Source organism: Pseudomonas sp. 4CAES_32.4 (genome assembly GCF_058136335.1).
In genome coordinates, this window is sequence record NZ_CM176882.1 from 1877000 (window position 1) to 1934670 (window position 57671).

Sequence of the window (57671 nt, forward strand, 5' to 3'; positions counted from 1 at the left end):
CTGGCGTACAACCTGATGCAGCGCAGTCACTTTCACGCGATGGTCAGTGCGCAGGGGCGGGTGCCGTCGACCGAGGTGATTTCGGCGCGGTTGCAGCCGGCATCGGCGGCGGTGTGTGCGTGGTTGCAGTTGCCGGCGTTGTCGAGCGTAATTCAGATTTGCCGGTCGCGGCGCATTGATGGGCGCCTGGTGTTGTATGTGGAGCACTATTTGAATCCGCAGTTTTTTCCGGGGATTCTTGAGTTTGATTTGAATCAGTCGATGACCGAGTTGTATGCGCGGCATTACGATTTGCACTATGGGCGGGTGCGGTTCGAGATTGTGCCGACGTCGTTGTCGGTGGATGCGGCGGCGGCTTTACGGGTTTCTGTCGGGAGTCCGGGGTTGCGGATTGCTCGGGTTAATTATGATCAGCATGAGCGGTTGATTGATTGTGATCTGGAGTTTTGGCGGCATGATGCGATTCACGTGGGGGTTGATGTTGTTTGATCTTTTGGGGGGTTTATCCGTTGCTGCGGTAACGGCGGCTTAGGGTTTCGCCCTTACGGCGACTCACTTTTTTTCAAACGCCAAAAAAAGTAAGCAAAAAACGCTTGCTCCTGCGTTCGGCCCGCTCGCTGGGGCTCGGGGTCCCTTCGTTGCGGGATCGATCCGGGGGCAGCGCCTCCGGTTTGCTTCGCTGCACCTCCTCTCGCTGTGTTTGGCTTCGCCAAACGGTCGCTGCGCTCCCACCCCCGTATCAATCCCTCCACTCAGCCTGTCGATGGGGCCGGCACGGCAAGATCAAAAGCGGTACTCGAGCTTGCGCTCATTGTGTTGAGTGGTGAGAAGCCGAAGCGATATGAATATCTAGCGGTGAACTCAATCCCTGTGGGAGCTGGCTTGCCAGCGATGGCGGCCTGACAGCCGACCAATTCCTGGCAGGCTGCACCCGGTCCAAATGTGGGAGCGAGCTTGCTCGCGAAGACGCGCCCACAGTCACCTAATCCCTATTTGCCCGCCCCCGCATTGGCATACAAATAATCCGTCGCCAATGAGGCCAATGTCCTTACGCCGACCACCAGCGCCGACTCATCCACAAAGAACCCCGGATTGTGATTCGGCGCGGCTTTGCTCATGTCTTGATCCCTCGGTGTCACGCCGAGAAACACGAACAGTCCCGGCACTTCCTTGGCAAAGAACGAGAAGTCTTCCGCGCCGCCCACCAGCGGTGCATTGACCACGTCGTCCTTGGCCGCCCACTTCAACGTTGGCAGCATTTTTTCGGTGAGTGCCGGGTTGTTAATGGTTGGGTCGTATTTTTCGATGATGGTGACATCCGCTTTCGCACCACCACTCTCGGCGATTTTTTCGATGGTCTGGCGGACGTCGGTGTGCAGTCTCTGGCGGATGCCGTAGTCGTAGGAGCGGATCGTCCCGGTCATGTCGACGGATTCGGGGATGATGTTGTAGCGCGTGCCGCCGTTGATGGTGCCGATGCTGACCACTGATGGATACGAGGAAATATCGGTGCGACGGCTGACCACGGTTTGCAGGCCGACGATGGTTTGTGCGCCGACGGTGATCGGGTCGATGCCGTCCCATGGGCGGCCGGCGTGGGTTTGTTTGCCGAGGATTTTGATGCGCAGGTCGTCGGAGCTGGCCAGCGTTGGCCCGGGGCGGTAAGCGATCTGGCCGGCGGGGACGCCGGCCCAGACGTGCAGGCCGAAGACGGCGTCGGGTTTCGGTGATTTCATCACGCCTTCCTCGACCATCATTTTCGCGCCCCAGGTGTTTTTGCCGTCGGGGATGAAGTCGCTTGGGCCTTCTTCGGCGGGCTGGAAATAGAACACCACGGTGCCGGGCAAGGTGTCGCGCATGCCGGTGAGAATTTTCGCCGTGCTGAGCAGGATCGCGGTGTGGGCGTCGTGGCCGCAGGCGTGCATCACGTCGACTTCTTTGTCGAGGTAGGTGCCTTTGGCTTTCGAGGCGAATGGCAGGTCGGCGACTTCCTTGACCGGCAGCGCGTCCATGTCGGCGCGCAGGGCCACGGTCGGGCCGGGCAGGGCGCCTTTGAGAACGGCGACCACGCCAGTGCGGGCGACGCCGGTTTTCACTTCCAGGCCCATGGCCTTGAGCTGTTTGGCGACCAGTTCGGCGGTGCGTTTTTCGGTGTTGCCGAGTTCGGGGTGGGCATGGATGTCGCGGCGGGTTTCCAGCAGTTGCGGCTCAAGCTTCTGTGCTTGTTCGGCGATCTCGGCGCGGGTGCTGTCCATCGTCGCGGCGCCCGCGTGGCTGGCCAAAAGAGTGAGCAAAACGGTCTGGGCAATGCGCGTCAGTTGCATCGGGTTTCTCCTTGATTGTTGTTGTTCGGGCTTCCCTGCCTGTGACTGCAACCGCGCGCGTGAGTGCTATTCCTTCGGTTGACCGCCGCCGGCGGTGATCACCTGCACACTCATCCGCGGCGTCGCCAGATCCAGTCCTGCCTCATCCAGGTGACGTTTGAGCGACAGGTTAAACGCCCGCGAAACTTCCCACTGCTTGATCGGCGCAGTCTTGAAACGGGCACGAAGAATCGCACTGCCGGACTCAAAACTTTCCACGCCTTGAATCTCCAGCGGCGACCAGATGTTGCGGCGCTGCAATGGATCGGTGCGCATTTTCTGGCCGACTTCGCGCATCAGTTTGATCGCGTCGTCGATCTCCATGTTGTACGGCACCGCCACCCGGAAGATCGCGTAGCCGAATTCGCGGGAGTAGTTCTTGATGCTTTTGATTTCGCTGAACGGGATCGTGTGGACGATGCCGTCGATGTCGCGCAGGCGCACGGTGCGGATGGTCAGGCCCTCGACGGTGCCGAGGTGGCCGCCAACGTCGACGTAGTCATCGATGGCCAGCGAGTCCTCGATGATGATGAACAGGCCGGTAATCAAGTCCGCGACCAGCGACTGCGCACCGAAACCGATTGCCAGACCGATGACACCGGCACCGGCCAGCAGTGGCGTAACGTTCATGCCCATGTTTGCCAGTGCGACGATCAACGCGATGATGAAAATCGTCACGAACAGAACGTTGCGGATCAACGGCATCATCGTTTGTGCACGGGCGTTGGCCAGGCCTTTGCGCGAGCGGGTGAGGGCGTGGTGCACGGCGGTGTCGGCGAGAATCCAGATCAGCCAGGCGAAGATCAGCGTGCTGGCGAGGCTGAACAATTTGACGCTGACATCATGTCCGTCACCTTCAGCGAAGGTGATCAGCGACTTGCCCCACACCCGCAGGCCCAACTCGATAAACGCCAGCCAGACCAGCATGTGGGCGAGGGTGTAGAAAAAGTTTTTCAGGCGATCCGAATACAGCGCATGCCGTTTGGCGCCGCGTTGCGGTTTCAGGGAATGACGTCGCACGAGGCCGTTGATGACCATGCACAACACCAGCAATACGGTGCAGATCAGCGATTGGCGTAACGCGGTGCTGGTGTCGCCGGCGGAGACGAAGGTGGCGAACAGCGAGATCGCGACCAGCACCAACGCCGGCACGTACCAGAAGGTGCCGAGGATATCGATGGTGTCGCTGAGGGCGCGGCGGGTCAGGCGGCGTGACAACGGTTGGTTGCGGATCAGGTGCGCGATCGGCCGGCGGAAACGCAGGATGAACAACCCGGTCGACAGGGCCGCGAGGACATTGGCGACTGTCGCGGCGGTGTGCGCCAGATGCACGCCGAGGCTTTCTACCAGTTTCGGGTCGCTCAGCGCTTCACCGAACGCGGCGAAGCTGCCGATCAGCCAGAGTGGCCGGAAGGCCTGATGGCGCAGGATGTACAGCGCGCGATGGCGGTGCGGGCCATCGAGCAGGGAGAAGGCAATCACGCAGATCGCCGAGAAACAGGTGCCGACCACCAAGGCATAGGCGAGCACCATCGCCAGGCTTTTGCCCAGCGACGACGGCAGCGCGTAGCTCATGTAAACGGTCATCACCAAAGCGATCAGCCAAGGCCCGAGTTTGCGCAGGGCGAAGCGCAGCATGTCGAGGGCTTTGGGGTGTTGCGGCAGTTCTTCTGTGAGGCCGAAGCGCATGCGCATGCGATGGCCGAGCCAGATCAGCGCGGCGGCAAGCAGGCTCCACACCGCAAGGATCATGGCAAAACCGAAAATGATCGGCAGCCACTCGTTGGCCGGCAACATCATGCCGCTCAGTTCTTCCTTGGCCAGATCGAACTCGTTGCCCCAGCGGTTGAGCGGGCTGTCGGCGCCGGTGAATTGTTTTTCGAAATTGGCGAGGGTGCCGCCGATCAGGCCGAGTACGCCTTCTTCGGGCGAAGCTTGTGCCTTCTTCGTGGCGTCGCGCAGCTTCTTCAGGTCGGTCAGCAACTGTGCGCGTTGCTTGTCGTTTTCCAGCGACTTGATGACTTCGTCCAGCGACTGGCCGAGCGGTTCCTGAGCTTCGGGCTGGGCCTTGTTGGTGTTGAGCAGGCCGGGCAGACCAACCGCCTGGGCAGGCGCCAGCGGCAGCAGCGTCATCAGGCAGACAAGGAACAGACTGGGTAAAGCAAAAAGACGAGCAAGCACTAGGCGGTCAACCTCGCGGTGGGCGGATCGAACGAGTGTACGAGCCCGCCTGTAGCAATGCGAGCCGCTGGGTGGTTATTCGTTGAGTTTGGCGAGGATCTTGTAGACCACGGTGGCAAGGATCGTGAGCATGCCGATCCACATGGCGAACACCCCGGCGTTCTTGTCGCGGAAGTTGAAGCCGATGGCCAGCAGGATCATTCCGCACAGAATAGGAATGAGCATGGCGTGGAACGAAGACATCGAGATCATGGAGACTGCCTTGTCGAAATGAATGATGTAAGTCTAGGTCGGTTTTGGCTGAGGCATTCTGATGTGTATCAGAATTGAATCGGTTTCAGGATGAAATCTGTAGTGGCCTCATCGCCAGCAGGGCTGGCTCCCACAGTGGAATGAATTCCAAGGTGGGGGCCAGCCCAGGCGCAGTTTTTAAGGCAATTCGCGGCAGGCGTAGAACGCGCTCAGCACTTTGACCAGATGCGCCAGGTCGTGGCTGCCGCACAGTTCGCGGATCGAGTGCATGGCGAAGGTCGGCAGGCCGATATCCACCGTGCGCACGCCGAGGTGGCTGGCGGTGATCGGGCCGATGGTCGAACCACAGCCCATGTCGCTGCGCACCACGAAGCTTTGCACCGGCACTTCTTCGGCCATGCACAGATGGCGGAAGAATCCGGCGGTTTCGCTGTTGGTGGCGTAACGCTGGTTGCTGTTGACCTTGATCACCGGGCCGGCATTGAGTTTCGGACCGTGGTTGGCGTCGTGCTTTTCCGCGTAGTTCGGATGCACGCCGTGGGCGTTGTCGGCCGAAACCAGCAGGGATTTCTGGATGGTGCGAACGAACTCGTCACCTTCCGGCAGCAGGCGGCGCAAGGTCTGTTCGAGCATCGGGCCATCGGCACCACACGCCGAGCAGGAGCCGACTTCTTCATGGTCGTTGCACACCAGCACGCAGGTTTCGTCGGTCTCGGCGGTCAGCAGCGCCTGCAGGCCGGCGTAGCACGACAGCAGGTTGTCGAGGCGCGCGCCGGCAATGAAGTCGCCATTGAGGCCAATCACCGCAGCACTTTGCGTGTCGTAGAAACTCAGCTCGTAATCGAGCACGACGTCGGCGTTCAAGCCGTGTTCGCGGGCCAGTTGATCGGTGAGCACGGCGCGGAAATCAACGCGTTCGTCACCGGCGAATTGCGCGAGGATCGGTGGCAATTCGGTCTGGGCATTGATCGCCCAGCCCTGGTTGGCTTCACGGTTGAGGTGAATGGCCAGGTTGGGAATGATCGCGATCGGTGCCTTGAAGTCGATCAACTGGCTCTCGACCTTGCCATCGCGGCGGAAGGTCACGCGACCGGCCAGCGACAGATCACGGTCGAACCACGGCGCCAGCAGCGCGCCGCCGTAGACTTCGACGCCCAGTTGCCAGAAACCCTGGCGTTGCAGTTCCGGCTGAGGCTTGACTCGCAGGCACGGGCTGTCGGTGTGGGCGCCGACCAGACGAATGCCGTCGTGCAGCGGCGAGTTGCGGCCCATTTTGATCGCGACGATGGAAGAGTCGTTACGGGTAACGTAATAGCGGCCGTTGGCCTCGGTGTGCCACGGCTCACGCTCGTCGAGGCGCACGAAACCGGCGGCCTCCAGACGCTGAACAAGACTGGCAGTGGCGTGGAACGGGGTAGGGGAGGCCTTGAGGAAGTCGATCAGGCCTTGGTTCAACTCTTCGCGCATAAGAAGCTCCAGACAGCAATGGCCGGGAGTTTAACGCATCGGTCGGGGAATTGAATCCGAACCGGAACCCTCTGGGAGCTGCGGCACGCTGCGATCTTTTGATTTTGATTGCAAAAAGCAGAATCAGAAGATCGCAGCGTGCCGCAGCTCCTACCGGGGACGGATTCTCAGCGAGTCGTCAGAACGCGCTTTTTCAGGTAATTCATGATGATTTTCTCATCCTCGGGCTTGTCCGGGCGCGGCAGTTGTTTTGGCCAACGGCTCTGGTTGAGCAGCTTTTTCTGTCGGCTCTCGTCCCAGCGCAGAATTTCCCGCGAGGCGCATTCCCACCATTCGTGGCGGCAAACGCTGTAGTACGGATCCTCTGGAGCGGCACTGCCATACAGCAGATCGCGCCCGACCTTGCGCATCGCTCCGCTCTGGTTGCGCAGTTTCCATTTGATCTTCAAGCGCTGCCAGGCTGAAGGGAACGGTTTGACCCGTGGCACATCGCTGCACAGGTCGACCAGACGCTGGCTGAAGACTTCGCCATGCTGCGAGAAGAAGTACGTCTGCATCGCATGGAAAAAACGCTTTTCGGCGAAGTAGTGGTAAACGTGTTTGCGTGCTTCCACCACCTCACGCCCGCGCATGGCGTAGGACAGCGCGATCTGTTCGATGGTGTGAATCTCGAAACCGCCCACCGTCCATTCATCGATCAGCCGGATCGACTCTTCGAACAGCGCCGCGTCGTTTTCGGTCACGCCGCACAGGCCACTGTTGTAGAGCTTGAAACCGTTGTCCGGTGTCACGCCATGGGCGCTGAGGTCACGGCCGAGTTTCAGATAATCGCTGCGCTCGTGGACGTCTTTCCAGTCGTACTCGAAACGGTCCATCACCGAGCGGTTCGGCTCGATGGATTCGAACAGAAGATTCGGGTGGCGGGTGAACAGCGTGTCGGTGTCGACGAACAGGGTCTTCTCCGCCAGTTGCATGCCGGCGGCGATGGCGCAGGCCTTGCGGCGATGGTGATAGCCGTGCACGCCTTGCCAGCGCGTCAGGGTCGTTTCGTCGAGCAACACGGTATCAACCGGCCAGCCGACATAGTCCTGCGGGCGATCGGTGAGAATCCTGATCGCCGGGATCTTGCCGTCCTTGGCCTGGGACAGCACCGTGAGGATGCTGAACTTGGCTTCGCGGCGGTACACGTCCTGGTTGCCGTAAATCAGATACAGCAACTGGTGATGAACTTTCTTGAGGGGTGTCGCCAGGGAATCGATACAACTCATGCGAAAGAAAAATCCTTTCCAACAACAGGACGGCCGGTCAGGCAATCCTCAGAACGGGGCCGGGCATTCGAAGCGCAAGCGCTCGCCGGACTGCGGGTGGGTGAAGCTGAGCATGCTCGCGTGCAGACACAGGCGTGGCCAGGCCGCGAGGGCTTGCTCATGGGCGTACAGCCCGTCACCCAGCAACGGGTGACCAATCGACAACATATGCACGCGCAACTGGTGTGAACGGCCGGTGATCGGTGTCAGTTCAACCCGGCACCAGTCGCCGCAGCGTTCCAGCACGCGCCAGAAGGTCAGCGCATGTTTGCCGAATTCGTGATCGACCACATGACGCGGTTTGGTCGGCGGATCGTAGCGCAGGGGCAGGTCGATGCTGCCGCTGTCCAGTTCCGGTTGACCCCAGGCCAGCGCAGTGTAGGCCTTCTCTGTTTCACGGTCGTGAAACTGGCGTGACAGTTCGCGGTGAGTGTCGGCGTCACGCGCAAGCAAAATGATGCCGGAGGTTTCCCAGTCCAGACGATGGACGATGCGCGCTTCCGGGTAGCCGTTTTCCTGCAGACGGGTGATCAGGCAATCCTTGTTGTCGTCGGCGCGACCGGGCACCGAGAGCAGCAACGTCGGTTTGTCGACCACCAGTACGGCGGCGTCCTGATGGATGATGCGGATGTTGGACAACGGCATTAAAACAGCCTCGTAACAAATGCCAACGGCGGCTCGGGACTGCTGATAACCCCTGTAGGAGCTGCCGAAGGCTGCGATCTTTTGACTTTGAGGATCAAAAGATCGCAGCCTTCGGCAGCTCCTACACGAGCATCAACAGCCCGAGCCGCCGTAGCGACTACCCAATCGACTCAGCGATCGGGCAGGGTGATGTTGAGTTCCAGAATCGAGCAACTGCCCTGGCTTTCCAGTGCAACATGTACGTCGTCGTTGCCGATGTTGACGTACTTGCGGATCACGTCGACCAGTTCCTTCTGCAAGGCTGGCAAGTAATCCGGCGTGCTGCGCTGGCCGCGCTCATGCGCCACGATGATCTGTAGACGCTCTTTCGCTACCGAGGCGGTACTTGGCTTTTTGTTGGCACGAAAGAAGTCAAAAAGGTTCATTACCTACCTCCAAACAGGCGCTCGAAGAATCCCTTCTTCTCGACATCGAGGAAACGGTGGGCTTTTTCTTTGCCCAGCAAGCGGTCGACGGTATCGCTGTAAGCCTGACCGGCATCGCTCTGGTCGTCGAGAATCACCGGGACGCCCTGGTTGGATGCCTTGAGCACCGCCTGGGATTCCGGGATCACGCCGAGCAGGGTTACCGAGAGGATTTCCTTGACGTCTTCAACGCCAAGCATCTCGCCCTTTTCCACACGCTCTGGATGGTAGCGGGTGATCAGCAGGTGTTCCTTGATCGGGTCTTCGCCACGTTCGGCACGACGCGATTTGCTCGCCAGCAGGCCGAGCATGCGGTCCGAATCTCGTACCGAGGACACTTCCGGGTTGGTCACGACGATCGCTTCGTCAGCGAAGTACATGGCCAGGTGTGCACCTTTCTCGATGCCTGCCGGGGAGTCGCAGACGACGAACTCGAATTGTTCCTTGAGCTCCATCAGGACTTTTTCCACGCCTTCGACGGTCAGCGCGTCTTTGTCGCGGGTCTGACTGGCGGCCAGTACGTAGAGGTTTTCCAGGCGCTTGTCTTTGATCAGTGCCTGTTGCAGGTTGGCTTCGCCGTTGACGACGTTGACGAAGTCATACACCACGCGGCGCTCGCAACCCATGATCAGGTCAAGGTTACGCAAGCCCACGTCGAAGTCGACGATCACTGTTTTGTGGCCGCGCAGAGCGAGGCCGGTACCGATAGCGGCGCTGGTGGTGGTCTTACCCACACCACCCTTGCCGGATGTAACCACGAGAATCTTGGCCAAGGTGTTTCACCCCTAAGGAAGAAGGACTTTTTAGCCCCTGAAAAACATCTCTTGAAAACTACTGCAGTCGGACAGCCTTGGCTGGAATTTGGCTTTGGGCCTTTTTCCTACTTCGTTTGAGCCGTTTTCGCTACGTTTTAGAGATGCTTGGAAAATGCGGCAGTATCCGTTAAAGCCGAATGATGTTCAACACGTCGCCCGACAGGCTGACCTGTACGCCCGAACCCCACATTGGGTCGCGGCGCAAATCTTCGGACACCTTGTAATGACCGGCGATGGAGATCAGTTCAGCGCTCAATTGCTGACAGAAAATCCGTGCCTTGGTATCACCTTTAACGCCGGCCAGTGCCCGGCCACGCATCGGGCCGTATACATGGATGTTGCCATCGGCGAGAAGTTCCGCCCCCGGACTGACCGAAGACACCACCACCAAATCGCCACCCTGGGCATATATCTGTTGGCCACCACGTACTGGCGTGGTGATGACGCGGGTCTGTTTGACGGCCGGCTCAGGCGGCTTTTCCGGCTTCTTTTTGACTTCGGCTTCGGCCATTTCCAGCGGTCGTTCGCGGGCGCCGGAGGGCGGCAACACCGGGATGTCGATAGCGATGGCGGCGGCGATGTCTTCGATGCGGCTGGCGCGGATCGCCAAGGTGCGCAGGCCATGTTGACGGCACACGCGCATCAGGCCCGGCAGATCGACGGCGCCTTCGCCCGGCGGCAGTTTGTCCAGCGCCAGAACCAGCGGCGCGTTGCTGAAGAAATTCGGCGCCTGCGCAACTTTGGCGGCCAATTGCCGATCGAGGCTGTCGAGGTCGTTACGGGCCAGTTCCAGCACGGTAATGGCCAGCATGCTGCCCTTCAACTGGAACACGGGATCTTGGTCTAACGGTTCGGTTTTGCTCATGTCGGCATACAACGGCTTGTCACTAAAAGTGCCGAGACTTATAACGAGAACGCCCGCAGGCCGCAAGCCGGGTCGAACGATGTAGAATGCGCGGCCACTGTATTTACGGAAGCTTTAATGGATCGCCCGCGTTTTCGAAAAGCATTTCTTGCTCCACGCTTCTGGCCGCTCTGGTGCGGCTTGGGGCTTTTGTGGCTGATCGTGCAGTTGCCGTATCCGGCGTTGCTGACCATCGGTCGATTTTTGGGTGCGTTGATGTATCGCTTCGCCGGCGACCGGCGGCGCATTGCCAAGCGCAATCTTGAACTGTGCTTCCCGGAAAAATCCGCCGCCGAGCGCAAACGCCTGCTCAAGGAAAACTTCGCCTCCACCGGTATCGCGTTTTTTGAAATGGCGATGAGCTGGTGGTGGTCGCGCGAGCGTCTGGCCAAACTGGCCCACGTCGAAGGCCTGGAGCATTTGCAAAAAGCCCAGCGCGAAGGCAAAGGCGTGATTCTGATGGCGGTGCATTTCACCACTCTGGAAATCGGCGCGGCATTGCTCGGTCAGCAGCACACCATCGATGGCATGTACCGCGAGCACAAAAACCCGTTGTTCGACTACATCCAGCGTCAGGGCCGCGAGCGGCACAATCTCGATTCGCTGGCGGTGGAGCGTGACGACGTGCGCGGCATGCTCAAGCTGCTGCGTTCCGGTCGGGCGATCTGGTACGCGCCGGATCAGGACTACGGCGCCAAGCAGAGCATCTTTGTGCCGCTGTTTGGCATTCAGGCCGCGACCGTGACCGCGACCACCAAATTTGCCCGTCTGGGTAAAGCACTGGTGGTGCCGTTCACGCAGGAGCGTCTGGCCGATGGCAGTGGTTATCGTCTGGTCGTGCATCCGCCGCTGGAAGATTTCCCGGGCGAGACCGAAGAAGCCGACTGCATCCGCATCAACCAGTGGGTCGAAGGCGTTTTGCGCGATTGCCCGGAGCAATATCTGTGGGCGCACCGTCGCTTCAAGAGCCGGCCACCCGGCGAGCCGAAGCTGTACGCCAAACGCGGCTGATTGACCCATCCCCTTAAGCACCATGGAGTGTTGCGATGAGCCCAGCTGAACCGGTCACAGGTTTGATTCTTTCCGGCGGCGGGGCTCGGGCGGCGTATCAGGTGGGCGTGCTGGCGGCGATTGCCGAGTTGTTGCCGTTGGGGGCGGACAATCCGTTCCCGGTGATCGTTGGTACATCCGCTGGCGCGATCAATGCGGTGAGCCTCGCCAGTGGTGCCACAGATTTTCGCGCTGCCATCGAACGCCTGACGCAGTTCTGGCAGGGCTTTCGCAGTCACCGCGTGCTGCGCAGTGACTGGCCCGGCGTCATCCGTCAGGCCAGCCGTTTTGTCAGCCACAGCTTGCTCGGCCTCGGTCGGCATCTGCCGGTGGCGTTGCTCAACAGTTCGCCGCTGCGCGAACTGCTCAATGAAAAACTGCACATGCCCGGCATCGCCGAATCCATCGCGCGCAAGCAATTGCACGCCGTGGCGGTGACCGCGTTCGGCTATGAGTCGGGGCAGGCGGTGACGTTCTATCAGGGTGGCGGCACGATTGATTCGTGGCTGCGCCATCGGCGCATTGGGGTGCCGACGCAATTGTCGGTCGACCATCTATTGGCCAGCTCGGCGATTCCGCTGTTGTTCGCGCCAGTGAAGATCGGTGATGAGTATTTCGGCGACGGCGCGGTGCGGCAATCGGCACCGATCAGTCCGGCGCTGCATCTTGGCGCGACTCGCGTGCTGGTGATCGGCGTCAGCGGCAACCCGCGCGGTTTCGATCCACAACAGCCGCTGGAGCGCACCTACACGGGGCAACAGCCGACGCTGGCACAGATCGGCGGGCACATGCTCAACAGCACGTTCATTGACAGTTTGGAGAGCGACATCGAGTTGCTGCAGCGTCTCAACCAGTTCAGCCATTTGATGCCCACTGGCACACCGACTCGCGAGCTAGGGGTGGCGCCGGTGGAGGTGCTGGTGATTTCGCCGAGTCAGCCGATCGACGAGATTGCGGCGCGGCATCGCCAGGAATTGCCGGCGGCACTGCGCTTGTTCTTGCGTGGGCCGGGGGCGACCAAGACGAGTGGGGCGGGGGTGCTGAGTTATCTGTTGTTCGAGGCGGGGTATTGCAGCGAGTTGATCGATTTGGGGCGACGGGATGCGTTGGCCAAGCGCGATGAGCTGTGCCGGTTTCTGGGGATAACCGAGGCGCAGGCTCCCGCCTGAAATCTGCGGTGCGGCTAATCGCTGGCAAGCCAGCTCCCACAGGTTTTTGGGTGAACACAATAATTGTGTGCGACACAAAACCCTGTGGGAGCTGGCTTGCCAGCGATGGCGTCTTTGCAGACGCCACTTACACCTGCATCAGAAGTGGAACTTCACCAGGAAGTTGGTCACGCTCTGATTGGTCTTGAAGGCACCGGTGTCGTCGATGCCGTACTTGTCTTTCCAGTAGTCGTATTCAACACCGACATACAACTGCTTCTCGCCAAAACTCAGCGCCTTGCCCAAGTCGTATTTGACCTGCGGGTTGAAGTGCAGGTTGGCGTGGTAATCGCCTTTGGAGTTGGAATCGTTGTCGGTCACCCAGTCCATGTAGCCATCGATCAGGATGTTCGAGTTGCCCACAGGAATGGTGTAGGACCAGACCGGGGTGATCTGCCAGACGTTGTCACCGGCACGCGAACCTTCGGTGTGGCGCTGGTAGAAGTTCAACTGGAAGTAGTCGAAGCCCGGGATGGCCAGGTCGAAGCCTGGACCGATCAGGTAGGACTCGGAGTCACCTTCGCCGAACTCGTAAGTCATCGCCAGCAGGACGTCTTTGATCGGGCCGAATTCGATCTTCTGGTTGAGCACCTTGCCCAGCGAGATGCGTGGTTGGAACTCGCCGTAGTAGGTGTTCGGACCGTTGTTGAAGTCCTTGTCACCGTTGTAGAAGATCTTGTCGATGAAGAAGAAGTTGTCGCCGTACGTCCACGCATCGGCGTGTTCGAAGGTGACGGTCTGCTGGATGCGCGGGTTGACCTGGAAGTCCTTGCCATAGAGGTAGGTCAGGCTGTTGTTCTGCCATTGCAGCAGGCCATCGGCCATGGCCTGGCCCCCGGCCAACATCGATCCCGCAAGCATCAGGCTGGTGCACATACGTTTCATTCGGTTGCTCCCAAAGTAGGTGTTCCACGTTTATTTTTTTAAGATCGGCGCTCTGGTGTGGCGCCTTTTTTCATTGCTGCAAAAGTCATCCGATTGGTCAGCTTTCATGCTGTTAGCAAGAGCTGGGCCAAGGCTTTTCGAAAAGCAAAAAAACGCCCGTCGGCTGCTGAAAAACAGTCGATTGAGCGTGTTTTCGGGATGCCTCGGTACTGACCGGGGCCGGGATAAGTTGGCCCGTCGGTCAGGAATTAAATCCGGGCTTTTTTTTAGACCGAATTCAAGAGGCCGCGGAGAATACTGACTCCTCGGCCAGCTCTCAAGTGCCCCGCAACAGAGCACCGACGACAGGTATGGGGCACGGTTGCGGGCCATCTTAAAAGTGCACCTTCACCAGCAGGCTGGCGGTGTTCTGATTGGTGTCGAAGTTGTGCGTGTTTTCGACGCCGTATTTGTTCTTCCAGTAGCTGTATTCGGTGCCGACGTACAGCTGCTTCTGGCTCCAGCCCAGGGCTTTGCCCAGGTCGTATTTGATCTGAGGATTGATGTGCAGGTTGGCGTGATAGGTGCCACGCGAGTTCTCGTCGTTGTCGACCACCCAGTCGAGGTAGCCGTCGATCAGCACATCGGAATTGCCCAGGGGAAAGCTGTACGACCAACCGGGAGTGATCTGCCAGACGCCGTCGCCGGGGCGCGGGCCTTCGGTCTGGCGGCGGAAGATGTTCAGGGTGACGTAATTGAAGCCGGGCACTTTTAGGTCGAAGCCAGGGCCGATCAGGTACGCCTCACTGTCGCCTTCGCCGTATTCGTAGGTCATGGCGAGCAAGACGTCTTTGATCGGGCCGAATTCGAGTTTCTGGTCGAAGATCTTGCCGAACGAGAAGCGCGGGGTGAATTCGCCGTAGAAGGCGTGCGGGCCTTTGTTCGCGTCTTCTTTGCCGTTGTAGAAGATCTTGTCGACGAACAGGAAGTTGTCGCCGTACTTCCACTTGTCGGCGTGCTCGAAGGTCAGCGTTTGCTGGATCGACGGGTTGATGGCGAAATTCTTGCCGTACAGATAGCTGAGGCTGTTGGTCTGCCACAGCAGGAGATCGCCGGCCATGGCCTGACTCGCGGCCAGCAGGCCACCGCTTAACAGCACATTTGTCTGTGTACGAATCATCTGTTGCTCCCTCTTGTTTTTATTGTTGAGGCGCAGAGCTTTTTTTGCCCTTTGTAGGAGTGAGCCTGCTCGCGATCGCGGTGTGACATTCAACACATCTGTTGACTGAAAAAACGCTATCGTCGGAACGCCGCCCGGAGCAGGCTCACTCCTACAGGGGGATACCGGTGTTGCCGTCAGTGCTGGTGCGCGTGGCAGTCGTTGATTGCTGCGCGTTCTTTGCCGCCAAGAATGTTGAACAGCAGGTTCAGCGTCAGCGCGCTGAGCGTTGCCATCGCGATGCCGCTGTGGGTAATCGGGCTCATCCACAGCGGCAGATGCGCGAAGAATTCCGGACGTACCACCGGGATCAGGCCCATGCCGATGCTCACCGCCACCAGCAACTGGTTGCGACGGTCACCGATGTCGGCTTCCTGGAGAATCTTGATGCCGGTGGCCGCGACCATGCCGAACATCGCAATCGCTGCACCGCCCAATACGGCTGGCGGAATCGACGCGACGAGGAATGCGGCTTTGGGCAGCAGACTCAGGACGATCAGCAAGCCACCGGCAACGATGGTCACCGAGCGGCAGCGCACGCCGGTCATCTGCACCAGACCGATGTTCTGCGCGAACGAGGAGTGGGTGAAGGTGTTGAAGAAACCGGCGACAAACGAGGCGCCGGCATCACACAGCAAGCCGCGACGCAGCATGCGTGGGCAGACTTCCTGATCGGTGATTTTGCCCAGCGCGAGGAACATGCCGGTGGACTCGACGAAGATGATCACCACCACCAGGCACATCGACAGGATCGGCGCGAGCTCGAATTTCGGCATGCCGAAATGCAGCGGGGTAACGAACTGAATCCATGGCGCGTTGGCCATGCCACTCAGGTCGACCATGCCGATCGCGCCGCACAGCACGTAGCCGATGCACATGCCGATCAGTACGGAGATGTTGACCCAGAAACCGCGCATGAAGCGGTGGATCAGCAGAATGGTGCCCAACACCAGCGCGGCGATGGCCAGATAAATCGGTGAGCCGAATTGTGCGGCATCGACGCCGCCACCGGCCCAATTCACGGCCACGGGGAACAGCGACAAACCGATCGAGGTGATGACCGTGCCGGTCACCAGCGGTGGGAAGAAGCGTACGACCTTGGACATGAACGGCGCGATGATCATGCCGAAGAAACCGGCGGCGATCGTGGCACCGAAGATGCCTTGCAGGCCGATACCGGGCATGCCGGCCATGGCGACCATGCTGCCGACAGCGGCAAAACTGGCGCCCATCATCACCGGCATGCGAATGCCCATCGGACCAATGCCCATGGACTGCACGATAGTGGCGACACCGGCGACCAGCAGGTCGGCGTTGATCAGGAAGGCAATTTCTTCACGACTCAGGCCAGCGGCCTGTCCAATGATCAGCGGCACCGCGATGGCACCACCGTACATCAGCAGAACATGTTGCAAACCGACCAGGATCAGTTGCAAAAGGGGCAATCGCTGAATGGCGGGTGCGTCGGGGATGCGCGCTTTGGACAGCTCGGACATGCAACACCTCGGATCTTTTTATTCTTGTGATTAACAGCTGCCGGGTTGCTCACAGCTGTTTCTTTGCATCAGGTAAAGCCGTATTGCGGCGATTCGCAGGCAAGCCCGCTCCCACAGGTCAGGCAGTGACCTTTTTGGGAGCGGGCTTGCCCGCGATGCGTTTGTTGCTTAGTTGGTCTGTGCTCCCTGGGCAATCCATGCACCGATCAGGTCACGTTCCTGTTGGGTCATCTGAGTGATGTTGCCCAGTGGCATGATCTGCGTGGTGATGGCTTGCGCCTGGATGCGCGCCGCGTTCTGGCGGATTTGCTCAGGAGTGTCGAACATCACACCCGCTGGAGCAGCGCTGAACAACGGGCTGGTCGGTTTGGCCGAGTGGCAAACTGCACAGCGTTCTTGAATCACGGTATGCACTTTGTCAAAGCCGGGACCGGCGTTGGAGGCTTGTGCCGGCGCTGCTGCCGGTGCGTCTGCGGGTGCAGCAGGTGCCGCCGCTTCAGCCGGTTTCGCGCCGCCACCCAGTGCCGTCTCCGGCAGCGGTTGGTACTCGATTTTGGCTGGCGCCTTGGCCACTTCCGGAGCGGTCGACATCGGCGTTGGGCCGGTGACGTACGCCAGCGTGATCATGCCTACCGCTGCCACTGGCAGAGTCCAGGCAAACTTGTGGCTGTCGTGACGGGTGTTGAAGTAGTGACGCACCAACACCGCCAACACTGCAATCCCGGCCAGGATCAACCAGTTGTACTGGCTGCCATAGGTGCTCGGGAAGTGGTTGCTGATCATGATGAACAGCACCGGCAGGGTGAAGTAGTTGTTGTGACGCGAACGCAGCAAGCCTTTGGCCGGCAGCGCCGGATCCGGCGTGCGGTTCTCGGCAATCGCCGCGACCAGTGCCCGTTGTGCCGGCATGATGATGCGGAACACGTTACCGACCATGATGGTGCCGATGATCGCGCCAACGTGCAGGTACGCACCACGACCGCTGAACACTTTGCTGAAGCCATACGCCGCGCCGATGATCAGCACGAACAGAATGAAACCGAGCAGAGCAGGGCGTTTGCCCAAGGCCGAGTCGCACAGGAAGGAGTAGATGAACCAGCCGAGGAACAGCGAGCCGATACCGATGGCCACGCCTTCAGGGCCGCTCAGGGTGCTGCCCGGAGCCAGCAGGTAGAGCGTTGGGTTGGAGTAGAACACCACGCACAGCAGCGCGATACCCGACATCCAGGTGAAGTAGGCTTCCCACTTGAACCAGTGCAGGTTGTCCGGCATCGCCGGCGGGGCCAGTTTGTATTTTTCGAGGTGATAGATACCGCCACCGTGGATCGCCCACAGGTCACCGGCCAGACCGGTTTTCGGGTTGACGCGGTTGAGGTTGTTCTCCAGCCAGACGAAGTAGAACGACGCGCCGATCCAGGCCACGCCAGTAATCATGTGAACCCAGCGCACGCTCAGGTTCAGCCATTCCAACAGATGTGCTTCCACAGTCTTTACCTCTCGCCTGTCACTCTTGTTGTCGAGTGATCAGACCTTCTCTTATTGGTGGGGGGCGAGGATCAAACGCTCATCCTCTTTGAAAAAATGCTCATCGCAGTTATTGCCTGTGCCACTGCGATCAACCACCAGGAAGTCATCCCGCTTTTCGATCGTCAGCACCGGATGGTGCCAAACGCCGCGATGGTAATTAATGCCCTGCCTGCCGTTGGTGACGAAGGCGCGGACCAAGCCTGATACAGGTTCATCGCCAACTGGCGCGACCACGATCAGAAAGGGGTTGCCGAGCAGCGGTATGAAAGCCTGGCTGCCCAGCGGATGGCGTTCCAGCATGCAAACGGTCAGCGGCATGTCCTGCGCGTCGGCGCGGAAGATGCTGATGATCGCGTTGTCCTCAGGCTGAGCGGTTTCGACCGTCGCCAGTTTATGGAAGCGCATGGTCGAACCGTTGTTGATCATGAAGTGATCGCTGCCGTCGGTTTCGATCACGTCACCGAAAGGGGCGAAGGCTTCTTTGGTCAGCGGTTCAATCGTTAGTGTGCGCATGCTGTTCTTCTTATCCGAATTCTGTGTTGTTAGAACTATCGCCATCGCGGGCAAGCCCGCTCCCACAGTGGACTGTGGCGTTCACAAAACCTGTGGGAGCTGGCTTGCCAGCGATTGGGTTCAAACCTATTTAGCGACCTTGCCGAGAACACGCAGGCGGCTCACACCACCGTCCGGGAACACGTTCAGGCGGATGTGGGTGATCGGGCCCAAAGCTTTGATTTGCTCGACGAAGGTGTGTTCGGCGTGCATTTCCAGCTTCTGGCTTGGCAGCAGATCGCGCCAGAACAGCGACTGGGTTTCGATCTGGCTGTCAGTGCCGCCCTTGACGAACGCGCCCTGGATCGAGCAGGTGTCCGGGTAGTTGCCTTTGAAGTGCAGGGTGTCGACAACGATCTTCTCGATCTCGCCCGGGTGACCCAGCGCGACGATGACCCAGTCATTGCCCGGCGTGCGGCGACGTGCAGTTTCCCAGCCGTCGCCCATGTTGATGCCACGGCCCGGGTTGAGAATGTTGCTCATGCGGCCGAAGTGTTCGTCGGAGCAGGCGAGGGCGCGGCCACCGTTCAGGGCTGCTGCCAGATCGACCTGCTCGTTGTCGCCAACAGCGGACCAGTCGCGATGCGGCACACCGTACACACGCAGACGGGCAACACCGCCGTCCGGGTAGATGTTGAAGCGCAGGTGGCTGAACGCTTTGTCGTTGCTGATTTCGTGGTAGTGGTGGCTGTTGCCCTGCAGCTCGACGGCCGACAGCACTTCAGTCCACTGGGTGTTTTCATCAGGCTCGCCCGAGGCCAGGAAGCACGCTTCCAGAGAGGCCGATGGCGGGAAGTTGCCGGTGAAGAATGAAGTGTCGATGTCGACGCCTTTGATCGAGCCCGGTACGCCCAGACGGATCACTGCGCTGTCGAAGCCTTCGAAGCGCTTGCGGCGCGATTCCCAGCCGTCCATCCACTTGCCGTTGTCATCGAACACGCCCTCCTTCCATACGGCCGGGGTCGGTTGGAACAGACGATTGGCGTCTGCAAACCAGTCATCGGTGACCGAGATGATTTTGGTGCCCAGACGGGCATCGGCCAGGTTGACGAACTTCTCGAAAGGTACGGCGTAAGCTTTCATTCTTCTTGTCTGCCTTTAAATAAGTGGCTGGGGATGCTTGCGAGGCCCTGGGCATTCTCCGCGTCTGACATGCTCGGGCCAGGCTTGCTAAAGAGTCAGTAAACGGAACAGGGCGATCTTGTTGATCTCCGCCAGCGCGCATTTGAACTCGGTGTCTTCCGAATTGTGAATGCGCGTTTCGAACGCCGCGAGGATCTGATGCCGGTTGCTGCCTTTTACCGCCATGATGAAGGGAAACTTGAACTTGGCTTTGTAGGCGTCGTTCAGCTCGGTGAAGCGCTGGAACTCTTCGGCCGTGCATTGGTGAATACCGGCGCCAGCCTGTTCATTGGTGCTGGCTTCGGTCAATTGGCCCTGGACGGCAGCTTTGCCGGCCAGGTCCGGGTGAGCGTTGATCAGTGCCAGTTGACTGGCGTGATCGGCGCTCAACAGGATGTCGCTCATGCGCTGGTGCAGGGTTTCGATCTCGTCGATCGAAGCGTCCGCGCCCAGGTCATAGGCCTTCTCGGCCACCCATGGCGAATGTTCGTAGATGTCGGCGAATGCTTTGACGAAAGCGTCGCGGCTCAGGGTCGACGGTTGCAGGGTTTGAAAGCGGCTCATTTGGCGGCCTCTTGGTACGGGTGGGTTTCGTGCCAGTGACGCGCGATGTCGACGCGACGGCTGAACCACACCTGTTCATGACTTTTGGCGTATTCGATAAAGCGTTTGAGCGAAGCGAGGCGACCCGGACGACCGATCAGGCGGCAGTGCAGACCGATCGAGAGCATCTTCGGCGCTTCGGCACCTTCGGCGTAGAGCACGTCGAACGCGTCTTTGAGGTATTCGAAGAAGTCGTCACCCTTGTTGAAACCCTGCACTTGGGTGAAGCGCATGTCGTTGGTGTCGAGGGTGTACGGGATCACCAGGTGCGGCTTGCCGGTCGGGTTGTTCGGTTCCCAGTAGGGCAGGTCGTCGTCGTAGGTGTCGCAGTCGTAGAGGAAACCACCTTCTTCCATGACCAGACGACGGGTGTTCGGGCCGGTGCGGCCGGTGTACCAGCCCAGTGGACGCTCGCCGGTGATTTCGGTGAGGACGCGGATCGCTTCGAGCATGTGCTCGCGTTCCTGCGCTTCGTCCATGTACTGATAGTCGATCCAGCGATAGCCGTGGCTGCAGATCTCGTGGCCGGCATCGACCATCGCGCGGATCACATCCGGGTGGCGCTGCGCGGCCATGGCGACAGCGAAGATGGTCAGCGGGATGTCGAATTCCTTGAACAGTTTCAGGATCCGCCAGACACCGGCACGGCTGCCATACTCGTAAAGCGATTCCATGCTCATGTTGCGCGCGCCTTGCAGCGGCTGAGCAGCAACCATTTCAGACAGGAAGGCTTCGGATTCTTTGTCGCCGTGCAAAATGTTGCGCTCGCCGCCTTCTTCGTAATTGAGCACGAAGGACAGGGCGATGCGGGCATTGCCCGGCCAGTGTGGGTGAGGAGGGTTACTGCCGTAACCGATCAGGTCGCGTGGGTAGTCAGCGCTCACTGCAGTCTTCCTTCTTATTCGTTGACAGATTTTGTGGCGGCCTGACGGTGAGGTTGCAGGCTGGTGTCACAGCGATGGGCTGATTGTATACAACTTCAATCGCAATTTGTAAGCCTGAATTTTCGCATTTTTCACCGACTGTCATCTTTTACGGGTATTGGCGTCAGCCTGCAAGAAACCTGCCTGACCAGTCAGCAAATGGATTAAAGGTTCACTGATCAGGCGCTTTGCTGGCAGATCGGCAGTAAAGGCCCGGATGGCGGGGGTAACGTAAAAAATGTCGTTTTTATTGTGTACAATTTTTTTGAAAAGTGTCTTAATCAATCGCTCGCCGCAGCTTTTCGTGCTCCGAATCGGTGCGGTCTCCTTTTTATCTGACTTCGGGAGGCGCGAGGTCTGACTGCTTCCACGCAGGCAGGCGCGCAGAATCAATGGGACGTTTGACAACACACGTTTTGGACGCTGCACACGGTTGCCCGGGCAGTTCGATCAAGGTCGAGCTGTACCGCGTTGAAGGTTCGCAACTGGAATTGGTCGCCAGTGCCGTCACCAACAGCGATGGCCGGGTCGATGCACCGCTGCTGCAAGGCGATGATTATCGAACCGGCGTTTATCAGGTTCAGTTCCACGCAGGCGATTACTACCGCGCCCGTGGCGTGCAGTTGCCGGAACCGGCATTTCTGGACGTGGTTGTGCTGCGCTTCGGCATCTCTGCCGAACAGGATCACTACCACGTGCCATTGCTGATTTCGCCGTACAGCTATTCCACGTACCGGGGCAGCTGACCCCCAAGCAGCTGCCCCCACCGGGAAGCGACTGCGCATATAGCTTCTTTGGTCTTTCGCCCGCTCACACTGCGGGCTTTTTTTTCGGTTTTTTTTGGGGATTTTCGCGGTCTGCCGTCGGCTGCGATCACTCAAATCATCGGAATGTCATCGCGGATGATGAAAGCGGTTTCCACTTGTTGGGATTTCCAGCGTTGGATGCCACCCTTGAGCCAGATGACTCTGCCGGCCGCATCCGCCTCCAGCAGCCTTTGCGAAGCAACGGGGCCGATCCTGTCGAGCAATGTGCTTGAGACTGCCGGGTTGGGCCGATCCGGCAGGGGGATGCGGTTACCCTGGATTCGATAAAGGCTGAGGAAAAACACTCGGTCATGGTTGGGATGGGTAAAAACCAGCGCTGGCCAGGCACCCCCTTCGGTCCGGGGCAAGACGTCGTAGCCATTTCTTATGAGTAATCCAGTCATGAAGGTTTTGTGATTCTGGCCGCCGGGATGCAAGAGCAAGTAGTCGAACTCGAGGCGAAAGTAATTGATCTCCATGTCGATGCGGTGCAGTTCGCCCTCGGGCGTATCCAGGGGTAAAACCAGCTTGCGTACCGTGTCACGGGTCGCCGGAGTAATTGGCGTAGTGGCCAGCATCAGCAGTGGATCTACCAGTTCCGGTCGTGGCGCGGCATTGCCCATGCGCCAGTCATTGAAGGTCTGTCGCAGGGTGGTCAGCCCGGCGCCGGTTGTCGTTTCGGAACCGTTGGCGAGGATGAACTGCCTTTTGGCGACATTCTGCAGGGTCGACGTGGACAACACCGGGAACTGCTCGGCAATGTGAGCGACCAGCGACTTTTCAAAAGGCATTCGAGTATCGATCATCCACGCGTTTTGCGGAGGAACACGGATCGCTCCGCGTGGCTGATGTTGCGGCTGCGTGCGCAGCAATGTCTCCAGTTGATCAAAGCTGGAAGCCGGGTAATCCGGGTCATCAAGGTAGACGATCCGGTCGTCAACGGCGCGCGGCAGCAACGTATGACGCACGCCTTCGATGTCAATGGCATGCGGCTGGGCAGCCTCTACCGCGATTTCCCGGTGGGCCGAACTCACCGCCGGGCGGATGTTTGGCTCGACCGGGTTTGGGCCCGTCATTATTTGAGGGGTTTGCGCCGGCCTTGCCGGTGTTGTCGAGGTCGCGGATTCCGGGGGCGAAACCCTGTACATGAAAAAGTCCGCCTGCCGTGTTTCGGTGAGATGAAAACCACCGACAAGCCACATCACACTGCCATTCGCCAGTGCTGAGTTCAGTGCCTGAAACGTTTCGTGGCCCAGATAAGTGCGCATCGTGGACAGCTTGAATCTGTCGGGAAGGTCGTACTGAACAACGCGGGTGGTCGTGTTGCGGATCGTCAGGAAGTAGGTTTGCTCGGCACGTTTGAAGACCAGGGTGCCGCCGGTCTGCTGACTGGCCGGGGGGAAAACTTCGTAACCGCAACGCGCCAGCAGTGTTTGAAACATGTGCCGAACACGCAGATTGGGCTGGCCCTTTTGAAAGATTTTCAGGTCGTCTATGCGTAGGGCGAAGTCAATGCGTTGTGCTGTTGCATGATGATCGACAGCCGGCAGGTGCAGTGTCCGTATGCCCTGCTGGTTCTCGGTGGCGGTAATCGGCAGGAGTTGCAGCGGATCGGTGAATGCGGATCGCGAAGATCCGGCGCTGGCGTGCGGCCCCTCGGTGCCTTTGCCTTGCCACCGGACAAGGATTTCAGACATGTGCAGCAAGCCCGGACTGGTCAGCGTATTCGAAGGATTGGTCTGTTCGAACAGGCTCCGGGCCAGGGTTCTTGCTGTAACCGCCGAAAAGTCCGGAAAGCTGTCAGCGATGGACTGCGTCAAGGTTTTATCGAACAGCGGACCGCTCACCGTCCATTGCGTACCGGGCATTTCGGTGGAGTTGAAAGCTGGGGTGGTCGGGCTCGAAACGGCGCGTACCGGTTGCCGCCAGGGCTGCGCGATCAGCATGCCCTCGAATCCGTCGAATCCGTCGGCAAAGCTGAAAGGGCGAATAATGGCCACCTCTTGTGTGGCGCCGGGCAGTGTTCGGTAGTGCAGATTGCCAATGGGGATGGAGCCGGAGGGGATCGGGCTGGTCTCTCCCCAAGTGCGCCATAGATCACGATTGACGGCAGTCTGGTCCGTACTGGATTGCGCTCTGACCGCGGATTCGCTGGGCTGCTCGATACGTCCGCGTTTGTTCAGCCACGTTTGCGGGGCGGCCTGTTTGCGTTTGTGGGTTGTCCTGGCCTGGGGCTTTACCTGCCAATGCGATGTGCCGGGCACGCGTTCCAGCAGGGGGCCGTTGCTGTTCGGGTGGTTGGCGCTGACAGCCTGAACGTCGCCGTTTTCGCGAAACGCTACCATCACGGAATTGCCGTCCTTGAGCCTGACATATTTTCTGCTCGGTTCGCCGCGCACACTCCAGGAAGTACCCGTGGCGTCGGGTTCGGTCAGGAAACTGGCCTGTAATCGGGAAAGCAACAGTCTTTTCAAGGCCATCACCGGTTGCTGGGAGGAGTCTGGCACCTCCCATCCGGTGTCTGCAGGCGGGCTGGCATCGGAGCGCTTTTTCCACTGCGATTTGCCCTCGACGGGCATTAGCACCAGCAGATCCTGATGGGGGGATTCGCTCGAGAGAACGAACTGGCCGTGAGCGTTGGTCTGAATGCCCGCCACCCCGATCCCGGCGACGTCGGCGTAAAGCGCTTGGTTGGCGTCCATGAACAGCCCCGAATCCGCCAGCGGCGTGCGGTCGCCAGTGTTTTCGGCGCCGACGATCACCAGATCGGCCGGGTAGGGAGGGGTGGCCTGGCCGGCGCCGGTCAGATCGACGACCTCTATCCTTGGCTGATCAGTGACATTGTCGGGTGCCAGGTCGGCAAGGGTCGGCTGACTTGCCCCCTCGCTCGCCGGCTGATGAAGATCCGGACGGACGGGGTGGGAGACGGTGGGCGTTGCGTCGGGAACCAGTCTGGGAGGGGGTGCGTTGCTGAGGTCTGGCGTCAAGCCGCTGGACGACGGCGTGGTCACGGGGATGCCGGGCACCTGCTTAGGGGGTTTGTACACTGTGACTCTCCGATCTTTGATCGCTGCATGAGGGCATGGCGAGCAGGCTCGCCGGGTAGTTGCCCGAAATGCTAGCGACGGATCAGCGGGGGAGAGGCATACATATATATTGCGTTGTTGCAGTGTATTGCGCGGTGGGGCGGGATCGCTGCCACTGCCAGAACCGATGGCAGTGGCAGCTGCGGATCAGTGGCTGCTCAACAGCGAAACACCGCCAGCGGTGCCGAACAGCGCGGCGCTGATGCGGTTGAACCAGCTCTGGCCCTTGCCGCTGCGCAGATAACGCGCAGCACCATGGGCGCCGAGGCCATAGGTCAATTTGCACAGCAGGTCCAGCACGGTCCAGGTCGCAATCATGATCAGCAGCTGGGGCAGGAACGGCTGCTCGGCGCTGAGGAACTGCGGCAGAAACGCGGCGAAAAACAGAATGTCTTTCGGGTTGCTCGCGCCCAGTACGAACGCGCGGCCGAACAGGGCACGGAAGCGTGGTACTGCGGCCGCCTGAGGCACTTCGGCACCGGTCGATGGCTGGCGCGATTGCTGCCAGCTCTGCCAGGCGAGGTAGAACAGGTAAAGGGCGCCGACGATTTTCAACGCGCTGAACAATTGTTCCGAAGCCAGCAGCAAGGCACCCAGCCCCAGGGCCGAGGCACTGAGCAGGCAGATCGAGGCGGTCACGCCACCGAGAAATGCCGGGTACGAACGGCGCAAACCGTAATTCAGACTGTTGCTGATCATCAGCAACGACAGTGGCCCCGGAATCAGGATCACCACCAGTGCAGCGCCGCTGAACAGCAGCCAGGTTTCCAGACTCATCACTTTCCTCCTTTTTGTTGTATTGAAAAATGCACAAAAGCCCCACCCGTGAGGGTGAGGCTGTTTTGAAGCCGGAACCGCGTGTCGCTTACAAGAAGATGAACTTGGCGATGAAGATCGCGCAGAGCACCCACAGGCTGACGGAAATCTCTTTGTACTTGCCAGTGCCGGCCTTCAACGCCACGTAAGTGATGAAGCCCAGCGCGATGCCGTCGGCGACCGAGAAGGTCAGCGGCATCATGATGGCGGTGACGATGGCCGGGATCGCATCAGTGGCTTCGTCCCATTCGATGTGGGCCATGCCGCCCATCATCAACATCGCAACGTAGATCAGTGCACCGGCGGTGGCGTAAGCCGGAATCATGCCGGCCAGCGGTGCGAAAAACATTGCCGCTATAAATAGCACACCTACGGTCACTGCGGTAAGACCAGTCCGACCACCAGCGGCCACGCCGGCAGCACTTTCTACATAACTTGTGACTGGCGGAACACCGACCACGGCGCCAAAGACACTGGATGCGCTGTCGGCTTTCATTGCGCGGGAAAGGTTTTCGATACGGCCGTCAGCGTTGACCAGATTGGCGCGCTGGGCAACGCCCATCAAGGTGCCGGCGGTGTCGAACATGTGCACAAAGAGGAAAGCCAGGACCACGCTGATCATGCTGACGTTGAACACGCCGGCAACGTTCATCGCCATGAAGGTCGGGGCCAGGCTCGGCGGCGTCGACATGATCCCTTCGTAATGCACGATGCCCAGGCCCCAACCGGCCAGGGTCACGGTGATGATGCTGATGAGGATCGCGCCGAATACGCGGTGGTAGCTGAGGATCGCAATCATCAGGAAGCAGATGGCGGCGAGCAGTGGGCCGGGTTCACGCAGCGAGCCGAGTTTGATCAGCGTCGCCGGGCTGTCGACAACGATGCCGGCGGTTTTCAGACCGATCAGGCCGAGGAACAAGCCAACACCGGCACCCATCGCGTAGCGCAGACTGACCGGAATACTGTTGAGCAGCCACTCACGAATGCGCGAGAAGGTCAGGATCATGAACAGCACACCGGAGACAAACACCGCACCGAGCGCGGTTTCCCAGTTGTAGCCCATGGTGCCAACCACGGTGTAGGTGAAGAACGCGTTGAGGCCCATGCCCGGTGCCAGACCCACCGGCCAGTTGGCGTACAGGCCCATCAACAGGCAGCCCAGCGCGGCGGCGATACAGGTGGCGACGAAGGCTGCACCATGGTCAATCCCGGCATCGGCCATGATGTTCGGGTTAACGAAGATGATGTAAGCCATGGTGATGAAGGTTGTCAGACCGGCAATCAGCTCGGTCTTCACCGTGGTGCCATGCAAGCTGAGTTTAAACAAGCGCTCCAGCAGGCCAGTGCGTAATGGCGGCGAGAGATCCAGCGTCGATGCTTCGGATTTGCGGCTTTCCACAGCGAGTACTCCTCAAGAGTTTTATTGTTATTTCCAGGGCCGGACCCATGAGGGGTGGCAGCGGCCCTTTGAGGCACTTGCGAATTTGTTGACCATGCGGTCAGGAACTCGCACGCTGTGGATTATGCTTTTGTGTACAAATAAAGCAAATATTGTTTTTGTTTTTGTTTACGAAAGTTCCGTCGTTAGTGATATATCGCCCTTCGGGGCCCCATCGCTGGCAAGCCAGCTCCCACAATGATCTGTGGCGTACACAAAAACTGTGGGAGCCAGCCCTGCTGGCGATAGGGCCAGAACAGTCAATCGAGAACTGCCTGACTGTTCCCCAACGCCATATTCACCGCCAACCACCCATTCACCGCCGCCTCACCCGCCTCGGCAAACACCCGCTCGAGCAATTTCACCTGCTCACGCCGCAACGCCTGCTCGAACTTCGCGCCTTCCGCTGTCAACTCCAGCAACCGCTTACGCTTGTCAGCCTCCGACGCCACGCTGTCGACCAGATGCATTTCCTGCAACTGCCGCAACGGCATGTTCAACGCCTGCTTGCTCACTCCGAGCAATCCGAGCAATTCCTTCACACTCAAATTCGGATACCGCGCGATGAAAAACACAATGCGCTGATGCACCCGCGAGAGGCCGCGGCGTTCGAGCATTTCGTCAGCCTTGGCGGTGAACGCCTGATAGCCGAAGAAAAACGCTTCCATCGCTTGTTGTTGGCTGGATGGGTTTTTAAGGTCAAGCATGTTGACGTACTCGCTCAAGCTGTCGTAATTTCAGTCAACCAGTTTGACTCATTTTTCATACGCCTCGCTACCGGTGACCTCCATGGCTTTTTCCGAACGTGTCTCGCGCCTTAAAAGTTCTCTGATCCGTGAAATCCTCGCTGCTGCCCAGCGTCCAGAGGTGATGTCGTTCGCCGGCGGCTTGCCCGCCGAAGCCATGCTGCCGAAAGTCGAGTGGGCAGATATGCCGCTGTCGCTCGGTCAATACGGCATGAGTGAAGGCGAACCGGCATTGCGCGAAGCGTTGGCGGCGGAGGCGAGGGCGCTTGGCCTGGACTGTCAGGCGAGTCAGGTACTGGTGGTCAGCGGCTCCCAGCAAACCCTCGACCTGGCGGCCAAGCTGTACATCGACAAAGGCACGGAAATCCTGCTTGAAGCGCCGACCTATCTCGCCGCCCTGCAAATCTTCCAGCTGTTTGGCGCCGATTGCCTGACCGTAGCGCAAGAGTCCGATGGCCCGAACCTGGCGCACTTGCGCAGTCGTCTGGAACAGCATCGCCCGGCGTTCATCTACCTGATCCCGACATTCCAGAACCCGTCAGCCGTGCGCTACAGCGAAGCCAAGCGCGCAGCGGTTGCAGCCTTGCTCGACGAGTTTGGCGTGACCCTGATCGAAGACGAGCCTTACCGCGAACTGACTTTCGATGGCGGCAGCGCCAAACCGATTGCTGGGCGCCTGAAGAAATCCAGCTGGATCTACACCGGCACCGTGTCGAAAACCCTGCTGCCGGGTTTGCGCGTCGGCTACCTGATAGCCAGCCCAGACCTGTTTCCCCATCTGCTCAAACTCAAGCAATCAGCGGACTTGCACACCAACCGCATCGGTCAGTGGCAGGCGCTGCAATGGATCGGTACGGAGAAATATCAGCAGCATTTGAGTGAGTTACGTGGATTTTATCGGCAGCGGCGCGATGCGTTTCAGGCGGCGCTGGAAACGCATTTTGCTGATCTGGCGGATTGGGACATGCCTCAGGGCGGGCTGTTTTTCTGGCTGACGCTGAAGCAACCGTTGGACACGCGAACCTTGCTCAACGAGGCGTTGGCCAATGACGTGGCGTTCATGCCGGGCGAGCCGTTCTTTCCAGAGCCAGATAACCATCATGGGCATTTGCGCCTTAACTTCAGCCACATCGATCCGGCGCGACTGGATGAAGGGCTCAAGCGATTGGCGGCGGTGGTGCGGCAGGCGCAAGTGGATAAAGCGGCGTGAAAACAAAAAAACCGGCTTATGGGCCGGTTTATTTTTGTCTGGAATTTGCTGTGTCTGTGCGGGCCTCATCGCTGGCAAGCCAGCTCCCACAGTGATCTGAGGCGTTCACAAAACCTGTGGGAGCTGGCTTGCCAGCGATGAGGCCACCAGCATCACCACATAAATATCAGACTGCAGCAAAGCGCTTATCCAGGTAATCAATAATCACCTTGGACTCATACATCCAGGTCGTCTGCCCATTCTCTTCAATGCGCAGGCAAGGCACCTTGATCCGGCCGCCCTGTTCCAGCAACGCCTGACGATCCTGCTCGTTGTTCTTCGCATCCTTCAATGCCACCGGCACGTTCAAGCGACGCAAAGTACGGCGGGTTTTCACGCAGAACGGGCAGGCGTGGAACTGATACAAAGTCAGATCCTTCGCCGCCGCATCAACCTGAGCCTGAACAGCGGCGGGGCGTTTTTTCTTGCCCGGGCGGGTGATGAAGTCGATGAAGATAACCAGTTGGCCGAGGCCGACACGAAGCGCTTTGACGAACACGTTGAAAGCCTCACGGTGCAGATTGAGAAAGGCGCGCAGCTTACCCGATTTTTCACGGACGAAAAAAAACCGGCGATGAATGCCGGTTTTCTTCGTGCTGCAAATTACTTGATCAGGCTGAGAAACTCGCTGCGGGTCGCGGCGTTTTCACGGAACTCACCGAGCATCACCGAGGTGATCATCGACGAATTCTGCTTCTCGACACCGCGCATCATCATGCACATGTGCTTGGCCTCGATCACCACGGCCACGCCCAGCGCGCCGGTCACTTGCATCACGGCATCGGCGATCTGGCGGCTGAGGTTTTCCTGAATCTGCAGACGGCGGGCGTACATGTCGACGATCCGCGCGACCTTCGACAGGCCCAGCACTTTGCCGCTCGGGATGTACGCAACGTGCGCCTTGCCGATGAACGGCAGCAGGTGGTGTTCGCACAACGAGTACAACTCGATGTCCTTGACCAGCACCATTTCGCTGTTGTCGGAGCTGAACAGGGCACCGTTGGTGACCTCTTCGAGCGTCTGTTCATAACCGCGGCAGAGGTACTGCATGGCTTTGGCGGCACGCTTTGGCGTGTCGAGCAGGCCCTCGCGGGAGACGTCCTCGCCCAGTTGGCCGAGAATCGCGGTGTAATTCTGTTCCAGTGTCACAGAGCTTTATTCCGTATGGGTTCTAGAGGAGGGACGGTTCCTGTCAGTACCAATCAGGATTTGGTCAAGCGCCCCGGCTTCGCTTCAGTCATGAATGTGATTGATCCAACGGGCATAAGTCGAAGCGGCATTTGCACGCTACGGCCAAACTGATTCGGGATGAAATCGAGGTTCATGCATGTCATGGGGCTTATGGTAGCGTAAGTATGCACGTAGTTGTATTGCCAGCTGGCCCTGATATTGAGTGCAGCAGGGGCCGCTTGGCTGCTGTTGCCAGTCATTCTTGCGTGTTAGACAAACTCAAAAATCTTGATTGGCAGCCCAAACACGGTAATCACTCAGCGCTTAAAGGTGGGGTCATTGGAGATTTGCGCCTCAATGACCACGATCGGCTTGTCGGAGAAGCGTGTCGTCATGCACCTGACTGGAGCGGCGCAAGCCAGGGGCGGACATCCGTGTGAGGTTCCCGCGACCCCTTGTGGAAAAGGTGGCTGTTGCTCATGGGGGGCACTAGGTCTGCCAGGGGCGCATTGCGTTGCGCCCTCGGTCGAAATTGCAATCCCTGCGGAGCTTTAGCCGATTCGTGAGTGTCACCTTTCAGGGCAGGGAGACGCACCAGGATACCGACGGCAGAGTATTCGAAGCGATGAATTCTGACGAAGCTAAGCCCCTGAATAAAGGTTGGCCTTGTCTAGTACTGTGCCACGTTCCGCTGACAATCATTGAGGCAGCCCTCTTGAGAGTCTGGGAAATCTTACGACGGGATTGCGGCTCTCGGTAAAAGGACCGCGCTCGCGAGCGTGCCCCCGGCTCGTTGTTCAGTTCCCACGATTTTCCTTTAACGGAATCAGCCAACTGATGTGACCGGCGCTTCAATTGAATATAGAGGCTAAAGAAATACGTTATTCAAAATATTCCTTTTTGATAGCTGAATTCGGATGTTGCACTGACTCTCTAGCGCTGTTATAAAAAGACAAGACTAATGTCAGATATATTACTACAGCGAGCAATGCTTCCTTAGCGCTAAATTCATTCTTCAGATTTTTTGAGAAACCGTAAGAAATAGCGCAATAGCCTATCAAGTGAAGTGGTAGGAAAAATCTGGTTTCTATCGCGCCTGGTGTGATCGCCAAAACAGGCAGCAACAATAAAACGAGCCAAGTGACTTTTGACAGTATTTGACGCCAAGGATTTCGGCCCATTTCAGATCTGGCAACCACGAGTACTAAGAAAAATGCACCTAGTACAGACACTGACAAGCTCGTAAAAGAACGGAAATTTCTATCCTTTGATGATGTTGATGTGTACGGGTCCGGATCTCTGACATCCATACCATTAATGAAATGCTTGGTATAAATTCGCAAAAACGAAAGCGGGTGATTGACGATGGCAGTAAGGATTTTTGGAACAGTAATAACGCCTTCGCCAAGATTTGCATTTTCAAATAAACGCTCGCCCAAAGGGTCTATGTAATAAATCGGATATATACCCCCGGTTTCTGAGTTGTATCCAGTCTCATACCTTTGTATGGTAACTCCCCACTTTAACTGATTGGCGTACAGCGAAGTATTTTTGTGATCCGTTATGACAAATGGTGACGGCGAGTTCAGGTGTTTAAAGTTGATTATTATCTGTGGCAACGAAGCAAAAGTCGCTCCGGCAATAAAAGAAGCTGTTAGCAGAAGTTTTTCGATGTGACTGTTTTTCTTCAGTAATAATGCCGGGATGATTGGGATTAAAATTAGTAATGGGAACAAATATATTGTTCTAATGTTGTAGGCGCCATAAGCGGTGATGCCTGCTAAAAACAAAAATAGAAACGATGAGGCCAGGTTTTTCTGTTTAGACGCTCTTAAGGCTAGGTAGAGGCTTGCCACGATCATGCATAGCGCCGGGAGATCACTTAACGGATAGGCCATTAGACCTGGAAAAAATATCGCAACGAGAAGTGGTGGAAGTATTCGGCGGGAGATCGAGAGTTTCCCTCCGATAAGTCGTGTGAATACATAGGGTAACAATGTGGAAAAAATGTAGGAGAACAGTAGCGCTTGTACTACATAAAATCCAATGTAGCCGGATGAGGGCCACGAATTCGCTATAAATCTTGGAAGGGCGAGCACGAGAGGATAAAAATATCCTCGCATGGTTTTTGGAAAATCCAAGTCTAGAATGAAAGAGCTGTAATACCAGTAGGCGTTAGCATCGCCAACGAATTTAATAGCGCCTATGCAGAATTGGGTGGTGAAAATAATAAGTAAAGTCAAAAAAAATGCAGAAAGCTTTTCATGATGCTCAAAGGCTTTAAGCATGGTTTTGATTTTAGAAGTATGTGGTTTCTTGTAACTGCCAGTGTCCATTCTTAATTTCCGGATGTTTTAATTTTAAACTCTGTAACGTGCTCGAGCTTTTAGGTGTTGGGCATGTGCTGGTAAATTCTACAGCATAAATTTCGGATTTATCGACCTACCATAAGTTTTGCCTGGAGCTTTTCTTTCTGAGGGAGGACGAATCGTCGCTTAGCAGTGCATGAAATGTTTCTCTCCGTACGCTGGATCCGATGCAGGTGGCCAAAAACTGGCCTGAGAGAAGAGTTGGTGGTTTGTCCTCAATTTTGTCAAAATAGATCAGTGCATCCAGAGAAAGCCGCTCGGGGAGCTGAATGTCCGCAGGTCTGTGCTCGAAACCGAGCGCGCTCAGTGGGTGGAGGAACAGCACTATGAATTTTGCTCGTGCAAGCCGCTCCTGTGATCATATTTCGCCGCAGATGCGAGGTGATCGATGGACAGGTGTCTAATAATCGGCCGACTATCAAAAGCAAAGTGAAGCTCGCGGGTGTTGGAAGTTAGTGCTTCAAGCGTCTGCAATCATGTGCAGGGCGGTTGGGCGCCGTTTGGAATCGGTTATCTTGAATTTTATTGGAATTTATTTCGTTCGGAAAGTACAATTCGCCAATTTTTCAGCCTTCGTTTTACAGCGCGATGTGCTGCAAATTATTTGACAAGGAAATAATTTAATGGGTTTTAGTGCTGCGCAAAATTTGAGTTCAAAGGAGGCTTTGTCGGAGAGGGAGAATAATCTTTATGTTCGACCTTTAAGTTATCGTCCCGATATCGATGGGCTGCGAGCGCTCGCAATTCTTGCTGTAGTTATATATCACGCGTTCCCGACCGTGCTCACGGGTGGGTTTGTAGGTGTAGATATATTTTTTGTGATTTCCGGGTATCTGATATCCAATATTATATTCAAGGGTGTATCGACAAATAGCTTCAGTGTCTATAATTTCTACGTGCGGCGTGTGAGGCGTATATTCCCAGCGCTCCTGATAGTTCTGCTTTCGTCGTTTATCGCAGCCTGGGTGATCATGATGGGGGCAGAGTTTAAAGTTCTCTGCAAGCATATGATCGCTGGTTTAAGTTTTGTTCAGAATTTCATCATGTATTCCGAGTCGGGTTATTTTGACGCAACCGTTGAAACTAAACCTCTCATGCATTTGTGGTCATTGGGCGTCGAAGAGCAATTCTATCTCTTTTTCCCAATTTCTATAATCGTTCTTTCCAAAGTCGCATCTAGGTTGGCGTATGCAATAGCGGTAACATTCATTGGCCTATGTTCATTTGGATTCGGCTTGCTTTATATCTCCGACACACCAGCGGGCGTTTTTTTTCTACCTCAATACCGGGTTTGGGAGTTGCTGTTTGGTAGCTTGTTAGCTTACAATGCGGTGTTCGGATCGCCCCATTCGTGTAAAATCCGATCTCGGGTTCTTCGTAATGCGGCCTCATTTGTGGGTATAACCTTCGTCGTTACAGCAGTATCTATTATTGATAAAAATAAACAATTTCCTGGTTATTGGGCGCTGCTTCCTGTCATAGGCTCAGCACTATTAGTATTTTCAGGGCCTGACGCTTGGATTAATAAAAAAGTATTGTCGTCACGCTTCTTGGTCTTTATTGGCTTGATCAGCTATCCGCTCTACTTGTGGCATTGGCCGATATTCTCTTTTACTTACATTTTTTTCTCAGGCACACCCGACTTCCCACTGCGCAGTGCTTTGGTAGTTTTATCTGTAGTTCTCGCATGGTTGACCTATAGGTTTGTCGAAATACCTATGCGCCAAAAAATATCCGGTCGCACAGCGTTCAGACTTCTGATCTGCGGGGCTCTGGTGTTTATAAGTATTGGTGCGACGACCATTTCTAAAAATGGGTTTCCATCTCGTCAGGACGAAAGAGAGCAGTTCGCGGAGTACTTTGCTAATGTAAAACCTGATTGGCAATATTTTATGAAGCAGGACATTCCTGGTAAGTTCAGGTACGATTGTGACTGGTACAATATGGATGCTTTTCTCAAAGGTGCAGCCACAAATATTCCAGTTTCCAATATTGCAGAAAAATGTTTCAAGTCAAACAAATCCAAGAAGCTTGTTTTTTGGGGGGATTCACACGCGCAACAATATATTTACGGAGTGACACACGAGTTACCTAAAGATATTGGGGTTCTCAGTGTGGCTACTTCCGGTTGTTTGCCTAACCTTCCGGAAATCGACGCTTCAACTACTGAATATTGCAAAAAATCCAATAAATTTGCGATTCAGACGATAAAGGATCAAAGGCCTGATGTGGTAATTATAGGTCAGGTGCTCTGGCACGATGTCTCCGCCAGTCTCCCTCAACTCGCGACTGCATTGACCTCCTACGGCGTCAAGCATGTAATTGTTATGGGCCCAGTCCCGTTGTGGGACGGGAGGCTTAATCAGATCATATTACAGAGACATTGGGAGTCCACGCCGACTTACTTAAAAGATGGCGTCGTCCAGCATGTTCTTGATTCCGAAGCTGTGCTCAAAAGCAAGTATGGCGATGGGCAGGGTGGATTTCAGTATGTTTCGATGATTGACCAGTTGTGTACTGATAAAGGATGCAGAACTTATTTAGGTTCTGATCGAAAAACTGGAATGACTACGTTTGATAATAGCCATCTATCTCCCGTTGCTTCTATTTATGCTGCGCAGACGACGTTGGTTCCGTTGATAATGAAAGATATCGCAGAAGATAAATAGTTAGTACTTTTTTAGCCGGGCCCGCAGATATGCGGGCTTTTTACTATTGCCTTGGCTTTCTAGAACCGGGGTATGATTCTGTTCTAGATCTATCGAACTATCTGTGGAAGTTTTCGCAACCCGCAAATTTGGTGTAACGCGATTATTCGTCGCGGCCTTCCATCATGGTGCGTTTGAGCATCACGTAAACCGCGCCGGCACCGCCGTGTTTGGCCTGGCACGAGCAGAAACCGAGTACCTGCGCATGCTGACGCAACCAGGTGTTGACGTGGCTTTTGATCATCGGCCGTTTGCCGTCCAGACGCACGGCCTTGCCGTGGGTGACGCGCACGCAGCGGATTTCGAATTTGGTCGCCTCAGCGAGAAACGCCCAAAGGGTTTCGCGGGCCTTCTCGACACTCATGCCGTGCAGGTCGAGGCTGCCTTCGAACGGAATCTGGCCGACCTTGAGCTTGCGCATCTGACTTTCCTGCACGCCGTCACGCGACCACATCAACTCGTCTTCCGGGCCGACGTCGATCACGAACTGATCGGACAGACCGTCAACGGTGGTGGCATTTGTGCGCACGGTGGCGGACTGGCGCAGCTTGGCGATCTGTGCGCGGTCAGCCTTGGGTTTGCCGGTGTCGGCGCGGTCGTGCTTGATCGGCTTGACGCCTTGGATCGCACTTTTGAACAGGGAAAAATCGTCGTCTTGCATGTCAGCCTCCGCGAAGGGCGGCCAGTTTACCCAAGTCGAAACAAAACGGCCCGGCAAAAAGCCAGGCCGGTGATTCAGTCGTGTTTTTTCATCAAGTGCGGGGACATGTTCAGTTCCCGCGATTGCCGTGCGCGACGGCGGCAGCGGCGCCACAGGGCGACACCGAAATACAGAAACAGCAAACCGACCGCCAGAATGATCGCCGAGCCCATCGGCGTGGCGTTCAAGTCACCGAGCGCTGGTGGGCGCCCGAGCAGACTGGCCGCCCCGGCCATCGCCAGCAGCACACCGAACGTCGCCAGAATGGCGGCGATCGCTGCGCCGAATCGAAAACGCCAGTTGCTTTGGCCTTTGGGCCGCAAGCGGCGTGCGTCAAATCCATCGGATAACTTCATTCCGACCTTCCTCAATGGGTATCGGCCCTTCGACCGGGAGTTGACCGGGTTGTTCCTGAGGCTATGGCATTTGCGGCAAATGAGAGGACTTTGCGGATGAGCGGCGCGCTGAGCCGCTCATCAGAGCGGATCAGATCAGGTCTTGCGTCAACGCTAGGGTGGCGAAGTTGTCGGCCATGATCGCCATTTCGGCTTCCTGCACGACTTCGGCGCTGAGGACGCGGCCCTTGAACGGCAAGTCGCGGGTGGCGCAGGCGTCTTCCACCAGAGTGCAACGGAAACCGAGGTTCTTCGCCGCGCGCACCGTGGTGCTGACGCTGGAGTGGCTCATGAAACCGCAAACGATCAAATCCAGCGAGCCAAGGTTTTGCAGACGATCGAGCAACTCGGTGCCATGAAACGCACTCGGCAGCAGTTTGCCGATGATGGTTTCGTCACCCTGCGGCTCCAGGCCGGGGATGAATTCGCCGCGTTCGCCCTGCGGGTCGAACAGGCCACCGACGGTGCCGAGATGACGCACGTGCACGATCGGCCGACCGGCTGCACGGGCTGCGGCAACCACTTGTTTGATGTTCGCGACGGCCGCGTCCATGCCGCTCAGGGCCAGCGGGCCACTGAGATATTCTTTCTGGGCATCGATGATGACCACGGTGGCATGGCTCAGTGTGGCCGCTGCGTAACCGCGACCGCTGAGTTGAAACATCGTTTTTGGAACGGACATTCTGGGGCTCCTTGGGGTGGGGCTTTTGCGACATTGTCCTCTGGCTGAGCGGTTCTGTGAATCGCTACCATCGTAGGCACCGTCGTTACTGGCCTGCAGCCTTGTCAAGTTACACGTTCTGTTCAATGGCTGGGGCAAAAAACAGAAAACTCCTACCGTCGCCCGGATAATTTTCCTGCGTCGTCGTCACGCGTTTTGGCTGGTAGAATCGCCAGTCGTTTTTTCAGGAGTTCTGCCCCGTGATCACTTCCCGACTTCGTACCCTGCGCGACCACATCCGTTGGGCCGTCAGCCGCTTCCATGGGGAGGATCTGTTTTTCGGCCATGGCACCGACAATGCCTGGGATGAAGCGCGGCAACTCGTACTCGGTGCCTTGCACCTGCCATGGGAAATCGCCGACAGCTATCTCGATTGCGCGCTGGAAGACGACGAACTGGTCAATCTGCAGCGCCTGCTCAAGCGCCGTATCGAAGAACGCATTCCTACCGCTTACCTGTTGGGCGAGGCGTGGTTCTGCGGCATGTCGTTCATCGTCGATGATCGGGTGTTGATCCCGCGTTCGCCGATTGGTGAACTGATCGAAAACCACTTCGCACCGTGGATCGGCACCGAACCTGCGCGCATTCTCGACCTCTGCACCGGTTCCGGTTGCATCGGTATTGCCTGCGCCTACGAGTTCGAGAACGCTGAAGTGGTGCTGGCCGACTTGTCGTTCGAAGCGCTGGAAGTGGCCAACCAGAACATCGAGCGCCATGGCGTCGATGAGCGTGTATACACCGTGCAGGGCGATGGTTTCGATGGCTTGCCGGGTCAGCGTTTCGACCTGATCGTGTCGAACCCGCCCTACGTGGATGCGGAAGATTTCGCTGACATGCCGGACGAATATCAGCACGAACCCGAGCTGGGTCTGGCCTGTGGCGATGATGGTTTGAACCTGGTGCGACGCATGCTCGCCGAAGCGGCGGATCATCTGACCGAGAAGGGCTTGCTGATTGTCGAAGTAGGCAACAGCCAGGTGCACGTTGAAGCGCTGTACCCGGAAGTCGATTTCGCCTGGCTCGACTTCGAGCGTGGCGGGCATGGCGTGTTCATGCTGACGGCGGAGCAGTGCCGCGATCATCAGGCCTTGTTCGCTTCCCGCGTCTGACCCTTAAAAGCATCGCGGGCAAGCCCGCTCCCACAAGTTCTGTGTGTGCCGCAACATCCGAGTACGACACAAAACCTGTGGGAGCGTGGCTTGCCCGCGATGGGAGCGCCTCGGTGTTGAATCTTTACCGATGCGTAGCAATCCAGATCAACAGCCCCGCCTGAAACACCGCAAACGCCACCAGACAAGTAATCGTGAACCGCAGCCCCGCGTCCTCACGCTTGAACTTGCTGACCTTGTCTTCCTGCTTCTTCAGCTTCACTTCCTGCTCGGCCAGATTTTGCTCCGCTTGCTGAAGCATCTGCGCCGCTTCGAGAATCTCAACAATCTGCAGCTTTTCGCTGTTCCAATCGCCCAGCAGATCCCCGACCTGTACCGCTTTGACGCTGCCCTTCAAATGCTGGGCATCGGCGTACGCCACATCAAACCCGTGCACGCGCAGAAAGTGATCGCGACGCAGACGGGTGTCTTCGTTCAGCGCGTCCTTGTTGTTCAAGTCCATGCCGTCGACGGTGTAGGTCGGCCAACGTTTTTTCGCCCAATTGATGCCTTGCGCGGCCATGTAGCGGCCGATGCCACGGTTCATCGGTTCGATCTGCAAGCCGCTGTCGGGGCCGAAGTGCACACGCTTGGTCGTGTGATCAACCCACACATCCAGCTGATTCTGCTCTTTACGCACACGCTGGCCGGGCAGTTTGATCGCCATGCGCATCAGGCTTTTTTCTTTGCTGTTGCGCTCGGCGTAACCGAATTCAACGAAGCGCAATGGCCGCCCACCGGTGTTGCGGTCGGTTTGCAGCGGGGCCAGGCGGAGCATCTTGTGGTGCTCGACGTGGACATCTGCCCACGGCAGCTCGACCGCTGGCGGTGCGTCTTTTTCAGCGGTGGTGTCGGGTGAAGTCTGGGTATCAGTCATAACGGCGAGATCCTGTCCAAGCCCTGCTTGTCGCCAGCCATTGCGCTGGCGACAAAGGCTTATCGGCCGTTTCTTTCAGGACTAGAGGGTAAACGGCGCTTATCAGGTGCGAAGTCCGTCAATAAACTCGATGATTTTCGCGCCGAGCTCTGCGGCCAGCGGCAAATTCGGATCCTTATAGGAAGCCAGTTGCCGCTTCATGTCGTTGTGCACAATGCGCATGACATGGTTCATGCCTTCGATCACCACCAGTTCGGCGTCCGGCTTGGCGGCTTTGAGCAGCTTCGCGTCCTCGGTGCCGACCTGAATATCGTTGCTGCCCTGAACAATCAGCGCTGGCATCTTCAGTTGCGCGAAAGCCTTGGCCGGATCCTGACGGAACAGCGAAATCAGATAAGGCTGCACGCTCGGGCGGAAAATCACCTGCAACGGCTGCGGCACATTGTCATCGGTGTGGCCGGCCTTGAGGCTGTCGAGCAGTTCGTTGCTGCGCAGCATCAGCGGTGGCGGCAGGCTGCGCGCCAATTGTTCGCGGATCACCTGATCGACCGGGCGGGCGCTGCCGGACAGGGAAATCACCGCCGCCGCATCGACCTCCGGCGCGGCCAGCGTGGCAATCATCGCGCCTTCGCTGTGGCCCAGCAGAATCAACTTGCCGAAACGCGGATCAGCCTTGAGCTTGCGTGCCCAGGCCTGCGCATCGGCGACATAGGCTTCGACCGACAAATTGCGCTCATCCGGCGTCGCCGCCAGGCTCGCAGCCACGCCGCGCTTGTCGTAGCGCACGCTGGCGATGTTGTGTTTGGCCAGCACCCATGCCAGCCGTTTCAAGCTGTCGTTGCGCCCGCCGTCGGGGTTGTTTCCGTCACGATCCGTAGGACCCGAGCCAGAAATGATCAGGACAACCGGCACCGGATTGTCGGACTTCGGCAGCAACAGCGAGCCGAAAAGCTCACCGGTGCCGGTATCCAAAGTCACCGGACGTTGTAGGACCGTCGCTTGGGCAAAGCCCGTAAAGAGGGTAAGACTCAAGATCAAAACTCGCAGCATCATCACGCCATCATTCGCCAAGGTGCCGGTTGGACTCGCCAGCACCACTAAGGTTCGAGGATGAACTACTCGGTTAGCCTGCGTATACTGGCGCGCATCACGAATTTGGGTTTGATTTCACGGAGCGTCCTGCATGTCCGGCAATACCTACGGCAAGTTGTTCACTGTCACCACCGCTGGCGAAAGCCATGGTCCGGCGTTGGTCGCCATTGTCGACGGCTGCCCGCCGGGCCTGGAGATCTCCCTCGAAGACCTGCAGCGCGACCTTGATCGCCGCAAGCCCGGCACCAGCCGCCACACCACTCAGCGTCAGGAAGCCGATGAAGTCGAAATCCTTTCTGGCGTGTTCGAGGGGCGCACCACCGGTTGCTCGATCGGCCTGCTGATCCGCAACACCGACCAGAAGTCCAAGGACTACTCGGCGATCAAGGATCTGTTCCGCCCGGCCCACGCCGACTACACCTATCACCATAAATACGGCGAGCGCGACTACCGTGGCGGTGGCCGCAGCTCGGCGCGCGAAACTGCGATGCGCGTTGCTGCCGGTGCGATTGCCAAGAAATACCTGGCCACTCAAGGCATCGTCATCCGTGGCTACATGAGCCAGCTCGGTCCGATCGAAATCCCGTTCAAGACCTGGGACTCGGTGGAAGACAACGCCTTCTTCAGCCCGGATCCGGATAAAGTCCCGGAGCTGGAAGCCTACATGGACCAGTTGCGTCGCGACCAAGACTCGGTCGGCGCAAAAATCACCGTCGTCGCCGAAGGCGTGATGCCGGGCCTGGGCGAGCCGATTTTCGACCGTCTCGATGCCGAACTGGCCCACGCGCTGATGAGCATCAACGCGGTCAAAGGTGTGGAAATCGGCGCCGGTTTCGCCTGTGTTGCCCAACGCGGCACTGAACACCGCGATGAACTGACCCCGGAAGGTTTCCTCAGCAACAATGCCGGCGGCATCCTCGGCGGCATCTCGTCCGGTCAGCCAATCGTTGCCCATCTGGCATTGAAACCGACGTCGAGCATCACCACGCCGGGTCGTTCGATCGACGTCCATGGCAACCCTGTGGACGTCATCACCAAGGGCCGTCACGACCCGTGCGTCGGCATTCGCGCCACGCCGATTGCCGAAGCGATGATGGCCATCGTGCTGATGGATCACCTGCTGCGTCACCGTGGCCAGAACGCCGATGTGCGTGTGAACACGCCGGTACTGGGTCAGCTTTGATGGCAGGCCTCAAAGCCGTCGCGGCATAACCGTGGCGGCGCTCCCTTACTGGCGGCTGTCCAGTTTCTATCTGTTCTATTTCGCCTTGCTTGGTTCGACGGCGCCGTTTCTGGCGCTGTACTTCGATCACCTTGGCTTCAGTCCGGCGCGGATCGGTGAACTGGTCGCCATCCCGATGCTGATGCGCTGCGTGGCACCGAACATCTGGGGCTGGCTCGGTGATTACACCGGCAAACGCCTGGCCATCGTGCGCTTCGGCGCAGTGTGCACGCTGCTGACCTTTTCGCTGATCTTCGTCAGCAAGACCTACGCCTGGCTGGCGATGGTCATGGCGCTGCACGCGTTCTTCTGGCACGCCGTGCTGCCGCAGTTCGAAGTCATCACCCTGGCGCATTTGCAGGGGCAGACCTCGCGGTACAGCCAGATTCGTTTGTGGGGTTCGATCGGTTTCATCATCACCGTGGTCGTGCTCGGTCGCCTGTTCGAATGGCTCAGCCTCGACATCTATCCCGCGGCGCTGGTGCTGATCATGGCCGGCATCGTCCTCAGCAGCTTGTGGGTGCCGAACGCGCAACCGCCGCAAGGCAATCGGCCGAACGGCGAGGGTTTTCTCAAGCAACTGCGCAATCCCGGCGTGCTGGCGTTTTACGGTTGCGTCGCACTGATGCAAATGAGCCACGGCCCGTATTACACCTTTCTGACCTTGCACCTTGAACGACTCGGCTACACACGCGGCACCATCGGCATGCTCTGGGCTGTGGGTGTGGTTGCCGAAGTGCTGATGTTCATGGCCATGAGCCGGATTCTGGCGCGGTTTTCCCTGCGCCGGGTGCTGCTGGCAAGTTTTCTGCTGGCGGCGCTGCGCTGGTTGCTGCTAGGTTCGTTCGCCGAGTTTCTCTGGGTGTTGTTGTTCGCGCAGATTCTGCACGCGGCGACCTTCGGCAGTTTTCACGCCGCTGCCATCGCCTTCGTGCAACGCAGCTTCGGCGCGCGCCAGCAAGGCCAGGGCCAGGCGTTGTACGCCGCACTGGCCGGTACCGGCGGTGCGCTCGGCGCGTTGTATTCCGGTTACAGCTGGAATGCCCTCGGCGCGACATTGACCTTTAGTATTGCCAGTCTCGCGGCGCTCGCTGCTGCCGTTATCATTGCCACACGTATGCAAGAGGACAGGCCATGAGCCTTACGCGTGAACAACTCGTCCAGCCAAACGTCGACGCCGGGCATTTTCTTTACGGTCGCGGCTGGTCGCCGGCCACCAGCAGTAACTAATCGACGCGCCTGTCGCCGAGCGAATCGCTGCGGCAGATCGAGGCTTTTGAATTTCTGTTTCAATGCGAGTTGAAAAACCGCAGCGTCATGAACCGCCAAGGCTGACTTCACTAGAAGCAGCCCATTCGCCTGATGAAATGCTGTGCCTGACCGGTCTGCAAGAACCGGACGGCAACGCCGATACCGAGGAATAGCCCCAATGAGCAGCCTGTCCGTCTATCACGTTTCCACCCCCGACATTCCGAACAAGGTGCTGACCCATTTCGAAGACATCGCTTCGACTCTGGCCGAGCAGGGCGTGCGTTTCGACCGCTGGCAGGCCGCAGCGAAGATCCAGCCGGGCGCGACCCAGGAAGAAGTGATCAGTGCCTATAAAGAGCAGATCGACAAACTGATGACCGAGCGCGGTTACATCACTGTCGACGTCATCAGTGTGAACAGCGATCACCCGCAAAAAGCCGAATTGCGCGCCAAGTTCCTCGAGGAACATCACCATGGCGAAGACGAAGTACGATTTTTCGTCGCCGGTCGTGGGCTGTTTACCCTGCACATCGACGATTACGTCTACGCGGTACTGTGCGAGAAGAACGACCTGATCTCCGTTCCGGCCGGCACCAAGCACTGGTTCGACATGGGCGAGCATCCGCATTTCATTGCGATTCGTCTGTTCAATAATCCGGAAGGCTGGGTTGCCAATTTCACCGGCGACGACATTGCAGGTCGCTTCCCGCGTCTGGAGGACTGAGGCGGAGTGAGCAAGTTGACTCCCACAGGGATTGGCGTCAGGCACAAAAAAACAGGCCGTGAAGCGCATGCTTCACGGCCTGTTTTGTTTAAAGCGGTGTGAGTGTTACAGCGAGTGATACGTCGGCAGGGCAAAACGCTGCTGGCTTTGCAGCATGCCGATCTGCGGCAATTCACTGGCTTGTTCCGCCAGGTCACGACGGATTGCGCTGATCGCCCACGACAGTTGGTCGCCGGCATGCAGTTGTTGATAAGTCAGTGCGCGTTTAAACACTTTGCCGTCGCTGCTGCGCAGAGTCAGCAGGATCCCGCCATCGGGACGTGGCGCGGTGGTGACGTCGAAGTTGGAGAACAGGGAGGTAAATTTTTCTTGGATCAGGCTCATGTCTTTCAGCTCCGTATGCACTTGAATGGCAAGCATGCAGAGGAGGTTGCAGCGATTGTGCCAGCATTTGGAAATAAAAATATCGTTATAAATCAATAATTTGTAGGCGCCTTAAATTTAAGGTGTCGTGCAATCTGCATGAATGGCCATCGTGCATCCTGCATTTTGAGGGATCGTGGTCGATCCTGCGGAACCAATCGATCCGCAGAGGATCGCTGCGAGCGCCGCCGGCTCGGCGGATACAAAACATTGCAAAAACCGCGTGTACAGCCCGAGAAGCGCTGACGTATTTTCGATCTCGACCTGCGCTCGGATGCGTCGGTTGCTTCAAGCCAAAGCCCGAAAAATAAAAACATCGACCTGCACGCCAAGGTCGAACGGGGAGCTTCCATGCGGCACGCGCCAAGCGACACGATTACCTGGAGCATGATGCTCCGCAAACTGCCGACGATTGCCAAAGCCATCCCACGGGTGGTCAAAGGCATGAAGGTGGCCAATGTCACGGATCCGACCCAAAGCTGTGGCCTTGGCTTTACATTCGAGCAAGCGACGCTGCGCAATCCCGACGGGCCGGCGTTATTGCACGGTGACGTGGCGCTGACCTATTCGCAGGTCAACCAATGGGCGAACCGCATCGCCCACTATCTGAACGGGCAGAGCATCGGCAAGGGCGATGTGGTCGCGGTGTTCATCGAAAACCGCCCGGAATTGCTGGTGACCATTCTTGCGCTGGCCAAGGTCGGTGCGGTCAGCGCGCTGCTCAATACCTCACAGACCCGCGACACATTGATCCACAGTGTGAATCTGGTCCCACCGGTGGCGATTGTCGTTGGCGAAGAATTGGTTCCGGCTTATGCGGCGATTCGCGATCAAGTGGCGATCACGGCACCGCGCACTTGGTTTGTCGCCGACCAGGACACTTACAGCCATCCGGGCATTGCGCCCGATGGTTACATCAATTTGATCAGCGCCAGTGCCGACGCTGCCAGTGACAATCCGCCGAGCAGCCAGCAGATCTTTTTCGACGATCCGTGTTTCTACATCTACACCTCGGGCACCACCGGCCTGCCTAAAGCCGGGGTGTTCAAGCACGGGCGCTGGATGCGCAGTTCCGCCAGTTTCGGCATGATCGCCCTCAATATGGGCCCCAACGACGTCGTCTACTGCACCTTGCCGCTGTATCACGCCACCGGTCTCTGCGTGTGTTGGGGCTCGGCGGTTAACGGCGCTTCAGGCTTCGCGATCCGCCGCAAGTTCAGCGCCAGCCAGTTCTGGAACGACGTGCGCCGCTATCGCGCGACCACCATCGGCTACGTCGGCGAGTTGTGCCGTTATCTGGTCGATCAACCGGCCAGCGCCGACGACAACCGCCACGACGTGCGCAAAATGATCGGCAATGGCTTGCGCCCCGGTGCCTGGGCGCAGTTCAAGACGCGCTTTGCGGTGGATCATATCTGTGAGCTGTACGCGGCGAGCGACGGCAATATCGGCTTCACCAACATTCTCAACTTCGACAACACCATCGGCTTCTCGCTGATGGCCTGGGAACTGGTCGCTTACGATCACGCCAGTGGCGAACCGCTGCGCAGTGCAGACGGTTTCATGCGCAAGGTCGGCAAGGGCGAGCAGGGCCTGTTGCTGGCGCGCATCGATGAGAAAGCGCCGCTGGATGGCTACACCGATCCACAGAAAACCGCCAAGGTTGTCCTTCACGACGTGTTTAGCAAAGGCGACCGTTTCTTCAACACCGGTGATCTTTTACGCAACATCGGTTTCGGTCATGCGCAATTTGTTGATCGCCTGGGCGATACCTACCGTTGGAAAGGCGAGAACGTCTCCACCACGGAAGTGGAAAACCTGCTGCTGCAACACCCGCTCATTTCCGAGGCCGTGGCCTACGGCGTGGAAGTGCACAACACCAACGGGCGCGCCGGCATGGCCGCGATCACCCCGGCGGAATCTTTGGCGACTCTCGATTTTGCCGAGTTGCTGAGTTTCGCGCGCCAGCGTATGCCGGCTTACGCGGTGCCGTTGTTCCTGCGGGTCAAGGTGAAGATGGAAACCACCGGCACCTTCAAATACCAGAAAACCCGTTTGAAAAACGAAGGCTTCGATCCCGGCCAGACGGGGGATGATCCGATTTTCGCCTGGCTGCCGGGCAGTGAAACCTACGTGCAGGTCACCGATGAAGTGTTGGCCGACATTCATCAAGGCAAATACCGCTATTGATTCTGGCTATGGCTCGGCTTGAGAAAAAGGGGGTGACAGCGTCCGTCGCGCTCGGGAAACTGTCGGCTTTCCGATTGACCGAAAGTGGAGTTGCCCCATGTCCGACCAAAGCCGCCAGATGACCCCTGAAGAAGCTGCCGAATTCACCGAGCAGGTTTTCAACAAGGCACGCGACGGTGATGCCGAGATGCTTGATCGCCTGGTCACGGCCGGTTTGCCGGTCAACCTGAAAAACAGCAAGGGCGACACGCTGCTGATGCTGGCCAGTTACTACGGGCATGTCGATGCGGTGAACGTGCTGCTTAAACACAAGGCTGACCCGGAAATGCGCAACGGCAACGGCCAGAGCCCGATCGCCGGCGCGGCGTTCAAGGGCGATCTGGCGGTGGTCAAGGCGTTGGTCGAGGCGGGCGCCGAGATCGAAGGTTCGTCGTTTGATGGCCGGACTGCGCTGATGATGGCGGCGATGTTCAACCGTGTTGAAATCGTTGATTACCTGATCAGCAAAGGCGCCAACGCGCAAGCCAAGGACGCCAATGGCGTGACCGCACTGGATGCGGCGCGCACCATGGGTGCCGTCGATACCACAGCTCAACTGGAAAAACTCCAGGCCTGATAAGGTCAAAAGATCGCAGCCTGCGGCAGCTCCGACAATGATTGCGTTTGCCGCCCATATCGCGGACGAACGCTTTACCTGTAGGAGCTGCCACAGGCTGCGATCTTTTGCTTTGTGCGCTATCCTCCGCGCCCTCAAAATTCAAATCCACAGGATCCGCCCTCATGAAAGCCGCACTCGTCGAACTCATCAGCAAAATCAGCTCCGGCTGCATGGGCGAGGACGAGATCCTGAAAGTGGCTGACGAAGCGGCGCTGGCTTACGCCGATGCCGACGCCTTTCTGACCGCCAATCCGGACATCAACTACGACGACACCTTTCCGATCCCGTTGGGCGAGTGGGTGGTGGTCGGCAGCCTGCCGGAAACCGTGCTGTTCCAGGCCGACACCTACGTTGACCTGTTCGCCCAGATCGTGGCCTCGTTCGGCCCGACCGTCGACTTCAACCTCAAACCCAAGCAATTGGCCAAGACCGAAGCGCTGACTGCGCTCAATCGCATCCAGGTGCAGATGAGCAGCCTGAACAAGGAAAACGGCGGTTACACGCTGATGAACTTCAGCCAGTTGCTCGACGATGAGCTGCAGATGGTGCTGGTTTACGGCAACGACGTGCCGCGCGTGCTGCAACTGTGCGCCGAAGTCGGCATCGCCGCCGCGCCGTCTCTGGAAGCCTTGAAGATCGCCGTTCACGTCTGAACGCAATAAAAGGGAACCCTGCGCGCGACCGTCTATCCTAAAAGTGCATGCCACTATTCTGGAGCGACACCATGGGTTCCACGTTCAACGGTCTGATCGGTCTGATCATCCTCGCCCTCGACATCTGGGCCATCATCAATGTGTTGAAAAGCGGCGCGACCACCGGGATGAAAATCGTCTGGGTGCTGCTGATCATCCTCCTGCCAGTGCTGGGCCTGATCATCTGGGCAATTGCCGGACCGCGGGGCAACGTGCGGATCTGAACCCAGTCTCCAATGCCAACACATTGTGTGGGAGCTAGCTTGCCAGCTCCCACATTTGCCTGGCCGTGCAGTAGATGTCGTTTTTTTCATGTTCGCCCGCTGTAATCCTTTTGAACCAACTTTCGGCGGTTACAGTCGAGATAGTTGTAAGCCCATTTGCGGGTTTGATCGAGGAGGCACCGATGCAAAAGTGGAAAGTCACTTTCGTGGACGATCATGGTGAAATTGTCGATGAGGTGTTCGAGCGCGCGGAATGCCCCAGCGACGATGAGGCCGCTCGATTGATCAAGGCACGGCTTCTGCCCGTCGCCGCCGAACTGGACCTGAACGATCTGGAAGGGCGCACAGCCGATGCTGGCGTGAAAAGCCTGAAAACCCAGAACAGCATCGAAATCCGCAGCATCACCCCAATCTGACATTCTTCTTGTCACCTTCCGCACCAGGCCTTGGCAGCAGCTCTATCTTGGGGCTACTCTGCAACTGAGATCAGCGAACGGATCGCTAAGGTCTGGTCTTGTCAGCTACATGCTTGTTCCCGCGTGCAACCACGTTGCCGTAGTACTTAGGCCAGAGGCCCGGGGCGGGAATACGGAAAGTCTATCCATCTATGCGAGGGGGACGATTCATGAGCACAGCCTATCAAGAAGACATCAGCAGCAATGTTCTGCGCCGCATGAAAGAAGGCGGTTTCGATTTTTCCCGATTCCATCCCATCGAGTTCTACGCCATTTTCCCGGACGAGGAGCGGGCGCGCAGGGCGGCAGGCAAATTTCGCGGTGAATCCATCAATGCCCAGGTCAGTGCGCGCGACGACGGCGCCTGGTCGCTGGAATTGAGCAAAGTGATGTACGCGACCTATGACGATATAGGCGACTTCGAGCAGGGCTTTTCCGCCGTGGTCGAACCGCTGGGCGGCATCATCGAAGGCTGGGGCGTCAAGCAGGAGGTGCGCAACCGCCACCGTTTGAACTGATCTCTTGATTCAACTGTTGAGCAACGGCTGACCTTCGGGTCGGCCGTTGTCGTTTCTGGTGACCGTAAAGTGTGTGGCAAAACCCTGAAACAAGAATCCGAGGCAAAAAAAGCCACCGGAGAGGGTGGCTAAAAGGGAAGACCGATAAGGAGAGCAAACCGGTCAGGGTTACAGCGGGGCGGGCTGCGAGGGCAGTCCAGGTCAGTTGAGCTGGCGGCTTCGCGGCGCTATGCGCGGGGAAGTTTTGCAGCGAATGCGCGGATTATCCGCACGCGGCGGCGGGCAGTGAAATCAACTCTGACTATGCTGGTGATAGGCGATGCAATGCGTCGCAATGAAGCGGGGGCAATCGGCTTGGGGCATTTGCCGCACAGGAATGGTGCGGTGTCTGCGGCGTCAATATCCAACCGATTGAAATCAAAGCGTTTATGCCGATGGCACGGGCCTTGCGAAGGCCTGTATGTCCGGGTGACAAGGAGTACGGCATGATCCGCACCTATTTTGATGAGATGTACGATGCCGGCGGCCAGGTTCGCCCGCATTATCGGGAGTTTGCCCGTTGGCTGGCCGAGACGCCTGACGAACTTCTCGCCCAACGGCGCCGCGAGGCCGATTTGCTGTTTCACCGTGCCGGGATCACGTTCACGCTGTACGGCGATGAGCAGGGCACCGAGCGGCTGATTCCTTTCGACACTATTCCGCGCAGCATTCCCGCCAGTGAATGGCGGATCGTCGAGCGCGGCTGCATCCAGCGGGTCAAGGCGCTGAACATGTTTCTCGCCGACCTTTATCACGAACAGCGCATCATCAAGGCCGGGATCATCCCCGCCGAACAGGTGCTGGCCAACGAGCAATATCAGTTGGCGATGCAAGGCCTGGATCTGCACCGCGATATCTATTCGCACATCTCCGGCGTCGATCTGGTGCGTGATGGCGACGGCACGTACTACGTGCTTGAAGACAACCTACGCACGCCGAGTGGCGTGAGCTACATGCTCGAAGACCGCAAGATGATGATGCGCCTGTTCCCGGAGCTGTTCGCCGCGCAGCGCATCGCACCGATCGACCACTACCCGAACCTGCTGCTCGACACCCTGAAAAGCTCCAGCCCGATCGACGATCCGAGCGTGGTGGTGCTGACGCCGGGGCGCTTCAACAGTGCGTTCTTCGAGCACGCGTTTCTCGCGCGGGAAATGGGCGTTGAACTGGTCGAGGGCGCGGATCTGTTCGTGCGTGACGACAAGGTCTTCATGCGCACCACCGACGGCCCGAAAGCGGTGGACGTGATTTACCGTCGCCTCGACGACGCGTTCCTCGATCCGCTGGCGTTCAACCCGGACTCGATGCTCGGCGTGCCGGGGCTGTTGTCATCCTACCGTTCGGGCAACGTAGTGCTGGCCAACGCCATCGGCACCGGGGTGGCGGATGACAAATCGGTCTATCCGTTTGTCACCGACATGATCAGGTTTTACCTCGACGAAGAGCCGATTCTGAAAAACGTGCCGACCTGGCAGTGCCGCAACCCCTCTGAACTTTCCCATGTTCTGGCCAATCTTCCAGATCTGGTGGTCAAGGAAACCCAGGGCTCCGGTGGATACGGAATGCTGGTGGGGCCAGCGTCGACGAAGGCGGAAATCGACGCCTTCCGCGAGCGCATCAAAGCCAAGCCCCACGCGTACATCGCGCAGCCGACGCTGTCGCTGTCGACCTGTCCGACCTTTGTCGAAAACGGCATCGCGCCGCGCCATATCGACTTGCGCCCGTTTGTCTTGTCCGGCCGCGAAACCCGTGTGGTGCCTGGCGGTTTGACCCGTGTGGCGCTGCGCGAAGGCTCTCTGGTGGTGAATTCCTCCCAGGGCGGCGGAACCAAGGACACCTGGGTGGTCGAGGATTGAAGGAAGCTTGCCATGTTAAGTAGAACTGCCTCGGATCTGTATTGGATGTCGCGTTACCTGGAGCGGGCGGAAAACCTCGCACGGATGCTCGACATCAGTTATTCGCTGTCGCTGATGCCGCAGGATGGTCGCGGCGACGGTCTGCACGAATTGGCCATGCCGCTGCTGATCACCGGCACGCTCGACGACTATCTGGAGCGTCACGGCGCGTTGCATGCCGAACGCCTGCTGCATTTCTTCGCCCTCGATGCAGCCAATCCGGCGAGCATCTACAGCTGCCTCGGCGCTGCGCGGGCCAGTGCCCATGCCGTACGCGGACGTATCACCGCGGACATGTGGGAGAACATCAATTCGACGTGGCTGGAGATTCGCGGGATCGCCGAGCAAGGTCTCAGTCGCTACGGCATGAGCCGTTTCTGTGAGTGGATCAAGGAGCGCTCGCACCTGTTCCGTGGTGCCTCTTACGGCACGATCATGCGCAACGATGCCTTTCGTTTTATTCGCCTCGGCACCTTTATCGAACGGGCGGACAACACGTTGCGGCTGCTCGATGCCCGCTACGAAATGGCCGGCGATCAGGCCGAAGCGGTCAGCGATGGCACGGCCCACGCCTATTACCAGTGGAGTGCGCTGTTGCGTGCGCTGTCCTCGTTCGAGGCCTACACCGAAATCTACCGTGATGCGCCGGGCGCACGGCATGTTGCCGAGTTGCTGTTGTTGCGCGCCGATGTGCCGCGTTCGTTACGGGCCTGTACCGAAGAGATCGACCAGATCCTCGCGCAACTGCCTGGGGCCAACGGCCGACCGGCGCAGCGACTGGCCGCAGAAATGGACGCGCGCCTGCGCTACACCGGCATCAACGAAATCCTCGAGGAAGGCCTGCACGCTTGGCTGACCGAGTTCATCCCGCTGGTGCGCCAGTTGGGCAATGCCATTCACAGTTCCTACCTGGAGGCTGCATGAGACTTTCCATTAGCCACGAGACCACCTATCACTACGAAGATAAGGTGCGGGCGAGCATCCAGTACCTGCGGCTGACACCCCACGACAGCGAGCGTCAGCATGTGCTGAGCTGGCAGCTCGACCTGCCGCGGCCGGTGCGTGCGCAACTCGATCCGTTCGGCAATATCCTGCATGTGCTGACCATGGATGAGCCCCACGAAGCGATCATCATTGGCGCGCGCGGGCAGGTCGATATCGACGAATTGCGCGAGGCCGAGCATGAGAGCCAGTCGGCGCTGCCGTTCCTGCGCTTTACCCGCTTGACCGAAGCCGATGAGGCGCTGCGAGCGTTTGCCGAGAAATCCTGCAAGCAGCGACGTGACCGCACGGCGCTGATTGATCTGATGCACGGCTTGAATCAGCACATGACCTATACGCCGGGCTCGACCGAAGTCGACACCAGCGCCGCCGAAGCTTTCGCCGGGCGCGCCGGGGTTTGTCAGGATCACACACACGCGTTTCTGGCGTGTGCACGTAGCCTCGGCATTCCGTCACGCTATGTATCGGGTTATTTGTACAGCGAGGATTGCGAACATCTGGCCAGCCATGCCTGGGCGGAAGCGTGGCTGGATGACGCCTGGTACAGCTTTGACGTGACCAACGAACTGGCGCGGCCGGAACGACACCTGAAGCTGGCAGTAGGTCTGGATTATCTGGATGCCTGCCCGGTGCGCGGCATGCGCCGGGGCGGCGGGTGTGAGCAGATGCACGCCAAGGTATTCGTCTCGCCGACCCCGGTGATCTCCGTCCAGCAACAATAGAGTCGGTATACCGCTATCGCTGGCAAGCCAGCTCCCACAGGATGACCGCTGATTCGAACTCTGCGCATACCCTGTGGGAGCTGGCTTGCCAGCGAAGAGGCCAGTCATAACACCCTAAGGTTTACGGCTTAACCTTCCGCCCAGCCATGTGTTGCAAATATCCGATCAACATCTGCAAATCCCCCTCCGGCAACACTTCCGCCGAAAACCCCGGCATCTTCGCCTGCGGCCACTGGCGCAAACTCTGCGGATCCCGGATGTAGCGCTTGAGGAAATCCACCCCGAAATATTCGGTCGGGCTGTAAGGAATATTCAGATCCGGCCCAAACTGCGCATCCCCCGCACCGTTCAAGCGGTGACAGGCCAGGCAATTCTTCTGAAACAGCGCAAACCCCCGATTCACCGGGTCATCCGCCTTCAACGTCGGATCCGGCAGCAGGGCAGGGAAGCGTTCGGCCACCGGCGCCATGCGCTTGATGCTCGCCACTTCGAACGGCCATTGCTCGGGGCTGATATTGCCTGCCTGCGGATCCGTCCACACCAGGTAGAACGGCCCGGCGCTGTGCTTGCCTTTCGATAACGGCGGCCACGGCATGGCGGGATCTTCGATGGCCAGCCAGGCTCGTGCGCCATCGCGGTTGAGCAGTGGCGCTGCGGCCAGTTCTGCGGCGAAGCCGTCCAACGCCACTGCCTGCAGGTGATCGCCGGGTTTAATGCCGGTGAGCAGCGCGGCTACTGGCACGGCGAGGTAGGTCATGTCCTTCTTGTAGGACACATCGTTTTTTATCGTGAGGGTTTGCACCTGAGGATGCTTGAGCAGTTCTTCGGTCTGCCAGGTGCGGCTGTTTGCGCCGAGCTGCAAATCCAGCTGAGCGGCAGACAAGGGCATGCTCAGCAGCATGGCCCCGTACACAATGAGCGCTTTCAAATGACCGCCGTCCCTGTCGTGGAAGTGCGCAAAGGTTGGCACAGCCACGCTGGCCCGGGTAGCGGGCCAGTCACATTTTTAGTGGCGATAGACCGCAACGGCCCCGTGATTCAACCGATGACCTTGGTCAGATTCGGCAAAATCAACAACAGCGTCGTGGCGAAAAGAATGAGTCCTGCTTGACGAACTTTCGGTTGTTTGAACATGGCTTGACCGCCTTTTTTGTTATTTCCTGATGCTTGCCTGCATATCCATGACGGCAAGCGCTGCACTTCCTGTTGAAGAACGCCGGCCTCGGCAAAACCCGACGACCCTGACGTACATGTACTACCTTAGGGCCCGCGTCACGCTTGGCTTAGATCCATTTCATATGGAATTGCTGCCAATTGCGATTAAAAAGGCATGAGGCGTATTGCCAGCTTCTTTGCCGCCCGCTTGCTAGACAACTCGCCGACCTGAACCGGTTCACCCACGGCGCGATGACCGTCCGTCTGAGCGTGTGGGTCAAGCGCATTGAGCGCTGTGGTCATTGAATCGATAGGCGCTCGGGTCAAGAGTGAGGGCACAAGTATTCACTCACCGCACAGGTTCGAGGACGTCATGACCCAAGCTTTGATTTTCGATGCGCTACGCACGCCACGCGGCAAAGGCAAGGCGGACGGCGCCCTGCACAGCGTCAAACCGGTGAATCTGGTGGCCGGTTTGCTGACGGCGCTGCAGCAGCGCACCTCGCTGGACACCAGCCAGGTTGATGATGTGGTGCTCGGCTGCGTCACGCCGATTGGCGATCAAGGCTCGGACATCGCCAAAACCGCGGTGCAAGTGGCCGACTGGGACGTCAGCGTGGCCGGCGTGCAGATCAACCGCTTCTGCGCCTCGGGGCTGGAAGCTGTGAACCTCGGCGCGATGAAAGTGCGCTCCGGTTTCGAAGACCTGGTGGTGGTTGGCGGCGTCGAGTCGATGTCGCGGGTGCCGATGGGCAGCGACGGTGGCGCCTGGGCGCTGGATCCGCAGACCAACTTGCACAGCCACTTCACCCCGCAGGGCGTTGGCGCAGACCTCATCGCGACGCTCGAAGGTTTCAGTCGTCAGGACGTCGATGCCTACGCTTTGCACTCGCAACAGAAAGCCGCGCGGGCCCGCGCCGATGGTTCGTTCAACAAATCGCTGGTGCCAGTGCAGGATCAGAACGGCATCATCTTGCTCGATCACGATGAGTTCATCCGTGCCGAATCGACGCTGGAAGGTCTGGGCAAGCTCAAGCCAAGTTTTGAAATGATCGGCCAGATGGGCTTCGACGCAACCGCGCTGCGGGTTTACAGCCACGTCGAGCGGATCAATCACGTGCATACACCGGGCAACAGTTCCGGGATTGTCGACGGTGCGGCGCTGATGCTCATCGGTTCCGAATCCAAGGGCCGCGCGCTCGGCCTGCAACCTCGGGCGCGAATTGTCGCCACGGCTGTCACCAGCACCGACCCGACCATCATGCTCACCGGCCCAGCGCCTGCCACGCGCAAAGCGCTGGCCAAGGCTGGCCTGCGCGTGGAGGACATCGACCTGTTCGAAGTCAACGAAGCGTTTGCCTCGGTGGTATTGAAGTTCATCAAAGACATGGCCGTTGACCCGCAGAAGGTCAACGTCAACGGCGGCTCCATCGCCATGGGCCACCCGCTGGGCGCCACCGGGTGCGCGATCCTCGGCACCCTGCTCGATGAATTGGAAGCCCGGCGCCTGCGCTATGGCCTGGCGACGCTGTGTGTCGGCGGCGGCATGGGCATTGCCACCATCATCGAACGTCTCTGAGCCCCGAATTCAAGGAACCTTGTTATGAGCGAAGCCATTCGTTACGAAAAAGGCCAGGACGCCATCGTCGTGCTGACCATCGACATGCCGGGCCAGAGCGCCAACACCATGAACGCTGTGTACCGCGAGGCCATGGCCGCGTGCGTCGCCCGGCTGGTCGCCGAAAAAGACACTATTGCTGGCGTGATCATTACTTCAGCAAAAAAAACCTTCTTTGCCGGCGGCGACCTTAATGAACTGATCAAGGTCGGCAAGCCGCAAGCGAAAGCCTTCTACGACATGGTGCTGACCCTCAAAGCTCAGTTGCGCACTTTGGAAACCCTCGGCAAACCGGTGGTCGCGGCGATCAACGGTGCGGCGCTGGGTGGCGGTTGGGAAATCTGTCTCGCCTGCCATCACCGCGTGGCATTGGACGATGCCTCGGTGCAACTCGGTCTGCCGGAAGTGACGCTCGGCCTGCTGCCGGGCGGCGGTGGAGTGGTGCGCATGGTGCGCATGCTCGGCATCGAGAAAGCGCTGCCATATCTGCTAGAAGGCAAGAAAGTACGCCCGCAACAAGCTTTGCAGGCCGGTTTGATCGATGAGCTGGCGGCGGATCGCGATGAACTGCTGGCCAAGGCCCGCGCCTGGATCGTTGCCAATCCGACGGCGGTGCAGCGGTGGGATGTGAAGGGTTATCAGCTTCCTGGCGGTACGCCGTCGAACCCGAAAGTCGCGCAAATGCTGGCGATTGCGCCGTCGATTCTACGCAGCAAGACCCAAGGTACGTTGCCTGCGCCGGAGAAGATTCTGTGTGCAGCAGTGGAGGGCGCACAGGTCGATTTCGACACCGCGCACCTGATCGAAACCCGTTACTTCACCGAGCTGACCACCGGGCAGATTTCGAAAAACCTGATCGGCACGTTCTGGTTTCAGCTCAACGAGATCAACGCCGGTGGTTCGCGGCCGCAGGGCTTTGCGCCGTATAAAACGCAGAAGGTTGGCGTACTCGGTGCCGGGATGATGGGCGCCGGGATCGCTTTCGTCAGTGCTTCGGCCGGTATCGATGTGGTGCTCAAGGACATCAATCTGGCGGCGGCCGAGAAAGGCAAGGCGCATTCGGCGGCGCTGCTGGACAAGAAAGTCGCTCGCGGTCAGATGGATGCTGTGCAGCGGGAAGCTGTGCTGGCGCGGATTCACACCACTGAAAGTGATGCGGATCTGGCCGGATGCGATCTGATCATCGAAGCGGTGTTTGAAGACCGCGACCTGAAGGGTAAGGTTTCTGCCGCAGCCCAGCAGGTTGTCGGCGCGGACGCTGTCATCGCTTCAAATACCTCGACGCTACCGATCACCGGGTTGGCGACTGCTGTGCCGGATCCTGGCAAATTCATCGGCCTGCACTTCTTCAGTCCGGTGGAAAAAATGCCGTTGGTGGAAATCATCAAAGGCGCGCAGACCAGCGATGAAACCCTCGCGCGCGGCTTCGATTTCGTCCTGCAAATCAAGAAAACTCCGATCGTGGTCAACGACAGTCGTGGCTTCTTTACTTCGCGCGTGTTCGGCACCTTCACCAATGAAGGCATCGCCATGCTCGGTGAGGGCGTGAGCGCACCGATGATCGAGACCGAAGCGCGCAAGGCCGGGATGCCGGTCGGGCCTCTGGCGATCTCAGACGAAGTTTCCCTCAGCCTGATGAGCCATATCCGTCAGCAAACGGCCAAGGACCTACAGGCGGAAGGGAAACCGCTGATTGAGCACCCGGCCTTCGCCGTGATTGACTTGCTGCTCAACGAATACAAACGGCAGGGCAAAGCCGCAGGTGGCGGTTTCTACGATTATCCGGCGGGCGGCCAGAAGCATTTGTGGCCGGAACTGAAGGCGCGTTTCGAGAAGGCCGACGGGCAAATCTCGCCGAAGGATGTGCGTGATCGTTTGCTGTTCGTGCAAGCCATCGAAACTGTGCGCTGCGTGGAGGAGGGCGTGTTGACCTCGACGGCGGACGCCAACGTCGGCTCGATATTTGGTATCGGTTTCGCCGCGTGGACTGGCGGTGCGCTGCAGTTCATCAATCAGTATGGGGTGAAGGATTTCGTCGCCCGGGCGCAGTATCTGGCTGAGCAGTATGGCGAGCGCTTCACACCGCCGGCGCTGCTCCTGGATAAAGCCGCGAAAGGTGAAATGTTCTAAGGGGAGCGAGCACTTCGGGGCTTGCCTTGCCAGGGTGTTTCAAGGCAGGCTCTGGGGTGTTCATTATTCCCATCACGTGTCAGGTATTTTTTATGTCGCTACGCATCTGCATTCTGGAAACCGACATCCTGCGTCCGGAACTGGTCGATCAATATCAGGGTTACGGGCAGATGTTTCAGCGCCTGTTCTCGCAGCAACCGATCGCCGCCGAGTTCACCGTCTACAACGTGATGCAGGGCGAATACCCGAGCGATGATCAAGCCTTCGATGCGTATCTGGTCACCGGCAGCAAGGCCGATTCGTTCGGCACCGATCCGTGGATCCAGACCCTCAAGGACTACCTGCTGACCCGCTATGAGCGTGGCGACAAACTGCTCGGCGTGTGCTTCGGCCATCAATTGCTGGCGCTGCTGCTGGGTGGCAAGAGCGAACGCGCGACTCAGGGCTGGGGCGTCGGCACCCACAATTAC

General features: G+C 58.2%; 54 protein-coding genes and 2 pseudogenes (2 of these 56 running past the window's edge). 24 read left to right on the forward strand and 32 right to left on the reverse strand.

Annotation, left to right across the window (positions count from 1 at the left end):
• Positions 1-489, forward strand: partial view of a UTRA domain-containing protein gene (locus AC3Y64_RS08535; protein WP_489987108.1) — the 3' portion only. Its footprint begins 225 nt before the window's first position; the window shows 489 of its 714 coding nt (coding positions 226-714); the start codon falls outside the window, past its left edge; the stop codon is at positions 487-489.
• Positions 490-989: 500 nt separating this feature from the next.
• On the opposite strand, the gene AC3Y64_RS08540 is transcribed toward AC3Y64_RS08535, so the two are convergent.
• The 9 genes from AC3Y64_RS08540 to minC all read right to left on the reverse strand — a co-directional run bounded on the left by AC3Y64_RS08540 (position 990) and on the right by minC (position 10359).
• Complete coding sequence (locus tag AC3Y64_RS08540; RefSeq protein ID WP_489987109.1) at positions 990-2324, reverse strand: amidohydrolase; 1335 nt, start codon at positions 2322-2324, stop codon at positions 990-992.
• 66 nt (positions 2325-2390) lie between these two features.
• Positions 2391-4544: a mechanosensitive ion channel family protein gene (locus tag AC3Y64_RS08545; RefSeq protein WP_158953786.1), complete on the reverse strand. Its 2154-nt coding sequence runs from the start codon at positions 4542-4544 to the stop codon at positions 2391-2393.
• A gap of 75 nt (positions 4545-4619) precedes the next feature.
• Positions 4620-4796 (reverse strand): hypothetical protein, encoded by a 177-nt coding sequence (locus AC3Y64_RS08550; RefSeq protein WP_162835980.1) that lies wholly within the window; start codon positions 4794-4796, stop codon positions 4620-4622.
• A 177-nt stretch (positions 4797-4973) separates the two neighbouring features.
• Complete coding sequence (locus AC3Y64_RS08555) at positions 4974-6263, reverse strand: M18 family aminopeptidase (RefSeq protein WP_122594945.1); 1290 nt, start codon at positions 6261-6263, stop codon at positions 4974-4976.
• Positions 6264-6430: 167 nt separating this feature from the next.
• Entirely contained in the window at positions 6431-7531 is a 1101-nt protein-coding gene (locus tag AC3Y64_RS08560) for a hypothetical protein (RefSeq protein ID WP_489987110.1), read from the reverse strand.
• Positions 7532-7579: 48 nt separating this feature from the next.
• The gene (locus AC3Y64_RS08565) at positions 7580-8215 is read right to left on the reverse strand and encodes an RluA family pseudouridine synthase (RefSeq protein ID WP_008080882.1); all 636 of its coding nucleotides are present in this window, start codon (positions 8213-8215) and stop codon (positions 7580-7582) included.
• Between the two features lie 170 nt (positions 8216-8385).
• Positions 8386-8640: a cell division topological specificity factor MinE gene (gene minE, locus AC3Y64_RS08570; RefSeq protein ID WP_003223146.1), complete on the reverse strand. Its 255-nt coding sequence runs from the start codon at positions 8638-8640 to the stop codon at positions 8386-8388.
• Positions 8640-9452, reverse strand: coding sequence for a septum site-determining protein MinD (gene minD, locus AC3Y64_RS08575; RefSeq protein ID WP_007913953.1), 813 nt, complete (start codon positions 9450-9452; stop codon positions 8640-8642). The genes minE and minD overlap by 1 nt, the downstream gene beginning before the upstream one ends.
• Positions 9453-9621: 169 nt before the next feature.
• The gene (gene minC / locus AC3Y64_RS08580; protein WP_489987111.1) at positions 9622-10359 is read right to left on the reverse strand and encodes a septum site-determining protein MinC; all 738 of its coding nucleotides are present in this window, start codon (positions 10357-10359) and stop codon (positions 9622-9624) included.
• Between the two features lie 117 nt (positions 10360-10476).
• Between minC and AC3Y64_RS08585 the strand changes: the two genes are divergently transcribed.
• Positions 10477-11409 (forward strand): lipid A biosynthesis lauroyl acyltransferase, encoded by a 933-nt coding sequence (locus AC3Y64_RS08585; protein WP_489987112.1) that lies wholly within the window; start codon positions 10477-10479, stop codon positions 11407-11409.
• Positions 11410-11444: 35 nt separating this feature from the next.
• Entirely contained in the window at positions 11445-12617 is a 1173-nt protein-coding gene (locus AC3Y64_RS08590; protein WP_489987113.1) for a patatin-like phospholipase family protein, read from the forward strand.
• A gap of 138 nt (positions 12618-12755) precedes the next feature.
• Here the strand turns inward: AC3Y64_RS08590 and AC3Y64_RS08595 are convergent, their stop codons facing one another.
• From AC3Y64_RS08595 to AC3Y64_RS08635, 9 genes are all read right to left on the reverse strand, one after another.
• Entirely contained in the window at positions 12756-13541 is a 786-nt protein-coding gene (locus tag AC3Y64_RS08595) for an outer membrane protein OmpK (protein ID WP_489987114.1), read from the reverse strand.
• Between the two features lie 373 nt (positions 13542-13914).
• On the reverse strand, positions 13915-14700 hold the full coding sequence (locus tag AC3Y64_RS08600) for an outer membrane protein OmpK (protein ID WP_064118622.1): 786 nt from the start codon (positions 14698-14700) through the stop codon (positions 13915-13917).
• A 176-nt stretch (positions 14701-14876) separates the two neighbouring features.
• Positions 14877-16235, reverse strand: coding sequence for a nucleobase:cation symporter-2 family protein (locus tag AC3Y64_RS08605; protein WP_489987115.1), 1359 nt, complete (start codon positions 16233-16235; stop codon positions 14877-14879).
• A 168-nt stretch (positions 16236-16403) separates the two neighbouring features.
• Positions 16404-17720 carry a urate hydroxylase PuuD gene (locus AC3Y64_RS08610; protein ID WP_158959213.1) on the reverse strand — a complete coding sequence of 439 codons (1317 nt, stop codon included), beginning with the start codon at positions 17718-17720 and terminating at the stop codon, positions 16404-16406.
• A 51-nt stretch (positions 17721-17771) separates the two neighbouring features.
• Positions 17772-18275 carry an ureidoglycolate lyase gene (locus AC3Y64_RS08615; RefSeq protein ID WP_024012211.1) on the reverse strand — a complete coding sequence of 168 codons (504 nt, stop codon included), beginning with the start codon at positions 18273-18275 and terminating at the stop codon, positions 17772-17774.
• A gap of 126 nt (positions 18276-18401) precedes the next feature.
• A complete protein-coding gene (gene alc, locus AC3Y64_RS08620) occupies positions 18402-19397 on the reverse strand; it encodes an allantoicase (RefSeq protein ID WP_122594937.1) in 996 nt (331 codons plus the stop codon).
• Between the two features lie 87 nt (positions 19398-19484).
• On the reverse strand, positions 19485-20000 hold the full coding sequence (gene uraD / locus AC3Y64_RS08625; RefSeq protein WP_108226900.1) for a 2-oxo-4-hydroxy-4-carboxy-5-ureidoimidazoline decarboxylase: 516 nt from the start codon (positions 19998-20000) through the stop codon (positions 19485-19487).
• The gene (puuE, locus tag AC3Y64_RS08630) at positions 19997-20923 is read right to left on the reverse strand and encodes an allantoinase PuuE (RefSeq protein ID WP_093441662.1); all 927 of its coding nucleotides are present in this window, start codon (positions 20921-20923) and stop codon (positions 19997-19999) included. Before puuE ends, uraD begins: the two co-directional genes overlap by 4 nt.
• Before the next feature lie 141 nt (positions 20924-21064).
• A complete protein-coding gene (locus AC3Y64_RS08635) occupies positions 21065-21391 on the reverse strand; it encodes a hypothetical protein (protein ID WP_489988044.1) in 327 nt (108 codons plus the stop codon).
• On the opposite strand from AC3Y64_RS08635, the gene uraH reads away from it, so the two are divergent.
• A complete protein-coding gene (uraH, locus tag AC3Y64_RS08640) occupies positions 21355-21708 on the forward strand; it encodes a hydroxyisourate hydrolase (RefSeq protein WP_008080901.1) in 354 nt (117 codons plus the stop codon). The two genes, AC3Y64_RS08635 and uraH, sit on opposite strands and share 37 nt — an antisense overlap.
• Before the next feature lie 131 nt (positions 21709-21839).
• Here the strand turns inward: uraH and AC3Y64_RS08645 are convergent, their stop codons facing one another.
• The 4 genes from AC3Y64_RS08645 to AC3Y64_RS08660 all read right to left on the reverse strand — a co-directional run bounded on the left by AC3Y64_RS08645 (position 21840) and on the right by AC3Y64_RS08660 (position 27815).
• On the reverse strand, positions 21840-24815 hold the full coding sequence (locus tag AC3Y64_RS08645) for a hypothetical protein (RefSeq protein WP_489987116.1): 2976 nt from the start codon (positions 24813-24815) through the stop codon (positions 21840-21842).
• 186 nt (positions 24816-25001) lie between these two features.
• A complete protein-coding gene (locus AC3Y64_RS08650) occupies positions 25002-25631 on the reverse strand; it encodes a LysE family translocator (RefSeq protein ID WP_122594933.1) in 630 nt (209 codons plus the stop codon).
• An 88-nt stretch (positions 25632-25719) separates the two neighbouring features.
• On the reverse strand, positions 25720-27069 hold the full coding sequence (locus AC3Y64_RS08655; protein WP_489987117.1) for an NCS2 family permease: 1350 nt from the start codon (positions 27067-27069) through the stop codon (positions 25720-25722).
• A 299-nt stretch (positions 27070-27368) separates the two neighbouring features.
• Positions 27369-27815, reverse strand: a complete 447-nt coding sequence (locus AC3Y64_RS08660) for a MarR family winged helix-turn-helix transcriptional regulator (protein WP_489987118.1) — start codon at positions 27813-27815, stop codon at positions 27369-27371.
• An 82-nt stretch (positions 27816-27897) separates the two neighbouring features.
• Between AC3Y64_RS08660 and AC3Y64_RS08665 the strand changes: the two genes are divergently transcribed.
• Positions 27898-29064: an aminotransferase-like domain-containing protein gene (locus tag AC3Y64_RS08665; protein ID WP_489987119.1), complete on the forward strand. Its 1167-nt coding sequence runs from the start codon at positions 27898-27900 to the stop codon at positions 29062-29064.
• Between the two features lie 166 nt (positions 29065-29230).
• On the opposite strand, the gene AC3Y64_RS08670 is transcribed toward AC3Y64_RS08665, so the two are convergent.
• The 3 genes from AC3Y64_RS08670 to AC3Y64_RS08680 form a co-directional block, all read right to left on the reverse strand.
• Entirely contained in the window at positions 29231-29602 is a 372-nt protein-coding gene (locus AC3Y64_RS08670) for a glutaredoxin family protein (RefSeq protein ID WP_397482695.1), read from the reverse strand.
• Positions 29603-29706: 104 nt separating this feature from the next.
• A complete protein-coding gene (gene folE / locus AC3Y64_RS08675; protein WP_019826593.1) occupies positions 29707-30252 on the reverse strand; it encodes a GTP cyclohydrolase I FolE in 546 nt (181 codons plus the stop codon).
• Positions 30253-31154: 902 nt separating this feature from the next.
• Positions 31155-32609 carry a hypothetical protein gene (locus tag AC3Y64_RS08680; RefSeq protein ID WP_489987120.1) on the reverse strand — a complete coding sequence of 485 codons (1455 nt, stop codon included), beginning with the start codon at positions 32607-32609 and terminating at the stop codon, positions 31155-31157.
• A gap of 656 nt (positions 32610-33265) precedes the next feature.
• Between AC3Y64_RS08680 and AC3Y64_RS08685 the strand changes: the two genes are divergently transcribed.
• Entirely contained in the window at positions 33266-35311 is a 2046-nt protein-coding gene (locus tag AC3Y64_RS08685; RefSeq protein WP_489987121.1) for an acyltransferase family protein, read from the forward strand.
• 142 nt (positions 35312-35453) lie between these two features.
• Here AC3Y64_RS08685 and AC3Y64_RS08690 read toward each other — a convergent pair whose 3' ends face one another.
• The 3 genes from AC3Y64_RS08690 to AC3Y64_RS08700 form a co-directional block, all read right to left on the reverse strand.
• The gene (locus AC3Y64_RS08690; RefSeq protein WP_158959218.1) at positions 35454-36011 is read right to left on the reverse strand and encodes a Smr/MutS family protein; all 558 of its coding nucleotides are present in this window, start codon (positions 36009-36011) and stop codon (positions 35454-35456) included.
• Between the two features lie 74 nt (positions 36012-36085).
• Complete coding sequence (locus tag AC3Y64_RS08695) at positions 36086-36406, reverse strand: hypothetical protein (RefSeq protein WP_007914024.1); 321 nt, start codon at positions 36404-36406, stop codon at positions 36086-36088.
• 130 nt (positions 36407-36536) lie between these two features.
• Positions 36537-37127, reverse strand: coding sequence for a cysteine hydrolase family protein (locus AC3Y64_RS08700; RefSeq protein WP_122594927.1), 591 nt, complete (start codon positions 37125-37127; stop codon positions 36537-36539).
• A gap of 239 nt (positions 37128-37366) precedes the next feature.
• Between AC3Y64_RS08700 and prmB the strand changes: the two genes are divergently transcribed.
• Positions 37367-38275 (forward strand): 50S ribosomal protein L3 N(5)-glutamine methyltransferase, encoded by a 909-nt coding sequence (prmB, locus tag AC3Y64_RS08705; protein ID WP_158959219.1) that lies wholly within the window; start codon positions 37367-37369, stop codon positions 38273-38275.
• A gap of 124 nt (positions 38276-38399) precedes the next feature.
• On the opposite strand, the gene AC3Y64_RS08710 is transcribed toward prmB, so the two are convergent.
• Together AC3Y64_RS08710 and AC3Y64_RS08715 are read right to left on the reverse strand one after the other, a co-directional pair.
• Positions 38400-39191 carry a hypothetical protein gene (locus tag AC3Y64_RS08710; RefSeq protein WP_489987122.1) on the reverse strand — a complete coding sequence of 264 codons (792 nt, stop codon included), beginning with the start codon at positions 39189-39191 and terminating at the stop codon, positions 38400-38402.
• Between the two features lie 102 nt (positions 39192-39293).
• Positions 39294-40244 (reverse strand): alpha/beta hydrolase, encoded by a 951-nt coding sequence (locus AC3Y64_RS08715; RefSeq protein WP_489987123.1) that lies wholly within the window; start codon positions 40242-40244, stop codon positions 39294-39296.
• Between the two features lie 130 nt (positions 40245-40374).
• Here AC3Y64_RS08715 and aroC point away from each other — a divergent pair, with 130 nt between their 5' ends.
• From aroC to AC3Y64_RS08740, 5 genes and pseudogenes are all read left to right on the forward strand, one after another.
• Positions 40375-41466, forward strand: a complete 1092-nt coding sequence (gene aroC, locus AC3Y64_RS08720) for a chorismate synthase (RefSeq protein WP_489987124.1) — start codon at positions 40375-40377, stop codon at positions 41464-41466.
• A gap of 31 nt (positions 41467-41497) precedes the next feature.
• A complete protein-coding gene (locus AC3Y64_RS08725) occupies positions 41498-42643 on the forward strand; it encodes an MFS transporter (protein WP_008080931.1) in 1146 nt (381 codons plus the stop codon).
• Positions 42640-42732, forward strand: a pseudogene (locus AC3Y64_RS08730) (methylthioribulose 1-phosphate dehydratase); the annotation flags it as partial. The gene AC3Y64_RS08725 and the pseudogene AC3Y64_RS08730, both read left to right, overlap by 4 nt.
• 21 nt (positions 42733-42753) lie before the next feature.
• Positions 42754-42840, forward strand: a pseudogene (locus tag AC3Y64_RS08735) (methylthioribulose 1-phosphate dehydratase); the annotation flags it as partial.
• A gap of 94 nt (positions 42841-42934) precedes the next feature.
• On the forward strand, positions 42935-43480 hold the full coding sequence (locus AC3Y64_RS08740; protein ID WP_489987125.1) for a 1,2-dihydroxy-3-keto-5-methylthiopentene dioxygenase: 546 nt from the start codon (positions 42935-42937) through the stop codon (positions 43478-43480).
• Positions 43481-43585: 105 nt separating this feature from the next.
• Here the strand turns inward: AC3Y64_RS08740 and AC3Y64_RS08745 are convergent, their stop codons facing one another.
• On the reverse strand, positions 43586-43864 hold the full coding sequence (locus tag AC3Y64_RS08745) for a DUF3509 domain-containing protein (protein WP_053118700.1): 279 nt from the start codon (positions 43862-43864) through the stop codon (positions 43586-43588).
• Positions 43865-44254: 390 nt separating this feature from the next.
• Between AC3Y64_RS08745 and AC3Y64_RS08750 the strand changes: the two genes are divergently transcribed.
• From AC3Y64_RS08750 to AC3Y64_RS08790, 9 genes are all read left to right on the forward strand, one after another.
• Positions 44255-46093, forward strand: a complete 1839-nt coding sequence (locus tag AC3Y64_RS08750) for a long-chain-acyl-CoA synthetase (RefSeq protein ID WP_489987126.1) — start codon at positions 44255-44257, stop codon at positions 46091-46093.
• A gap of 97 nt (positions 46094-46190) precedes the next feature.
• A complete protein-coding gene (locus tag AC3Y64_RS08755; protein WP_489987127.1) occupies positions 46191-46709 on the forward strand; it encodes an ankyrin repeat domain-containing protein in 519 nt (172 codons plus the stop codon).
• 164 nt (positions 46710-46873) lie between these two features.
• Positions 46874-47404, forward strand: a complete 531-nt coding sequence (locus tag AC3Y64_RS08760; protein ID WP_489987128.1) for a hypothetical protein — start codon at positions 46874-46876, stop codon at positions 47402-47404.
• Positions 47405-47475: 71 nt separating this feature from the next.
• A complete protein-coding gene (locus AC3Y64_RS08765) occupies positions 47476-47667 on the forward strand; it encodes a PLDc N-terminal domain-containing protein (RefSeq protein WP_007914053.1) in 192 nt (63 codons plus the stop codon).
• Between the two features lie 182 nt (positions 47668-47849).
• Entirely contained in the window at positions 47850-48083 is a 234-nt protein-coding gene (locus AC3Y64_RS08770; RefSeq protein ID WP_007914057.1) for a hypothetical protein, read from the forward strand.
• Positions 48084-48292: 209 nt separating this feature from the next.
• Complete coding sequence (locus tag AC3Y64_RS08775) at positions 48293-48640, forward strand: ribonuclease E inhibitor RraB (RefSeq protein ID WP_007960698.1); 348 nt, start codon at positions 48293-48295, stop codon at positions 48638-48640.
• A gap of 485 nt (positions 48641-49125) precedes the next feature.
• Positions 49126-50535 carry a circularly permuted type 2 ATP-grasp protein gene (locus AC3Y64_RS08780; RefSeq protein ID WP_257357858.1) on the forward strand — a complete coding sequence of 470 codons (1410 nt, stop codon included), beginning with the start codon at positions 49126-49128 and terminating at the stop codon, positions 50533-50535.
• Positions 50536-50547: 12 nt separating this feature from the next.
• Positions 50548-51498, forward strand: a complete 951-nt coding sequence (locus tag AC3Y64_RS08785) for an alpha-E domain-containing protein (protein ID WP_016982907.1) — start codon at positions 50548-50550, stop codon at positions 51496-51498.
• Positions 51495-52298, forward strand: coding sequence for a transglutaminase family protein (locus AC3Y64_RS08790; RefSeq protein ID WP_489987129.1), 804 nt, complete (start codon positions 51495-51497; stop codon positions 52296-52298). Before AC3Y64_RS08785 ends, AC3Y64_RS08790 begins: the two co-directional genes overlap by 4 nt.
• Positions 52299-52419: 121 nt before the next feature.
• On the opposite strand, the gene AC3Y64_RS08795 is transcribed toward AC3Y64_RS08790, so the two are convergent.
• Positions 52420-53199: a c-type cytochrome gene (locus AC3Y64_RS08795; protein ID WP_489987937.1), complete on the reverse strand. Its 780-nt coding sequence runs from the start codon at positions 53197-53199 to the stop codon at positions 52420-52422.
• A 627-nt stretch (positions 53200-53826) separates the two neighbouring features.
• Between AC3Y64_RS08795 and AC3Y64_RS08800 the strand changes: the two genes are divergently transcribed.
• The 3 genes from AC3Y64_RS08800 to AC3Y64_RS08810 all read left to right on the forward strand — a co-directional run.
• Positions 53827-55032: an acetyl-CoA C-acetyltransferase gene (locus AC3Y64_RS08800; protein WP_489987130.1), complete on the forward strand. Its 1206-nt coding sequence runs from the start codon at positions 53827-53829 to the stop codon at positions 55030-55032.
• 24 nt (positions 55033-55056) lie between these two features.
• Positions 55057-57201, forward strand: coding sequence for a 3-hydroxyacyl-CoA dehydrogenase NAD-binding domain-containing protein (locus AC3Y64_RS08805; RefSeq protein ID WP_489987131.1), 2145 nt, complete (start codon positions 55057-55059; stop codon positions 57199-57201).
• Positions 57202-57293: 92 nt separating this feature from the next.
• Positions 57294-57671: the 5' portion of an amidotransferase gene (locus tag AC3Y64_RS08810; protein WP_489987132.1), read on the forward strand. Its footprint extends 345 nt past the window's final position; only the first 378 of its 723 coding nucleotides appear in the window; the start codon lies at positions 57294-57296; the stop codon falls past the right edge of the window.

Excerpts from the sequence above, each read along its gene's own strand:
- AC3Y64_RS08540 (WP_489987109.1), bottom strand. The coding sequence starts at position 2,324 with ATGCAACTGACGCGCATTGCCCAGACCGTTTTGCTCACTCTTTTGGCC.
- AC3Y64_RS08550 (WP_162835980.1), bottom strand. The coding sequence starts at position 4,796 with ATGATCTCGATGTCTTCGTTCCACGCCATGCTCATTCCTATTCTGTGC.
- AC3Y64_RS08555 (WP_122594945.1), bottom strand. The coding sequence starts at position 6,263 with ATGCGCGAAGAGTTGAACCAAGGCCTGATCGACTTCCTCAAGGCCTCC.
- AC3Y64_RS08560 (WP_489987110.1), bottom strand. The coding sequence starts at position 7,531 with ATGAGTTGTATCGATTCCCTGGCGACACCCCTCAAGAAAGTTCATCAC.
- AC3Y64_RS08565 (WP_008080882.1), bottom strand. The coding sequence starts at position 8,215 with ATGCCGTTGTCCAACATCCGCATCATCCATCAGGACGCCGCCGTACTG.
- minE (WP_003223146.1), bottom strand. The coding sequence starts at position 8,640 with ATGAACCTTTTTGACTTCTTTCGTGCCAACAAAAAGCCAAGTACCGCC.
- minC (WP_489987111.1), bottom strand. The coding sequence starts at position 10,359 with ATGAGCAAAACCGAACCGTTAGACCAAGATCCCGTGTTCCAGTTGAAG.
- AC3Y64_RS08585 (WP_489987112.1), top strand. The coding sequence starts at position 10,477 with ATGGATCGCCCGCGTTTTCGAAAAGCATTTCTTGCTCCACGCTTCTGG.
- AC3Y64_RS08590 (WP_489987113.1), top strand. The coding sequence starts at position 11,445 with ATGAGCCCAGCTGAACCGGTCACAGGTTTGATTCTTTCCGGCGGCGGG.
- AC3Y64_RS08595 (WP_489987114.1), bottom strand. The coding sequence starts at position 13,541 with ATGAAACGTATGTGCACCAGCCTGATGCTTGCGGGATCGATGTTGGCC.
- AC3Y64_RS08600 (WP_064118622.1), bottom strand. The coding sequence starts at position 14,700 with ATGATTCGTACACAGACAAATGTGCTGTTAAGCGGTGGCCTGCTGGCC.
- AC3Y64_RS08605 (WP_489987115.1), bottom strand. The coding sequence starts at position 16,235 with ATGTCCGAGCTGTCCAAAGCGCGCATCCCCGACGCACCCGCCATTCAG.
- AC3Y64_RS08615 (WP_024012211.1), bottom strand. The coding sequence starts at position 18,275 with ATGCGCACACTAACGATTGAACCGCTGACCAAAGAAGCCTTCGCCCCT.
- alc (WP_122594937.1), bottom strand. The coding sequence starts at position 19,397 with ATGAAAGCTTACGCCGTACCTTTCGAGAAGTTCGTCAACCTGGCCGAT.
- uraD (WP_108226900.1), bottom strand. The coding sequence starts at position 20,000 with ATGAGCCGCTTTCAAACCCTGCAACCGTCGACCCTGAGCCGCGACGCT.
- uraH (WP_008080901.1), top strand. The coding sequence starts at position 21,355 with ATGGGACGTTTGACAACACACGTTTTGGACGCTGCACACGGTTGCCCG.
- AC3Y64_RS08650 (WP_122594933.1), bottom strand. The coding sequence starts at position 25,631 with ATGAGTCTGGAAACCTGGCTGCTGTTCAGCGGCGCTGCACTGGTGGTG.
- AC3Y64_RS08660 (WP_489987118.1), bottom strand. The coding sequence starts at position 27,815 with ATGCTTGACCTTAAAAACCCATCCAGCCAACAACAAGCGATGGAAGCG.
- AC3Y64_RS08665 (WP_489987119.1), top strand. The coding sequence starts at position 27,898 with ATGGCTTTTTCCGAACGTGTCTCGCGCCTTAAAAGTTCTCTGATCCGT.
- AC3Y64_RS08680 (WP_489987120.1), bottom strand. The coding sequence starts at position 32,609 with ATGGACACTGGCAGTTACAAGAAACCACATACTTCTAAAATCAAAACC.
- AC3Y64_RS08685 (WP_489987121.1), top strand. The coding sequence starts at position 33,266 with ATGGGTTTTAGTGCTGCGCAAAATTTGAGTTCAAAGGAGGCTTTGTCG.
- AC3Y64_RS08690 (WP_158959218.1), bottom strand. The coding sequence starts at position 36,011 with ATGCAAGACGACGATTTTTCCCTGTTCAAAAGTGCGATCCAAGGCGTC.
- AC3Y64_RS08695 (WP_007914024.1), bottom strand. The coding sequence starts at position 36,406 with ATGAAGTTATCCGATGGATTTGACGCACGCCGCTTGCGGCCCAAAGGC.
- AC3Y64_RS08700 (WP_122594927.1), bottom strand. The coding sequence starts at position 37,127 with ATGTCCGTTCCAAAAACGATGTTTCAACTCAGCGGTCGCGGTTACGCA.
- AC3Y64_RS08710 (WP_489987122.1), bottom strand. The coding sequence starts at position 39,191 with ATGACTGATACCCAGACTTCACCCGACACCACCGCTGAAAAAGACGCA.
- AC3Y64_RS08715 (WP_489987123.1), bottom strand. The coding sequence starts at position 40,244 with ATGATGCTGCGAGTTTTGATCTTGAGTCTTACCCTCTTTACGGGCTTT.
- aroC (WP_489987124.1), top strand. The coding sequence starts at position 40,375 with ATGTCCGGCAATACCTACGGCAAGTTGTTCACTGTCACCACCGCTGGC.
- AC3Y64_RS08740 (WP_489987125.1), top strand. The coding sequence starts at position 42,935 with ATGAGCAGCCTGTCCGTCTATCACGTTTCCACCCCCGACATTCCGAAC.
- AC3Y64_RS08745 (WP_053118700.1), bottom strand. The coding sequence starts at position 43,864 with ATGAGCCTGATCCAAGAAAAATTTACCTCCCTGTTCTCCAACTTCGAC.
- AC3Y64_RS08750 (WP_489987126.1), top strand. The coding sequence starts at position 44,255 with ATGCGGCACGCGCCAAGCGACACGATTACCTGGAGCATGATGCTCCGC.
- AC3Y64_RS08755 (WP_489987127.1), top strand. The coding sequence starts at position 46,191 with ATGTCCGACCAAAGCCGCCAGATGACCCCTGAAGAAGCTGCCGAATTC.
- AC3Y64_RS08760 (WP_489987128.1), top strand. The coding sequence starts at position 46,874 with ATGAAAGCCGCACTCGTCGAACTCATCAGCAAAATCAGCTCCGGCTGC.
- AC3Y64_RS08765 (WP_007914053.1), top strand. The coding sequence starts at position 47,476 with ATGGGTTCCACGTTCAACGGTCTGATCGGTCTGATCATCCTCGCCCTC.
- AC3Y64_RS08770 (WP_007914057.1), top strand. The coding sequence starts at position 47,850 with ATGCAAAAGTGGAAAGTCACTTTCGTGGACGATCATGGTGAAATTGTC.
- AC3Y64_RS08775 (WP_007960698.1), top strand. The coding sequence starts at position 48,293 with ATGAGCACAGCCTATCAAGAAGACATCAGCAGCAATGTTCTGCGCCGC.
- AC3Y64_RS08780 (WP_257357858.1), top strand. The coding sequence starts at position 49,126 with ATGATCCGCACCTATTTTGATGAGATGTACGATGCCGGCGGCCAGGTT.
- AC3Y64_RS08785 (WP_016982907.1), top strand. The coding sequence starts at position 50,548 with ATGTTAAGTAGAACTGCCTCGGATCTGTATTGGATGTCGCGTTACCTG.
- AC3Y64_RS08790 (WP_489987129.1), top strand. The coding sequence starts at position 51,495 with ATGAGACTTTCCATTAGCCACGAGACCACCTATCACTACGAAGATAAG.
- AC3Y64_RS08795 (WP_489987937.1), bottom strand. The coding sequence starts at position 53,199 with ATGCTGCTGAGCATGCCCTTGTCTGCCGCTCAGCTGGATTTGCAGCTC.
- AC3Y64_RS08800 (WP_489987130.1), top strand. The coding sequence starts at position 53,827 with ATGACCCAAGCTTTGATTTTCGATGCGCTACGCACGCCACGCGGCAAA.
- AC3Y64_RS08805 (WP_489987131.1), top strand. The coding sequence starts at position 55,057 with ATGAGCGAAGCCATTCGTTACGAAAAAGGCCAGGACGCCATCGTCGTG.